At 30.8% G+C, this 57,671-nt stretch carries 58 protein-coding genes and 2 pseudogenes (2 of these 60 running past the window's edge); 23 read left to right on the top strand and 37 right to left on the bottom strand.

From position 1 onward, the window contains the following. The 5 genes from FBF11_RS01800 to rpsU form a co-directional block, all read right to left on the bottom strand. On the bottom strand, positions 1-19 hold the beginning of the coding sequence (locus FBF11_RS01800; RefSeq protein ID WP_002854188.1) for a YajQ family cyclic di-GMP-binding protein. Its footprint begins 473 nt before the window's first position; only the first 19 of its 492 coding nucleotides appear in the window; it begins with the start codon at positions 17-19; its stop codon lies beyond the left edge, outside the window. Then, on the bottom strand, positions 9-944 hold the full coding sequence (locus FBF11_RS01795) for a D-2-hydroxyacid dehydrogenase (RefSeq protein WP_100625351.1): 936 nt from the start codon (positions 942-944) through the stop codon (positions 9-11). Before FBF11_RS01795 ends, FBF11_RS01800 begins: the two co-directional genes overlap by 11 nt. Before the next feature lie 3 nt (positions 945-947). Then, positions 948-2,117, bottom strand: coding sequence for a glutathionylspermidine synthase family protein (locus FBF11_RS01790; RefSeq protein ID WP_002868684.1), 1,170 nt, complete (start codon positions 2,115-2,117; stop codon positions 948-950). A gap of 9 nt (positions 2,118-2,126) precedes the next feature. Further along, positions 2,127-2,732, bottom strand: a complete 606-nt coding sequence (locus tag FBF11_RS01785; RefSeq protein WP_002868683.1) for a UPF0323 family lipoprotein — start codon at positions 2,730-2,732, stop codon at positions 2,127-2,129. Positions 2,733-2,851: 119 nt separating this feature from the next. Beyond that, positions 2,852-3,064, bottom strand: coding sequence for a 30S ribosomal protein S21 (gene rpsU, locus FBF11_RS01780; protein ID WP_002780697.1), 213 nt, complete (start codon positions 3,062-3,064; stop codon positions 2,852-2,854). Between the two features lie 160 nt (positions 3,065-3,224). Between rpsU and ccoG the strand changes: the two genes are divergently transcribed. The 5 genes from ccoG (at position 3,225) to cmeC (ending at position 11,010) form a co-directional block, all read left to right on the top strand. Further along, the gene (gene ccoG, locus FBF11_RS01775; protein ID WP_002868682.1) at positions 3,225-4,601 is read left to right on the top strand and encodes a cytochrome c oxidase accessory protein CcoG; all 1,377 of its coding nucleotides are present in this window, start codon (positions 3,225-3,227) and stop codon (positions 4,599-4,601) included. Further along, complete coding sequence (gene cmeR / locus FBF11_RS01770; protein WP_002859459.1) at positions 4,588-5,220, top strand: multidrug efflux system transcriptional regulator CmeR; 633 nt, start codon at positions 4,588-4,590, stop codon at positions 5,218-5,220. The genes ccoG and cmeR overlap by 14 nt, the downstream gene beginning before the upstream one ends. A gap of 93 nt (positions 5,221-5,313) precedes the next feature. Continuing rightward, complete coding sequence (gene cmeA, locus FBF11_RS01765; protein WP_002859458.1) at positions 5,314-6,417, top strand: multidrug efflux RND transporter periplasmic adaptor subunit CmeA; 1,104 nt, start codon at positions 5,314-5,316, stop codon at positions 6,415-6,417. Beyond that, positions 6,417-9,539 (top strand): multidrug efflux RND transporter permease subunit CmeB, encoded by a 3,123-nt coding sequence (gene cmeB, locus FBF11_RS01760; RefSeq protein WP_002859457.1) that lies wholly within the window; start codon positions 6,417-6,419, stop codon positions 9,537-9,539. The genes cmeA and cmeB overlap by 1 nt, the downstream gene beginning before the upstream one ends. Further along, positions 9,532-11,010, top strand: a complete 1,479-nt coding sequence (cmeC, locus tag FBF11_RS01755) for a multidrug efflux transporter outer membrane subunit CmeC (protein WP_100608407.1) — start codon at positions 9,532-9,534, stop codon at positions 11,008-11,010. Before cmeB ends, cmeC begins: the two co-directional genes overlap by 8 nt. Positions 11,011-11,032: 22 nt before the next feature. Here the strand turns inward: cmeC and cmeU are convergent, their stop codons facing one another. After that, a complete protein-coding gene (gene cmeU, locus FBF11_RS01750) occupies positions 11,033-11,284 on the bottom strand; it encodes a CmeU family protein (RefSeq protein WP_002859455.1) in 252 nt (83 codons plus the stop codon). Positions 11,285-11,411: 127 nt separating this feature from the next. Here cmeU and FBF11_RS01745 point away from each other — a divergent pair, with 127 nt between their 5' ends. Beyond that, positions 11,412-12,758 (top strand): coproporphyrinogen III oxidase family protein, encoded by a 1,347-nt coding sequence (locus FBF11_RS01745; protein WP_002851099.1) that lies wholly within the window; start codon positions 11,412-11,414, stop codon positions 12,756-12,758. Here FBF11_RS01745 and hemJ read toward each other — a convergent pair. From hemJ to FBF11_RS01725, 4 genes are all read right to left on the bottom strand, one after another. Further along, the gene (gene hemJ / locus FBF11_RS01740; RefSeq protein WP_002854237.1) at positions 12,755-13,207 is read right to left on the bottom strand and encodes a protoporphyrinogen oxidase HemJ; all 453 of its coding nucleotides are present in this window, start codon (positions 13,205-13,207) and stop codon (positions 12,755-12,757) included. The genes FBF11_RS01745 and hemJ overlap by 4 nt on opposite strands. Beyond that, entirely contained in the window at positions 13,191-13,661 is a 471-nt protein-coding gene (lspA, locus tag FBF11_RS01735; RefSeq protein ID WP_002858678.1) for a signal peptidase II, read from the bottom strand. Before lspA ends, hemJ begins: the two co-directional genes overlap by 17 nt. Beyond that, positions 13,654-14,991 carry a phosphoglucosamine mutase gene (gene glmM, locus FBF11_RS01730; protein ID WP_002854369.1) on the bottom strand — a complete coding sequence of 446 codons (1,338 nt, stop codon included), beginning with the start codon at positions 14,989-14,991 and terminating at the stop codon, positions 13,654-13,656. The genes lspA and glmM overlap by 8 nt, the downstream gene beginning before the upstream one ends. A 93-nt stretch (positions 14,992-15,084) precedes the next feature. Next, complete coding sequence (locus tag FBF11_RS01725) at positions 15,085-16,110, bottom strand: cytochrome-c peroxidase (RefSeq protein ID WP_002868678.1); 1,026 nt, start codon at positions 16,108-16,110, stop codon at positions 15,085-15,087. 200 nt (positions 16,111-16,310) lie between these two features. On the opposite strand from FBF11_RS01725, the gene plsY reads away from it, so the two are divergent. The 5 genes from plsY (at position 16,311) to FBF11_RS01700 (ending at position 19,789) form a co-directional block, all read left to right on the top strand. Beyond that, complete coding sequence (gene plsY / locus FBF11_RS01720) at positions 16,311-16,919, top strand: glycerol-3-phosphate 1-O-acyltransferase PlsY (protein WP_002854681.1); 609 nt, start codon at positions 16,311-16,313, stop codon at positions 16,917-16,919. Then, entirely contained in the window at positions 16,904-17,221 is a 318-nt protein-coding gene (locus FBF11_RS01715) for a dihydroneopterin aldolase (RefSeq protein WP_002854273.1), read from the top strand. The genes plsY and FBF11_RS01715 overlap by 16 nt, the downstream gene beginning before the upstream one ends. A 78-nt stretch (positions 17,222-17,299) precedes the next feature. Further along, positions 17,300-17,971, top strand: a complete 672-nt coding sequence (gene hsrA / locus FBF11_RS01710; protein WP_002854696.1) for a homeostatic response regulator transcription factor HsrA — start codon at positions 17,300-17,302, stop codon at positions 17,969-17,971. Positions 17,972-18,083: 112 nt separating this feature from the next. After that, positions 18,084-18,329 carry a YfhL family 4Fe-4S dicluster ferredoxin gene (locus FBF11_RS01705; RefSeq protein WP_002854647.1) on the top strand — a complete coding sequence of 82 codons (246 nt, stop codon included), beginning with the start codon at positions 18,084-18,086 and terminating at the stop codon, positions 18,327-18,329. Continuing rightward, positions 18,329-19,789 carry a Ppx/GppA phosphatase family protein gene (locus FBF11_RS01700; RefSeq protein ID WP_002858654.1) on the top strand — a complete coding sequence of 487 codons (1,461 nt, stop codon included), beginning with the start codon at positions 18,329-18,331 and terminating at the stop codon, positions 19,787-19,789. The genes FBF11_RS01705 and FBF11_RS01700 overlap by 1 nt, the downstream gene beginning before the upstream one ends. Here FBF11_RS01700 and FBF11_RS01695 read toward each other — a convergent pair. The 9 genes from FBF11_RS01695 to FBF11_RS01655 all read right to left on the bottom strand — a co-directional run bounded on the left by FBF11_RS01695 (position 19,786) and on the right by FBF11_RS01655 (position 27,027). Further along, positions 19,786-20,583, bottom strand: coding sequence for a hypothetical protein (locus FBF11_RS01695; RefSeq protein ID WP_002858691.1), 798 nt, complete (start codon positions 20,581-20,583; stop codon positions 19,786-19,788). The two genes, FBF11_RS01700 and FBF11_RS01695, sit on opposite strands and share 4 nt — an antisense overlap. After that, entirely contained in the window at positions 20,584-20,892 is a 309-nt protein-coding gene (fliN, locus tag FBF11_RS01690; RefSeq protein ID WP_002868677.1) for a flagellar motor switch protein FliN, read from the bottom strand. It abuts the gene before it with no gap. Beyond that, a complete protein-coding gene (locus FBF11_RS01685; protein WP_002854524.1) occupies positions 20,892-21,314 on the bottom strand; it encodes a chemotaxis protein CheX in 423 nt (140 codons plus the stop codon). Before FBF11_RS01685 ends, fliN begins: the two co-directional genes overlap by 1 nt. A 70-nt stretch (positions 21,315-21,384) precedes the next feature. Beyond that, positions 21,385-22,134 carry a tryptophan synthase subunit alpha gene (gene trpA, locus FBF11_RS01680; RefSeq protein ID WP_002854645.1) on the bottom strand — a complete coding sequence of 250 codons (750 nt, stop codon included), beginning with the start codon at positions 22,132-22,134 and terminating at the stop codon, positions 21,385-21,387. After that, positions 22,127-23,305, bottom strand: coding sequence for a tryptophan synthase subunit beta (gene trpB, locus FBF11_RS01675; RefSeq protein WP_002854204.1), 1,179 nt, complete (start codon positions 23,303-23,305; stop codon positions 22,127-22,129). The genes trpA and trpB overlap by 8 nt, the downstream gene beginning before the upstream one ends. Then, positions 23,302-23,901: an N-(5'-phosphoribosyl)anthranilate isomerase gene (locus tag FBF11_RS01670; protein ID WP_002858740.1), complete on the bottom strand. Its 600-nt coding sequence runs from the start codon at positions 23,899-23,901 to the stop codon at positions 23,302-23,304. Before FBF11_RS01670 ends, trpB begins: the two co-directional genes overlap by 4 nt. After that, entirely contained in the window at positions 23,888-25,489 is a 1,602-nt protein-coding gene (gene trpD / locus FBF11_RS01665) for an anthranilate phosphoribosyltransferase (protein ID WP_100625350.1), read from the bottom strand. The genes FBF11_RS01670 and trpD overlap by 14 nt, the downstream gene beginning before the upstream one ends. Beyond that, on the bottom strand, positions 25,486-26,736 hold the full coding sequence (locus FBF11_RS01660) for an anthranilate synthase component I family protein (RefSeq protein ID WP_002868675.1): 1,251 nt from the start codon (positions 26,734-26,736) through the stop codon (positions 25,486-25,488). Before FBF11_RS01660 ends, trpD begins: the two co-directional genes overlap by 4 nt. Positions 26,737-26,937: 201 nt before the next feature. Then, complete coding sequence (locus FBF11_RS01655; RefSeq protein ID WP_042635777.1) at positions 26,938-27,027, bottom strand: hypothetical protein; 90 nt, start codon at positions 27,025-27,027, stop codon at positions 26,938-26,940. Positions 27,028-27,149: 122 nt separating this feature from the next. On the opposite strand from FBF11_RS01655, the gene FBF11_RS01650 reads away from it, so the two are divergent. The 3 genes from FBF11_RS01650 to FBF11_RS01640 all read left to right on the top strand — a co-directional run bounded on the left by FBF11_RS01650 (position 27,150) and on the right by FBF11_RS01640 (position 31,281). After that, a complete protein-coding gene (locus tag FBF11_RS01650) occupies positions 27,150-27,935 on the top strand; it encodes a sulfite exporter TauE/SafE family protein (RefSeq protein WP_002872049.1) in 786 nt (261 codons plus the stop codon). A gap of 72 nt (positions 27,936-28,007) precedes the next feature. Continuing rightward, positions 28,008-30,833 (top strand): excinuclease ABC subunit UvrA, encoded by a 2,826-nt coding sequence (gene uvrA, locus FBF11_RS01645; protein ID WP_057097050.1) that lies wholly within the window; start codon positions 28,008-28,010, stop codon positions 30,831-30,833. A 4-nt stretch (positions 30,834-30,837) separates the two neighbouring features. After that, positions 30,838-31,281, top strand: coding sequence for a YqaA family protein (locus tag FBF11_RS01640; protein WP_002868165.1), 444 nt, complete (start codon positions 30,838-30,840; stop codon positions 31,279-31,281). Here FBF11_RS01640 and FBF11_RS01635 read toward each other — a convergent pair. Both FBF11_RS01635 and FBF11_RS01630 read right to left on the bottom strand, forming a co-directional pair. Further along, positions 31,237-32,244: pseudogene (locus tag FBF11_RS01635) on the bottom strand (nucleoside hydrolase). The gene FBF11_RS01640 and the pseudogene FBF11_RS01635 overlap by 45 nt on opposite strands. Continuing rightward, positions 32,241-33,605: pseudogene (locus FBF11_RS01630) on the bottom strand (MFS transporter). Before FBF11_RS01630 ends, FBF11_RS01635 begins: the two co-directional pseudogenes overlap by 4 nt. 163 nt (positions 33,606-33,768) lie before the next feature. Between FBF11_RS01630 and polA the strand changes: the two are divergent. Genes polA through motB form a run of 3 tightly spaced genes read left to right on the top strand, consistent with a single transcriptional unit; the run spans position 33,769 to position 37,946 of the window. Then, entirely contained in the window at positions 33,769-36,408 is a 2,640-nt protein-coding gene (gene polA, locus FBF11_RS01625) for a DNA polymerase I (RefSeq protein ID WP_002868167.1), read from the top strand. Between the two features lie 15 nt (positions 36,409-36,423). After that, a complete protein-coding gene (gene motA, locus FBF11_RS01620; protein WP_002858693.1) occupies positions 36,424-37,200 on the top strand; it encodes a flagellar motor stator protein MotA in 777 nt (258 codons plus the stop codon). A 2-nt stretch (positions 37,201-37,202) separates the two neighbouring features. After that, complete coding sequence (gene motB, locus FBF11_RS01615) at positions 37,203-37,946, top strand: flagellar motor protein MotB (protein WP_002868168.1); 744 nt, start codon at positions 37,203-37,205, stop codon at positions 37,944-37,946. Between the two features lie 5 nt (positions 37,947-37,951). Here motB and flhB read toward each other — a convergent pair whose 3' ends face one another. After that, positions 37,952-39,040: a flagellar biosynthesis protein FlhB gene (gene flhB / locus FBF11_RS01610; protein ID WP_002858726.1), complete on the bottom strand. Its 1,089-nt coding sequence runs from the start codon at positions 39,038-39,040 to the stop codon at positions 37,952-37,954. Between the two features lie 118 nt (positions 39,041-39,158). Beyond that, positions 39,159-39,755, bottom strand: a complete 597-nt coding sequence (locus FBF11_RS01605) for a peroxiredoxin (RefSeq protein ID WP_002854219.1) — start codon at positions 39,753-39,755, stop codon at positions 39,159-39,161. 206 nt (positions 39,756-39,961) lie between these two features. Here FBF11_RS01605 and FBF11_RS01600 point away from each other — a divergent pair, with 206 nt between their 5' ends. The 6 genes from FBF11_RS01600 to FBF11_RS01575 all read left to right on the top strand — a co-directional run bounded on the left by FBF11_RS01600 (position 39,962) and on the right by FBF11_RS01575 (position 43,255). Then, a complete protein-coding gene (locus FBF11_RS01600) occupies positions 39,962-40,246 on the top strand; it encodes a 4Fe-4S dicluster domain-containing protein (protein ID WP_002858671.1) in 285 nt (94 codons plus the stop codon). A gap of 112 nt (positions 40,247-40,358) precedes the next feature. After that, complete coding sequence (ndk, locus tag FBF11_RS01595) at positions 40,359-40,772, top strand: nucleoside-diphosphate kinase (protein ID WP_002858685.1); 414 nt, start codon at positions 40,359-40,361, stop codon at positions 40,770-40,772. Further along, complete coding sequence (locus tag FBF11_RS01590; RefSeq protein ID WP_002859434.1) at positions 40,773-41,126, top strand: hypothetical protein; 354 nt, start codon at positions 40,773-40,775, stop codon at positions 41,124-41,126. Positions 41,127-41,149: 23 nt separating this feature from the next. Next, on the top strand, positions 41,150-41,296 hold the full coding sequence (gene rpmF / locus FBF11_RS01585) for a 50S ribosomal protein L32 (protein WP_002858674.1): 147 nt from the start codon (positions 41,150-41,152) through the stop codon (positions 41,294-41,296). A 5-nt stretch (positions 41,297-41,301) separates the two neighbouring features. Then, positions 41,302-42,288, top strand: a complete 987-nt coding sequence (plsX, locus tag FBF11_RS01580; RefSeq protein WP_002868169.1) for a phosphate acyltransferase PlsX — start codon at positions 41,302-41,304, stop codon at positions 42,286-42,288. Further along, positions 42,281-43,255, top strand: a complete 975-nt coding sequence (locus FBF11_RS01575) for a beta-ketoacyl-ACP synthase III (RefSeq protein ID WP_002868170.1) — start codon at positions 42,281-42,283, stop codon at positions 43,253-43,255. Before plsX ends, FBF11_RS01575 begins: the two co-directional genes overlap by 8 nt. Here the strand turns inward: FBF11_RS01575 and FBF11_RS01570 are convergent. The 14 genes from FBF11_RS01570 to lysA form a co-directional block, all read right to left on the bottom strand. Further along, on the bottom strand, positions 43,252-43,602 hold the full coding sequence (locus FBF11_RS01570; protein WP_002868171.1) for a RidA family protein: 351 nt from the start codon (positions 43,600-43,602) through the stop codon (positions 43,252-43,254). The two genes, FBF11_RS01575 and FBF11_RS01570, sit on opposite strands and share 4 nt — an antisense overlap. Beyond that, positions 43,599-44,675 (bottom strand): phosphoserine transaminase, encoded by a 1,077-nt coding sequence (gene serC / locus FBF11_RS01565; RefSeq protein ID WP_002859430.1) that lies wholly within the window; start codon positions 44,673-44,675, stop codon positions 43,599-43,601. The genes FBF11_RS01570 and serC overlap by 4 nt, the downstream gene beginning before the upstream one ends. A 9-nt stretch (positions 44,676-44,684) precedes the next feature. Next, positions 44,685-45,848 (bottom strand): exodeoxyribonuclease VII large subunit, encoded by a 1,164-nt coding sequence (xseA, locus tag FBF11_RS01560; protein ID WP_002851089.1) that lies wholly within the window; start codon positions 45,846-45,848, stop codon positions 44,685-44,687. Then, positions 45,845-46,552, bottom strand: coding sequence for a bifunctional demethylmenaquinone methyltransferase/2-methoxy-6-polyprenyl-1,4-benzoquinol methylase UbiE (gene ubiE, locus FBF11_RS01555; RefSeq protein ID WP_002858648.1), 708 nt, complete (start codon positions 46,550-46,552; stop codon positions 45,845-45,847). The genes xseA and ubiE overlap by 4 nt, the downstream gene beginning before the upstream one ends. A gap of 2 nt (positions 46,553-46,554) precedes the next feature. Then, positions 46,555-47,751: a hypothetical protein gene (locus FBF11_RS01550; protein ID WP_002872046.1), complete on the bottom strand. Its 1,197-nt coding sequence runs from the start codon at positions 47,749-47,751 to the stop codon at positions 46,555-46,557. Positions 47,752-47,796: 45 nt separating this feature from the next. Beyond that, complete coding sequence (gene perR, locus FBF11_RS01545; RefSeq protein ID WP_002872045.1) at positions 47,797-48,207, bottom strand: peroxide-responsive transcriptional repressor PerR; 411 nt, start codon at positions 48,205-48,207, stop codon at positions 47,797-47,799. Positions 48,208-48,292: 85 nt separating this feature from the next. Then, the gene (gene dxs / locus FBF11_RS01540; protein ID WP_002858717.1) at positions 48,293-50,140 is read right to left on the bottom strand and encodes a 1-deoxy-D-xylulose-5-phosphate synthase; all 1,848 of its coding nucleotides are present in this window, start codon (positions 50,138-50,140) and stop codon (positions 48,293-48,295) included. Continuing rightward, complete coding sequence (gene fliH / locus FBF11_RS01535) at positions 50,133-50,963, bottom strand: flagellar assembly protein FliH (RefSeq protein ID WP_002858748.1); 831 nt, start codon at positions 50,961-50,963, stop codon at positions 50,133-50,135. Before fliH ends, dxs begins: the two co-directional genes overlap by 8 nt. Positions 50,964-50,970: 7 nt before the next feature. Further along, positions 50,971-51,999: a flagellar motor switch protein FliG gene (gene fliG / locus FBF11_RS01530; protein ID WP_002854670.1), complete on the bottom strand. Its 1,029-nt coding sequence runs from the start codon at positions 51,997-51,999 to the stop codon at positions 50,971-50,973. Beyond that, on the bottom strand, positions 51,999-53,681 hold the full coding sequence (fliF, locus tag FBF11_RS01525; RefSeq protein WP_002859425.1) for a flagellar basal-body MS-ring/collar protein FliF: 1,683 nt from the start codon (positions 53,679-53,681) through the stop codon (positions 51,999-52,001). The genes fliG and fliF overlap by 1 nt, the downstream gene beginning before the upstream one ends. A gap of 51 nt (positions 53,682-53,732) precedes the next feature. Continuing rightward, positions 53,733-54,827, bottom strand: a complete 1,095-nt coding sequence (hisC, locus tag FBF11_RS01520; RefSeq protein ID WP_002858650.1) for a histidinol-phosphate transaminase — start codon at positions 54,825-54,827, stop codon at positions 53,733-53,735. After that, positions 54,817-55,890 (bottom strand): prephenate dehydratase, encoded by a 1,074-nt coding sequence (gene pheA, locus FBF11_RS01515; protein ID WP_002858741.1) that lies wholly within the window; start codon positions 55,888-55,890, stop codon positions 54,817-54,819. The genes hisC and pheA overlap by 11 nt, the downstream gene beginning before the upstream one ends. Next, positions 55,878-56,645 carry an HAD-IIA family hydrolase gene (locus FBF11_RS01510; protein WP_002858702.1) on the bottom strand — a complete coding sequence of 256 codons (768 nt, stop codon included), beginning with the start codon at positions 56,643-56,645 and terminating at the stop codon, positions 55,878-55,880. Before FBF11_RS01510 ends, pheA begins: the two co-directional genes overlap by 13 nt. Before the next feature lies 1 nt (position 56,646). Further along, positions 56,647-57,671 carry the 3' portion of a diaminopimelate decarboxylase gene (gene lysA, locus FBF11_RS01505; protein ID WP_002858733.1) on the bottom strand. The gene runs 184 nt beyond the window's last position, so only the last 1,025 of its 1,209 coding nucleotides appear in the window; the start codon falls outside the window, past its right edge; it ends in the stop codon at positions 56,647-56,649.

Below are 57,671 nucleotides of genomic sequence, written 5' to 3'. Positions count from 1 at the left end.
AACTATGTTCACTTGCCATTTTCTATCCATTCTTTTAAATTATTATAAACTATATCCATTAAAGCATTTAAAGCCTCCTTGCTCGCCCACGCAACATGAGGAGTGATAATAAGATTTTCTTTATTTTTAATGCTTAAAAGTGGATGATTTTTCATCATAGGTTCAATTTCTAAAACATCAAGCCCTACACGAATATTTTTTTCATCTATGATTTTAGCTAAATCATTTTCATTGACAATCCCACCTCTTCCTACATTAATCAAAATCGCATTATCTTTTAAAAGCTTTAATTCTTCAAAGGCGAGTAAATTTTTGGTTTTTTCATTTAAAGGTGCGTGGATACTTATAATATCGCAAGTTTTTAATAAATCTTTTAATTCCAAATGTACAAAATCTGCGTTTTTATTAGCTCCACTCGTAGAATAATAATAAATTTCGGCTCCAAAAGCCTTTGAAATTTTTGCCACTTCTTTACCTATGGTTCCTAAACCTATAATACCATATTTTTTACCACTTAAGGTGTTTAAAATTCTACTATAATCTGTAAAAATAGGACTTTCACACCATTTACCCTCTTTGCTCCATTTGTCATAATAAAGCACTTGATTTAAAAAAGCAAACATAAACGCAAAAGTATGTTGCACCACACTCATAGTAGAATACCCAGCAGCATTTTTTACAATAATACCTTTTTCTTTAGCATACTCAATATCGATATTATTAACCCCTGTAGCAGTTTCCAAAATGAGTTTTAAATTTTTACAAGCATCAATCACATCTTTATCAATTACAACCTTGTTTGTCATGGCGACATTAGCATCTTTTAAACGCTCTATGGTTTGCTCTTTATTTGTTGTGGTATAAATTTGCAAAGAACCAAATTTTTCAAAAACACTTAAATCATAATCCCCTAAAGTTGCCGCATCTAAACAAACAATTTTCATTTTTCAATCCTTTATAATATGTCCTACAAATTTAGAATAATTATCAAGCACAAGTCCTCCTTTTCTAAATCCTAAGCCACACCCTTCATAAGCAAAGAAAACACCTGCTTGATAGTATTCGTTTTCACATGAATTAAACTCTACATATTCTTGATAAATAGCCTTATTATTCCCATAAGGACCTACATTCTCATGCAAAGTTTTTCCATCTTTAATTATACTGATATTTGCACCTTCTCTACCAAAAACAGGTTTTTTAACATAGTTTTTACCTTCCAAAGGAGTATCTTTTGTTTCTAAAAGTAATGGATGATTTGGATAAAGTTCCCATAGAATTTTTAAAATTCCCTTAGATTGAAATAAAAGCGTATAAGCAGGATTTAAAATAATTGCTCTTTGATTACGCATGATTTGAGTTAAAAGCATGGCAAGTTCACCCTCTTCTATGGCTATATCTTCCCAAGGAATAAGCTTAAACCAATACTCATAATTTTCGCCCTCTTTAAAAATACCCTCTTCGCTAAATTCCACCTCATCCACAAAGGAAAAATTAGTTTGAAAACCTGCTTCATTGGCTATATGTGCAAGCAATTTTGTAGTGATTTCTTCTTCTTTACTTCCTGCAACACTTGAAAAAAGAATTTTCCATCCTTGATAATGCTCTTCAAACCCTTCAACACTTTCATCAAGGGTAATAAGTCTTTTAAAATTATCCATCAAACTTTCATAAATGCTATTAAATTGTGCGCTTTCATCCATTCCATTTTGTTTTAAAAGTGCCCATTGTAAAATCGCACTTTCAAAAAGAGCAGTAGGGGTATCAGCATTAAATTCTATAAGTTTTATAGGCTTGCCATCAAGTCCACCCGCTAAATCAAAACGCCCATATAAATGCCAATGAACCTCATTTTCCCAACTCATCTTAATTGCATCAATAAGATTAAAAGGAATTCCAAGCTCATCAAAACGATCATTATCAATCACTTCTTGCGCTGCAGCAATAAACATATCATAAAGCTCATTTACCGCTTCATAATAAGCATTAGCTTCACTTTCCTTAACACAAACTAACTTATTGCTAATATAATCACTTCCATCTTCATCTGTATGCCAAGAAAAACCTATATTTTCTAAATAATCTTTTTGAAGTTTATCTACTTGTAGTAATTGCATTATTTATCCTTAAGAACCAAAAGAAGAACTAGAACTTGTGGCTTTAGAGCCTCCGCCAAAAAAGCCTGATTTTTTAGCACTTGAAGCAGAGCTTGTTGTGCCTGCTTTATTAAAACTATTAACACTCCTTTGATAAGCACTTTGATTTGAAAAAGCACCGCGTTGTTGGTTGGCAAAATTTTGATTATTGAAAAGTTTTGAACCTATCCAACTTCCTAAAATAGCACCTGCAGCACTTGCGAGTAAAGTTTCCCCTAAACTCAATCCCCCACTACTGATTTGTCCATTGTCTTTAGTTAAATTTGAAGTTCCATTATCAATTTTAGCTGCTTCTTCTTTAATCAAAGCATCCATTTCTTCTTTGGATAAAATTCTTTCTGTGCCATTAAGATCTTTTAAAACTACCCTTGTTTCATCACTTGGATATTGATCTTTGATTTTATACTGCCCTGGAGCTGTTTCTTCGATAATTACAAAAGCTCCTTGAGCATTAGCTGCTTGATTTAAAGTATCTGAATTGTCATTATTACTTCCACAACCTGCTAAAGCACCTCCAGCAACAGCTGCTAAACCACCTATCATACCAATTTGAATGATTTTTTTGATTTTTTTCATAAGTTTATCCTAAAAACAGAAAATTTAAATTAGAAATTTTAACAAAAAATAATAAATACTTTTTAATTTAATACCAAATGAAGTTTGTAGATATAAAAAAGCCCTTTCGGGCTTTTGGGTTAGAGTCTTGACTCGTAGCGTCTAAGCATATAAAGTCTTTTAAGCATTTTTTTGCGTGCTGAAATTTTTTGTTTTTTGCGAATTTCAGTCATAGGCTCAAAAAATCTTCTTGCTCTTACTTCAGTCACAACTAGATTTCTATCTACTTGTTTTTTGAATTTACGATACGCTTCATCAAAAGACTCGTTAGGATGCACCTTGATTCCTGGCACAGTCCTCACCACCTTTCTGTGTAAATTTTTGTTGTGAAATATAATTATAAAACACTTCTTATTAATTCTAACTTAGAAAGCATTTAAAAATTGTTTTAGTTTTTATCGGCTATAATCCTTAATTACAAAGTACTAAAAAATTATAATTTAAGGTCTAAAAATGCAAGGACACATTACAAACTATACAAAAGAACGATATTTTGTATATTTAATTGCAAGTATTATCATATTTGCCCTACCTTTCATAAGAATTAATGAGAATCATTTTTTTCTTTTAAGTTTTGATCACTCTAAATTAAACCTATTTTTTATTTCTTTTTCAACACAAGAATTTTATCTCATGCCTTTTGTTCTTATATTTCTTTTTTTATTTATTTTTTTTATTACAACTTTAGGTGGAAGAATTTGGTGTGCTTGGAGTTGTCCACAAACGATTTTTAGAGTTATATATAGAGATATCATACAAACTAAATTTCTTAAAATTCGCAAAAATATCAATAACAAACAAAAAGAATATGAGGGACAATATTTTAAAAAATTTCTTGGAGTAATAATTTTTTATTTTATATCTTTAGTTGCTGTTAGTAATTTACTTTGGTACTTTATTCCTCCTGAAGATTTTTTCAATTATATTCAAAATCCTGGCGAGCATCTACTTTTACTTGGAATTTTATTTTGTGCTAGCTTACTTTTTACTTTGGATATTACCTATTTACAAGAAAAATTTTGTGTTTATGTCTGTCCTTATGCAAGAATACAATCTGTAATGTTCGATCATGATACAATGCAAGTGATCTACGATGAAAAACGCGGGGGCTTGATCTATGATGGACACACCAAACTTCATAAAAAACCGCCTGAGGGAGAATGCATAGGTTGCGAAGCCTGTGTTAGCATCTGTCCAACTCATATTGACATACGCAAAGGAATGCAACTTGAATGTATTAATTGTCTTGAATGTGCCGATGCTTGCTCTAAGGTTCAAAGCAAATTTAATCGTCCAAGTTTGATCAATTGGACAAGTGCAAAAGCTATTGAAACGCGTTCTAAGGTTCATTATTTAAGATTTAGAACGATAGCATATTTTATAGTTCTTCTAATTGCTTTACTGGCTTTAATCATCATGGGAAGCAAAAAAGAAAGCATGCTTTTAAATATCAATCGTAGTAGTGAATTATATAATATTTCAAATGTTAAAGGTGAATTAGTCATTTCAAATGCTTATACCTTTTTGTTTCAAAATACAGATTCTAAACCTCATGAATATTATTTTACAGCAAATTTAGAAGGAATAAATGATGGAATTGAAATCATAAGACCAAACAAACCTTTTAAATTAAAAGCAGGAGAACAAGTCAAAAAAATAGTTGTTATCAGGGCTACAAAAAATTTAGCAAATAATGATAAAAAAGACGTAATCTTTCCTTTACATATAAAAGCTTACGCAAAGGATAATGAAAAAATTTCGGTTTTTAGAAAAAGTATATTTGTATACCCTAAAAGCACTCTTATAAAGGATAAAAATGAACTCAAATAGAACACCATCACAAAAAGTTTTAGCCAGACAAGAAAAAATCAAAGCAGTGGCCTTAGAGCTTTTTTTAACAAAAGGATACCAAGAAACAAGTTTGAGTGATATTATTAAATTATCTGGAGGATCTTATTCTAATATTTATGATGGTTTTAAAAGTAAAGAAGGGCTATTCTTTGAAATTTTAGATGACATATGTAAAAAACACTTTCATCTTATTTATTCCAAAACACAAGAAATTGAAAATGGCACTTTAAAAGAAATTTTAACTTCTTTTGGTTTAGCTTTTATAGAAATTTTCAATCAACCAGAAGCTGTAGCTTTTGGTAAAATTATCTATTCTCAAGTTTATGACAAAGATAGACATCTTGCCAATTGGATAGAAAACAATCAACAAAATTTTTCCTATAACATACTTATGGATTTTTTCAAGCAACAAAATAATTCTTATATGAAAAAAAATGCAGAAAAACTTGCTGTTCTTTTTTGCACTATGTTAAAAGAACCTTATCATCATCTTAATGTTTTAATTAATGCTCGTTTAAAAAATAAAAAAGAACAAAAAGAACATGTTGAATTTGTTGTAAACGTTTTTCTAAATGGGATCAATGGATCCAAAGCTTAAAAATAATTTTATTAACCAAAATTAAGATATAATTAGCCAAAAATTTTTGTAATAAATATTACAATTTTTAATTTAATTTTTCAAGGCAAAACCATGAAATTATTTCAAAAAAATACTATTTTAGCTTTAGGTGTTGTGCTTTTACTCACTGCTTGCAGCAAAGAAGAAGCACCAAAAATACAAATGCCGCCTCAACCTGTAACAACCATGAGTGCTAAATCTGAAGATTTACCACTTAGTTTTACTTACCCTGCTAAACTTGTCAGTGATTATGATGTCATTATAAAACCTCAAGTTAGTGGCGTAATAGAAAATAAACTTTTTAAAGCTGGAGATAAAGTAAAAAAAGGACAAACATTATTTATTATAGAACAAGATAAATTTAAAGCTAGTGTTGATTCGGCTTATGGACAAGCTTTGATGGCTAAGGCAACTTTCGAAAATGCAAGCAAGGATTTTAATCGTTCTAAAGCTCTTTTTAGTAAAAGTGCAATCTCTCAAAAGGAATACGACTCTTCTCTTGCTACATTTAACAATTCAAAAGCTAGTCTAGCAAGTGCTAGAGCACAGCTTGCAAATGCAAGAATTGATCTAGATCATACCGAAATAAAAGCTCCTTTTGATGGTACTATAGGAGATGCTTTAGTTAATATAGGAGATTATGTAAGTGCTTCAACAACTGAACTAGTTAGAGTTACAAATTTAAATCCTATTTACGCAGATTTCTTTATTTCAGATACAGATAAACTAAATTTAGTCCGCAATACTCAAAGTGGAAAATGGGATTTAGACAGCATTCATGCAAATTTAAATCTTAATGGAGAAACCGTTCAAGGCAAACTTTATTTTATTGATTCTGTTATAGATGCTAATAGTGGAACAGTAAAAGCCAAAGCTATATTTGACAACAACAACTCAACACTTTTACCAGGTGCTTTTGCAACAATTACTTCAGAAGGTTTTATACAAAAAAATGGCTTTAAAGTGCCTCAAATAGCTGTTAAACAAAATCAAAATGATGTTTATGTTCTTCTTGTTAAAAATGGAAAAGTAGAAAAATCTTCTGTACATATAAGCTACCAAAACAATGAATATGCCATTATTGACAAAGGATTGCAAAATGGCGATAAAATCATTTTAGATAACTTTAAAAAAATTCAAGTTGGTAGCGAAGTTAAAGAAATTGGAGCACAATAATGTTTTCTAAATTTTTTATCGAAAGACCTGTTTTTGCTTCAGTTGTTGCAATTATCATTTCTTTAGCTGGAGCTATAGGTCTTACAAATTTACCTATAGAACAATATCCTTCTTTAACCCCTCCTACAGTTAAAGTAAGTGCAACTTACACAGGAGCTGATGCACAAACCATTGCTTCAACAGTTGCAAGTCCTATCGAAGATGCAATCAATGGCGCAGATAATATGATTTACATGGATTCAACTTCAAGTTCTTCAGGAACTATGAGTTTGACTGTTTATTTTGATATCGGTACAGATCCTGATCAAGCCACCATAGATGTTAATAATAGAATTTCAGCCGCAACTGCAAAAATGCCAGATGCAGTCAAAAAACTTGGAGTAACAGTTAGAAAAACTTCCTCAACAACACTTGCTGCAATTTCTATGTATTCAAGTGATGGCTCAATGAGTGCAGTAGATGTATATAACTATATCACTTTAAATGTTTTAGATGAGTTAAAAAGGGTTCCAGGAGTTGGAGATGCAAACGCTATAGGAAATCGTAATTATTCTTTAAGAATTTGGCTCAAGCCTGATTTATTAAATAAATTTGGAATCACAGCTACTGATGTAATTTCTGCGGTTAATGATCAAAATGCCCAATACGCAACTGGTAAAATTGGCGAAGAACCTGTAACCCAAAAATCCCCTTATGTTTATTCAATCACCATGCAAGGAAGACTACAAAATCCTAGTGAATTTGAAAATATTATTTTAAGAACAAATGATGATGGATCATTTTTAAGACTTAAAGATATAGCTGATGTAGAAATAGGGTCACAACAATACAGCTCACAAGGACGATTAAATGGCAATGATGCAGTTCCAATTATAATCAATCTTCAATCAGGGGCAAACGCATTGCATACAGCAGAACTTGTCCAGGCTAAAATGCAAGAACTTTCAAAAAATTTCCCAAAAGGTTTAACATATAATATTCCTTATGATACAACAAAATTCGTGATAGAATCAATCAAAGAAGTAATTAAAACTTTTATTGAAGCTTTAGTTTTAGTTATTATTGTTATGTATATGTTCTTAAAGAATTTCCGTGCAACGCTTATTCCTATGATAGCTGTACCTGTTTCATTGTTAGGAACTTTTGCTGGACTTTATGTTTTAGGCTTTAGTATTAACCTGCTTACACTTTTTGCCTTGATTTTAGCTATAGGGATTGTTGTAGATGATGCGATTATAGTTGTGGAAAATATCGATAGGATTTTACACGAAAATGAACAAATAAGCGTAAAAGATGCTGCTATCCAAGCGATGCAAGAAGTTAGCTCTCCGGTTATTTCAATTGTTCTTGTGCTTTGTGCTGTTTTTGTACCAGTTTCTTTTATATCAGGTTTTGTTGGAGAAATTCAAAGACAATTTGCTCTTACCTTAGCTATATCTGTAACCATATCAGGTTTTGTTGCTCTTACCTTAACACCTTCTTTATGCGCACTCTTTTTGCGACGTAATGAAGGAGATCCATTTAAATTTGTAAAGAAATTTAATGATTTTTTTGATTGGAGTACCTCTGTATTTAGTGCAGGAGTAGCATATATTCTAAAAAGAACCATTCGTTTTGTTTTAATTTTTTGTATTATGCTTGGAGCGATTTTTTATCTTAATAAAGCAGTACCAAGCTCTTTAGTTCCTGAAGAAGATCAAGGTTTGATGATTAGTATTATCAACCTTCCTTCAGCTTCAGCACTCCATAGAACAATCTCAGAAGTTGATCACATAAGTCAAGAAGTTTTAAAAACTAATGGAGTTAAAGATGCAATGGCTATGATAGGATTTGATCTTTTTACAAGTTCACTCAAAGAAAATGCCGCTGCAATGTTTATAGGCTTGAAAGATTGGAAAGATAGAAATGTGAGTGCTGATGAAATCGCCATGGAGCTTAATAAAAAATTTGCTTTTGATCGCAATGCTTCAAGTATATTTATAGGCTTACCTCCTATACCTGGATTAAGTATCACAGGCGGTTTTGAAATGTATGTTCAAAACAAAAGCGGAAAAAGCTATGATGAAATACAAAAAGATGTAAATAAACTTGTTACTGCGGCCAACCAAAGAAAAGAACTATCAAGAGTAAGAACAACACTTGATACAACTTTCCCTCAATACAAGCTTATAATTGATAGAGATAAATTAAAACACTACAATCTTAACATGCAAGATGTTTTTAACACGATGAATGCAACTATAGGCACTTATTATGTTAATGATTTTTCTATGCTAGGTAAAAATTTCCAAGTAAATATCCGCGCAAAAGGTGATTTTAGAAATACACAAGATACATTAAAAAATATTTTTGTAAGATCAAATGATGGAAAAATGATACCACTTGATTCTTTCTTAACTTTACAAAGAAGTTCAGGGCCTGATGATGTAAAACGATTCAACCTTTTCCCAGCAGCACAAGTTCAAGGTCAACCCGCACCAGGTTATACTTCAGGTCAAGCTATAGAAGCGATTGCTCAAGTAGCAAAAGAAACTTTAGGGGATGATTATTCCATAGCTTGGAGTGGATCAGCTTATCAAGAAGTTTCTAGTAAAGGAACAGCAAGTTATGCTTTTGCTTTAGGTATGATATTTGTCTTTTTAATTCTAGCTGCTCAATATGAAAGATGGCTTATACCTTTAGCAGTCGTAACAGCTGTACCTTTTGCGGTATTTGGATCATTTTTATTGGTATATTTAAGAGGATTTAGCAATGATATATATTTTCAAACAGGACTTTTGCTCTTGATTGGACTTTCAGCTAAAAATGCTATCTTAATCGTAGAATTTGCAATGGAAGAGCGCTTTAAAAAAGGTAAAGGAGTTTTTGAAGCAGCTGTTGCAGCAGCAAAACTTCGTTTTCGTCCTATCATAATGACTTCTTTGGCATTTACTTTTGGGGTCTTACCAATGATTTTCGCAACAGGAGCAGGAAGTGCTTCAAGACACTCTTTAGGAACAGGGCTTGTTGGTGGAATGATCGCAGCATCAACTTTAGCGATATTCTTCGTGCCTTTATTTTTCTATCTTTTAGAAAATTTTAATGAATGGCTAGATAAAAAAAGAGGTAAGGTTCATGAATAAAATAATTTCAATTAGCACTATAGCAAGTTTTACTCTTTTGATTTCAGCTTGCTCTTTAAGTCCAAATTTAAATACTCCCGAAGCAAACTATAGCATTGATAATAAGCTTGGAGCCTTATCTTGGGAAAAAGAAAACAATAGCTCTATCACAAAAAATTGGTGGAAAGACTTTGATGATGAAAATTTAAATAAAGTGGTTGATTTAGCACTTAAAAATAATAATGATTTAAAACTTGCCTTCATACACATGGAACAAGCTGCTGCTCAATTAGGTATAGATTTTAGCAGTTTGTTGCCAAAATTTGATGGTAGTGCAAGCGGAAGTCGTGCAAAAACAGCTATAAATGCTCCAAGCAATCGAACTGGGGAAGTAAGTTACGGTAATGATTTTAAAATGGGACTTAATTTAAGCTATGAAATCGATCTTTGGGGAAAATATCGCGATACATATCGCGCCTCAAAATCAGGCTTTAAAGCAAGTGAGTATGATTATGAAGCTGCAAGACTTTCTGTTATTTCAAATACAGTTCAAACTTATTTTCATCTTGTAAATGCTTATGAAAATGAAAATGCTCTTAAAGAAACCTATGAATCGGCAAAAGAAATTTATAGGATTAATGATGAAAAATTTCAAGTTGGTGCTGTAGGTGAATATGAACTTGCTCAAGCAAGAGCCAACTTAGAAAGTATGGCTTTGCAATATAATGAAGCAAAGTTAAATAAAGAAAATTACCTTAAAGCTTTAAAAATTTTAACTTCAAATGATTTAAATGACATACTTTACAAAAATCAAAGCTATCAAGTTTTTAATCTTAAAGAATTTGACATTCCAACTGGAATTTCAAGTACCATCTTGCTTCAACGTCCAGATATTGGCTCTTCTTTAGAAAAATTAACTCAGCAAAATTATCTTGTTGGAGTAGCTCGCACGGCTTTCTTACCTAGCCTTTCTTTAACAGGATTATTGGGATTTGAAAGCGGGGATTTAGATACCTTGGTTAAAGGAGGTTCTAAGACTTGGAATATAGGTGGAAACTTTACTCTGCCTATTTTTCATTGGGGTGAAATTTACCAAAATGTAAATTTAGCCAAGCTTAATAAAGATGAAGCTTTTGTAAATTATCAAAATACTTTGATTACTGCTTTTGGAGAAATTCGCTATGCTTTAGTAGCTAGAAAAACTATACGCTTACAATACGATAATGCACAAGCAAGCGAACAATCTTACAAAAGAATCTATGAAATTGCTAAAGAACGCTATGATATAGGAGAAATGTCTTTGCAAGATTATTTAGAGGCACGTCAAAATTGGCTTAATGCTGCCGTTGCTTTTAATAATACTAAATATTCTTATGCCAATTCCATAGTAGATGTAATCAAAGCATTTGGTGGAGGATTTGAGCAAAATGAAGACACGAGTAAAAATATAAAAGAAGAATCAAAAAATTTAGATATATCTTTTAGAGAATAGTTCGTTCTATTCTCTAAATAAATTAAAAATCTTTATCTAAATCTGTATCTGTAATTTCATAAACCTTGTAAATAGCAGGCAATAATTTTCTTATAGCATAATCAAAATGATAAAATTGCTTATATACCTCTTCTGGATTTAAATTTTTAGCATTCTTAAAATCAAATACTTCAGTATCATTGATTTTGGCAATATTTTCATCAAAATAAGAGTAAAACTCTGCTCTTTGTTTAAACAAAGCATTTAAATTTTGAACAATTTTGGCTTTATCCATTTTATATCCTTTTTAAATAATTTAAAAACTTAATCCCATTTTTTATTTAAGAAATAAAAAATTTACTCCTATTTTAGCTAAAAATTGATAAAGTTATATCTTAAATATTTTAATATATAGGCCACTTATGAATTTATTTCAAAATTTAGCTTTAAAATACTCTCATACTATGATGGAAAAATCCCTCCAAAAAGGTTTCAATGTCGAACTTTTAAAACAACCCGAAGAAAAAATTCCAAAACAAGACAAAAGCTATATGCTTTATGCCCATGTACCTTTTTGCCATACTTTTTGTCCTTATTGTAGCTTTCATAAATATTATTATGATGAAAATTTAGCCAAAGTATATTTTCAAAATCTTAGAGAAGAAATTAAAATCATGAAAAATAAAGGTTTTGATTTTACCTCCATGTATGTGGGTGGTGGTACAACACTGATTGATGAAGAGGAATTATTAAAAACCTTAGAACTTTGTAAAAAGTTATTTAATATAAAAGAAATTTCATGCGAAAGCGATCCAAATCATATTGATCCAAATAAGCTTTCTATGTTTAAAGGTATAATTGATCGTTTAAGTTGCGGGATTCAAAGTTTTGATGATGAAACTTTGAAAAAAGTGGCAAGATATAATAAATTTGGTTCATCTAAAGAACTTCAAGAAAAAATTTCAAAAGCTTTAGGAATTTTACCTATTTTTAGTATAGATCTTATTTTCAATCTTCCAGGACAAAACGAAAAACAACTTTTAAATGACTTAGAAATTGCTAAAAATTTAGCCCCGCAACAAATCACAACCTATCCTTTAATGAAATCAAATCTTACCAAAGATAATATCGCTAAAAGTCTAGGAGTGAGCATTAAAGATAATGAATTTACTTATTATCAAATCATACGAGAATTTTTTAAAGACTATACCCAAAACAATGGTTGGAGTTTTTCTTTAGAAAAAAACAAGCTTAATGACGAATATGTTAGTTCTCATCATGAATACCTAGGAGTAGGCAGCGGAGCTTTTAGCTTTTTAGATGGGGAGCTTTTAATCAATGCATTTAATCTAAATGATTATGCTAAATTTATACAAGAAAAACAAAATGCTAATATAGCCAAAGCTTGTTTTGATAAAAAAGAAATTATCAAATATGTCTTTTTAACTGAAATTTTTTCAGGGAAAATAGAAATTGATAAATTTAATAAAACTCTAAATTGCAATCTCGAAAAAGAACTTTTCATAGAACTTTTAGGACTTAAAACAAGTGGTGCCATCATAAAAGATCAAAATGCTTTAATCGCAACTGAATTTGGTCAATATCTTTTTGTGGTTTTAATGAAAGATTTTTACACAGGAATGGATCTTGTGCGCGCAGTATTTAGAGATGATAAGCGTCTTAAAAATAAAGATTATATCGATATCATGAAAGAAAATATTGATCCGCTTAACTCCGCTAGTATGGAATTTAAAGCGGAGACAAACTAAAAGGGACGAACAACCATCATTAAAGCGATGATAATAAACATTATAGTTGGAAATTCATTATAAATTCTAAAATATTTTCCACTTTTAGTAGAAGTATCATTTGCTAAAGCTTTTAAACAATAATAATTATGTATATGAAAAATAATCAAAAGTGTAACACAGGTAAGTTTAACATGCATAAAACCCGCACCTACCATTAAAACTTCCTTATGAGCATGCAACATTAAACTTCCTGTGATTAAAGTCACAATCATTGCAGGAGTTTGTATATAATAATAAAGCTTTCTTTCTTGAATTTTTACAACCTCGACAAAACCTTTATTGTCTTTATGTTCAGCATGATACACAAAAAGACGAGGTAAATAAAAAAGACCCGCCATCCAAGAAACAAATGCCAAATAATGCACCCATTTAATCCAAAAATAATAATCATTAATCCATTCTGTCATCTTTTTTCCTTTTTTTAAATATTTCTTGTATTAAAATCAAAGCCACACTTATATTTATCATGACATCTGCAACATTAAAAATAGCAAAATTAAACCATTTATGCCAAAAAAACATATCCACTACACCTCCATGTATAAAACGATCCAATAAATTTGAAACGCCGGCACCAAGCATCATTCCAAAAGCTATGCTATGAGTTTTTAAAAGTGTTCTTTGCCAAAAAAGATAAATAAAAAGCACGCCAATTAAAGCAAGATGTAAATATTTTAAATTATGTTCTAAAAAACTCAACATTGAAAAAGCTACGCCTGTATTTAGAGCATAAGTTAAATCTAGGTATTCACTCTGCCATCTAAATCCTGCTAAAGTTAAGGATTTTACCCATTGATCAAGGGCAAAAACCAAAACAAAGGCACCCCAAAAATAAAAAATAAATTTAAAAGTTTTAGCCATTTAAAGCTTTCTTAAAAAACTCCACAACATTTTTCATTTCTTTTTCTAAGAGCTTAATATCTCTGGCTTCTAGTAAAAGTCTTATCAAATTTTCTGTTCCAGAATAGCGAAATAAGGTATTAATATTTTTATTTTCTAAATCTTTTTTTAATTCTTTTAAACCTTTAATTTTATCTAAATCTTTTTTTTCTGCAATTTTAAGATTGATTAAAAGCTGAGGATAAGGTTTAACTTGACCCAAAATAGAACTTGCAGATTTTTTCTTAGAAAGCATTAAAGCACTAAATTGCAAGGCAGCTATCAAACCATCTCCAGTTTTTGCATAATCGCTAAAAATAATATGCCCACTTTGTTCTCCACCAAAATTTCCACCATTGGCTTTTAGTTTTTCAAGCACATATTTATCGCCAACATTACAAGTATCAAGTTCTATACCATGTTTATTTAAAAACTCTTTTAAAGCACCATTACTCATTATAGTAGCCACAACACTTGATTGTAATTTACCTTGTTCTTTAAGATAAAGTGCCAATACGCCCAATAAACTATCCCCATTAGCCACTTCGCCTTTTTCATCTACAACCACCAAACGATCTGCATCACCATCAAAAGCAAAGCCCACATCTGCACGCAAACGCTTTACCTCAGCAGCTAAGTTTACAGGATGCAAAGCTCCACAATTTTCATTGATATTAAGTCCATTAGGTTTATCACTCATTACTATAACTTCAGCGCCTAATTCCTTAAAAACAGTAGGTGCTACCTTATAAGCTGCCCCATGAGCCACATCTAAAACAACACGCAAAGACTTTAAAGTAAGATCTTTTGGAAAAGAATTTTTAATAGAAACAATATATCTTCCTATAACATCATCAATTCTTTTTGCTTGACCAATTTTTTCCATATCTACCTTAGAGGCTTGTATAAGCTTATCATCAAAATAAATTTCTTCTATTTTTTTCTCTATATCTTCACTGAGTTTATTTCCATGAGCATCAAAAAATTTAATACCGTTATCATAATAAGGATTGTGAGAAGCTGAAATCATAATCCCTGCGTCACAACGCATATCTTCAGTTAAGAATGCAATCGCAGGAGTTGGCATAGGACCAATTTGTATAACATTATATCCTATAGAAGTAAGCCCTGAAACAATAGCATTTTCTATCATATAGCCACTTCTTCTTGTATCTTTTCCTACTAAGATATTATTAGTAATACTTTTATCTTTAAAATAAATACCCGCAGCCATTGCTAAACGCATAGCCAAAAAACTATCTAAAAATTCACCCGCTTTTCCACGAACTCCATCAGTTCCAAAAAGTCTCATTGCAAACCTTTCTAGCAAAATTTAAAGACAATTATAACAAAGCTAAGATAAAGAAATTTAAACAAGCTCTAAAAATAGAGCTTGTTTGGAACCTTATAGTTCAGGTTTAGGAGTTTTTTCAGTAGAAATAGGAAGTTGTGGATAAACAATTGCTGGTTTTGTTCCTGTTAAGGATTTTAAGAAAGTTTCAATACTTTTTGCTTCTTTATCAGAAATTTTAATGCCAAGTTGCACACTACCCATTTCCTTAATAGCATCTTTTAGATTCCAAATAGCGCCATTATGAAAATATGGAGCAGTTTCAGCAACATTTCTTAAAGTTGGAGTTTTTACCATGCCATTTGCATCACCTTTAAAATCACCTAAATTTGCAAATTTATATTTACCAGCAACTTCAAACGCTTGCATATTGCCACCTAAATTCACACCATTATGACAAGCTACACAACCCTTGTCTATAAAAAGCTTTAAGCCTTTTTGCTCTTCTTTTATTAAAGCTTTTTCATCGCCTTCTAAAAATTTATCAAAACGAGATGGAGTGATCAAGGTTCTTTCAAAATTTGCAATTGCATCAGCAATATTGTCAAAATTTACACCACTTTTACCATAGATTTTTTTAAACTCACTCACATATTCAGGCAATGATGAAATTTTTTCTACTGCGAGTTTAGCAGGAGTTGCCATTTCAGGATCAGCTTGGATTGGACCTTTAGCTTGATCGGCTAATGTTCCTGCACGACCATCCCAAAATTGAGTATTATTTAAAACCGCATTATAAACTGTTGGTGAATTTAAATGATGGGGATTTGCTGTCCATTTATGACCTATTGCAGTACTAACCCCATCTGTTCCACCAAGTCCTACATTGTGACAGGTATTACAAGAAATGATACCACTTTTTGAAAGGCGTGGTTCAAAATAAAGCTTTTTGCCAAGCTCTGCTTTTTCAAGAGTAAATTCACTAGCCTTTACTCCATTTTGTTTTAAAATTTCATCAACACCTTTTTGATCTTTTGGCAAGGCAACAAGACCTGAATTTTTAGCTTCATCTATAAGACTTGCAGCATTTAAGCTTGAAAAAGCAACTAAGGATGCGATTAGCAATGCTTTTACTTTCATTTATAAACTCCTATTAAAGATAAATTAAAATAAAATAATAATTATTTAGAGCTTAAATAAAGATAAATATTATTAAAAAATATTTACAATTAATTAATACTATTTTTATCCTATAAAAATTATTTTTGTTTATTTATTTTCATAAGATATAATTTTTAGTTATAAATCTTAAAATTTTAAGATGATTTGAAAAGGATATTATGGAAAATTTAATAATTTACGCTTTTATATATCTTTTAGGTTCAATCCCTTTTGGGCTAATCCTAGCTAAATTTTTTGCTAAAACTGATATCAAAAAAGAAGGTTCAAAAAGTATAGGAGCAACCAATGTTTTAAGAGTAGTAAAAGAAAAAAATCCCAAACTAGCAAAAAAACTTGCCATTGCTACAATAATTTTAGATTTTGCAAAAGCAGCTATTCCTTTATTAACCTTGAAATTTCTTCATTATGATCAAGCTTTGCTTTGGAGCGTGGCAGTTTTGGCTATTTTGGGACACTGTTTTTCAATTTACTTGTTATTTGAAGGAGGGAAAGGCATAGCAACAGGAGCAGGTGCTATGATAGTTTTGCTTCCATTGGAAGTGCTTACAGCATTTATTGTATGGGTAGTTATAGGAAAAATTTTTAAAATATCTTCGTTAGCTTCTTTAGCAGCGTTACTTGCTTTTGTTGTAAGTTCTTTTATATTTAATTATGACTTAGAAATTCATACACATGCACCCGTTTTCATTATCGCTTTTATTATAGTATATAAACATCTACCTAATATTAAAAGATTGATTTTTAAAGAAGAATGCAAAGTCATATAAAAATAAAATTTCACTTTAAGTGTATCATTGGTATATTAGATTTCGAAAGAAGGAAAAAACAAAAAATTATTATCAAGCTTAAAGCTAAAGCAAATGAATTTTTAAATTATGCAGAAGTAATTACCAAAATTAAAACATGGTATAAAAAAGAAGAATTTTACACCCTTGAAGAGTCTTTAGACTTTGTAAGCTTAAATTTAAAAAAAGATTTTCCTAATTTAACCAATCTTAACATAAAAATTTTCAAACCCCATATAATAAAAAATGCTACAGTTGGGGTTAAATTGAAAAAAAAATATTAATTTTTTTTTAAAGATATCTAAACATTTACTTAAGCTATGATATAATTCTTTAAATTTTTCTTAATAAGGATAGAACAAATGAGAATTTTAGTTATAGAAGATGAGATTAGCCTAAATAAAACAATTATAGACAATCTTAATGAATTTGGTTATCAAACTGATTCTTCTGAAAATTTTAAAGATGGAGAATACTTTATCGGCATTAGACATTATGATTTAGTTTTAGCAAACTGGACTTTACCTGATGGAGATGGAGCGGAACTTGTTAACACTATTAAGCATAAATCTCCAAGAACTTCAGTTATGATTATGTCTTCAAAAACAGACAAAGAAACAGAAATCAAAGCTTTGAAAGCTGGAGCTGATGATTTTGTTGCAAAACCTTTAGATTTTGATATTCTACTCGCAAGAATTGAAGCAAGACTAAGACTTGGCGGAACCAATGTTATTAAAATTGAAGACTTAGTTATTGATCCAGATGAGGAAAAAATTACTTATAAAGATCAAGATATAGAACTTAAAGGAAAACCTTTTGAAGTTTTAACGCACTTAGCAAGACATTCGGATCAAATTGTATCCAAAGAACAACTTTTAGATGCCATCTGGGAAGAACCTGAGCTAGTAACTCCAAATGTTATCGAAGTAGCTATCAATCAAATTCGTCAAAAAATGGATAAACCATTAAATATATCTACCATAGAAACAGTTCGTCGTAGAGGATACCGTTTCTGCTTCCCTAAAAAATCTTAACAATTTTGCACCTTCGGTGCAAAAAATTTATCTTTATTTCTATTTTTATATTTTATTTAAGTTTGGTTATTGTATAAACTAAAATTATTTTTTAAATTTTTGAAAGGTTATGATGTCTCTTTTAATTACAAAAGACTGCGTATGTTGTGATGCTTGCAGAGAAGAATGTCCTGATGAAGCTATTTATGAAAATAGTCCAATTTATGTAATAGACCCTGATCTTTGTTCAGAGTGCGTTAATGATTTTTCAGAGCCTGCCTGTATTGTTGCTTGCCCATATGAATGTATCATTCCTGATCCTGATAATGTAGAAACTATAGAAGAATTAAAACTCAAACATAGAGATAGAGAATTTTAATGGCAAAAAAAACAGCCGTTGTTGATCTTGGCTCAAACTCCATTAGAATGGTGATTTTTGAAAAAACTTCTAGATATGGTTTTTATACAACTTGCGAATACAAACGCAAAGTAAGACTTGGAGAAAATGCTTATAATAATGGCAAAATTCTCCAAGAAGAAGCCATGCAAAGAGCCGAAGATGCCTTAGCTTTTTTCAAACAATGCGCTTTAAAGCATAAGTGCAAAAAAATATTTATAGTAGGCACATCAGCCTTAAGAGATGCCCCAAATTCAAAAAATTTCATTAAAAGAATCAAAGATAATCTGTCTTTAAATATACGCTGTATAGATGGAAAAAGCGAAAGTTACTTAGGTGGTCTTGCAGCTCTAAATTTATTAAGTCCTTTTAAGGATGGAACCACTTTAGACATAGGTGGTGGTTCTAGTGAATTGTGTTTAATAAAAAATAATAGAATTATTTCTTGCATATCTCTTGATATTGGCACTGTTAGGCTAAAAGAATTGTTCTATGATACTGGAAAAATGGATTCTTTAGAAGAATTTATAAAACCAATTTTAGAACAAATTCCTAAAGAATTTTACAATCAAAACCTTATTGCAATAGGTGGAAGCTTAAGAGCAATATCTAATTCCATCATGCAAAAAAATTCCTATCCACTGAAAAATTTACATGATTTTCGCTATATGCTAGATGAAGAAAAAGGACATATTTTAAAAATTTTTAATTCAAACTTAGACTCTTTAATCAATTTTGGCATAAAAAAGGATCGTTTTGATACCATTAAAGAGGGTATATTTATTTTTTTAAAGATTGCGGAAAAAATAAAAGCCAAACAAGTTATCACGAGTGGGGTTGGAATCAGAGAAGGAGTTTATTTGCAAGATTTACTTCGTCCTAAAATCACATTTCCACCAAATTTCAATCCCAGTTTAAAATGTTTGCAAGATAAATTTTTACAATCAAAACAAAAAAATAAAACTCCACATTTTGCTCTGCAAATTTTTACAACCCTTAAAAATCTTCATAAACTTAACGATAACTATAAGCATACTTTACTAAATGCTGCCAAATTATGCCATATTGGAGAATATTTAAATTTCTATTTTGCTAATGAACACTCTGCTCATTTTGTACTAGGTGGATTAAATTATGGATTTTCGCATAAAGAAAAAGCTTTAATTGCTAGTATTATTAAGCTTAATGGAAAAAAAGTTAATCCTTATAATCTTGAACCCTATAAACAACTTTTACCCAATATTCATACCATTTCATGGCTTAATTTTATTTTGTGCTTAGCTAAAACTTTAAGCACAAATGAAGATAAGATTGATTTTGCTTTTGCAAACAATACTCTTTATATATATCAAGAAAACAAAATTCTTAATTTACCCAAAGATGAGCTCAAAAAAATTGCAAAACCAGCTACCATAGCATTAGCAATCAATCAAAAAATTTAAGATTTTTTACCTTTTTGACGCTGCTCTATAAGATTTTGAATTCTTTTTTTATTCTCTTCAAAAAAAGAATCAAAATTTTTCTCTGTTTTTTCTGTATGTTTTATTGTTTGTTCCTCTGGAATTTCAACACTTTCTAAAAGCACATTGGAATTACCTATTATCATTGTATAACGTTTATTAGCGTGATCAAAAATAACAAGTTGATTATTTTTATCTAAAAATCTTTGGAAAATCATAGTAAAATCTCTAGAAACATTGTTATTTTTATAAACCATAGTCTTTTTAAACCACCAAAGCACTATTAACAAAATAACTAAAATTAGCATTACTAAGATATAATTTGTATAATCATACCCTTCTAAACTTGTACTTTTTGGTTTAGGCATTAATTCTTGAGAATTATTCACAGTAGTTGTAGGTACAGATTCGATATTTGCTTTTCCTTGCTCTATAGCTCGTATCCTTACTCCAAATTTATCATTGATAGAGCTAAGTTCTAAATTAATATTTTGTTTGTTTTGTAGCATAATATAGGTATTATTATTTTTAGAACTAATACTAATTTTATCTACAAGTTGAGAGTTAAGTTCTTTTAATTCATCTTTAGAATACGTTAAATCACTAAAAGTTAAAAGAGTTAAATTTTTTTCTTTTTTTTGAGAAATCTTGCCATTATAGGCATTATCAAAAGAAAGCATTAAATCTACTCGATCATTTCTATCGTAGATATTAAAACTAATCAGCTCAACACTATATAAAGGTAAAATTAAAAAAAATAATACTAGCAATCTCATTTAAATTTCTTTTTTAAAGTATTGAAGCACAGTCTTAGAATCCAAAATTTCATTAATTCTTATAGCGAGATTTTTTTCATAAACCATAACCTCGCCTTTGCCAAAAATTCTTTTATTGATATAAAGCTCAACGCTTTCTCCAGCAGGCTTTTCAAGATCAATCACCGAACCTACTTCAAGTTTTAAAAGCTCCGCTACACTCATATTTGTAGTTCCAAGCTCGCTTACAAAATCTACTGTAATATCTAAGATATCTTCATAAGATTGTAAAAGCCCATGATGAATGCTAAACTCTATATCATCGCTCATTATTTGCAATATCCTATTCTAAAATAACAATTTTCAAATTTATAAGTTAAAGCTTCATCTAGAACTATTTCAGAAAAATCAACTTTTCCTAAATATTCCGGAATTCCGAGTTTATACTCGTCATCACCCTTGGCATCATTTAACAAATTTTTAGCATAACCTATAATCTGATTGGCACATTCTTTAGTTAAATCGCACCAGTCATCTTCTTTAAATTTTTCATCATTAATTAAAATTTCTGCAATTTTTTTTAAAAATTCTTTTGGAAAAAATAAATAAAAATTACATTCTCCTTCGCTTTTGCCCATGATAGGAATACTCGCTCCATAAAGTTCACCGCTTATATCTTGAGCTGCTTCAATGCGAAGTCTTAAGATATGCTCGCAAAAATGAGTGATGGAATACTCAAGAATCTTTAACATAACTACCACCTTTATAAAAAACTTAATTTAAAATTATAGTAAATATAAAATAAAAATATGTTTTAAAATTTTATTTTTTGAAAATTTCTTCAATATCTTTCATTATTATATCCAAATTTCCTTGTTTAAAACACTTTACTATGCTAGTTCCCACAATCACTCCGTCAGCAACTTTTCTCATTCTTTTTACATCTTGATTATTTTGAATGCCAAAGCCTACAAAAATAGGCAAATTTGTAAAAGATCTGATTTCTTTTACTTTATCTTGTAAGATTGCTTCTTCGACACTTTTCGTACCTGTAATACCTATGCTTGCTAATAAATAAATAAAACCTTTAGCATGTTTTACTAACTTTTTAACCCTTTCTTTAGGGGTTGTAACACTTACAAGTGTAATTAAAGCTATATTATATCTTTCACACTCTTTAATTAAATCATCACTTTCTTCAAAACTCAATTCAGGCACAATCAAAGCACAAATCCCTAAAGATTTTGCTTTTTTCACAAATTTTTCCAAGCCATAAGAAAAAATTAAATTATAATAAACCATAAAAACCAAAGCTTTTTTAGTTTTTATCCTAGCTAAAAGCTCAAAAACACTATGAATATCCACGCCTTGATCAAGAGCTATTTTTGCCGCATCTGCAATAATCTCACCATCGGCAATAGGATCACTATAAGCAACACCAAGTTCTAAAATATCAATAGGGCTTTGATCCAATCTTTGCAAAAAAGCTTCACTTGTTTGAAGATTTGGATAACCTAAAACCGTATAAGCCACATTTGCATTTTCTTTATAAAATTTTCTAAAATCAACCATAAATCACCCCTTTTTTATAATCTCTAATCATTTGCATATCTTTATCTCCCCTGCCTGAAAGATTTACTACTATCACGCTTTTCTTTTTTAAAGTTGGACAAAGTTTTTCTAAAAATGCCAAAGCATGCGAACTTTCAATCGCTGCAATAATACCTTCTTCTTTACAAAGTAATTTTAAAGCCTGCATACATTCTTCATCACTTATAGCATGATATTGCGCTCTTTTGCTTTCAAATAAAAAAGCATGCAAAGGACCAATTCCTGGATAATCAAGCCCTGCAGAAACACTATGTACAGGCAAGATATTGCCTAAATCATCTTGTAAAACCTTGGTTTTCATACCGTGAATAATGCCTGTTTTTCCCTTATTTAAAGTCGCTGCATGATAAGGCGTATCAATGCCAAGCCCCCCTGCTTCAATACCTATAAGTTTAACATTTTCATCTTTGATAAAATCATAAAAAATCCCAGCTGCATTGCTTCCACCCCCAACAGCTGCGATAATATAATCTACTTTTTTATTGAGTTTTTGAAGTTGCATTTTGCATTCTTTTCCTATAATACTTTGAAAATGCATTACCATTTTAGGATAAGGATAAGGACCTACCGCACTTCCAACCACATAAAAAATATTTTTAATATCTCCAACCCAAGCTTGAATAGCCGCAGTAGTAGCTTCTTTTAGAGTTTTAAGCCCACTTTGTACTGCATGAATTTTAGCACCCAAAAGCTCCATTTTATAAACATTTAAAGCCTGTCTTTGCACATCGGTTGCCCCCATATAAATTTCACATTCAAGTCCTAAAAGTGCTGCTGCAGTGGCTGTTGCAAGCCCGTGTTGACCTGCTCCTGTTTCTGCTATGATTTTTTTCTTTCCCATTTTTTTTGCTAAAAGGGCTTGAGCGATGGCATTATTGATTTTATGTGCTCCGGTATGATTTAAATCCTCGCGTTTTAAATAAATTTCATGCTGATATTTTTTGCTTAAATTTCTAGCAAAATAAAGTGGAGTAGGACGCCCTACATAAGTTTTTAAAAGCTCGTTTAATTCTTTTTTAAAGAGTTTATCTTTAGAAAATTTCAAAAAAGCACCTTCTAGCTCATTTAAAGCAAACATTGCACTTTCAGGCAAAAACTGCCCACCAAAATCCCCATAATACGCTTTTTTCATTTTTTCAACTCCTTTAAAATTTGTTTTATTTTGTTGATATCTTTTAAGCCTTTTTCATCTTCAAGTTTTGAATTAAGATCTAAAATTTTAGCTCCCGTTTTTACAGCCTTATGAACATTATCCAAACCTATGCCTCCGGCTAATATAAAATCTTTAGTATAAGAACCTAATAAAGTCCAATCAAAACTTATTCCATTACCGCCCTTTAAAATTCCCTTAGCATCAAAAAGTACTAAATTAGCAAAAATTTCACTTTTTAAATCTAAACTATTTTCCACACTAATCACCTGCCAAACAAAAACATTTTGCACCTTTAAAATTTCAAATTCTTCTTTGGTAATAGTGCGATAAATTTGTATCCCATCAAGCTTAGCTTCTTTAATACATCTTAAAATTTGTTCCAAATTTTCATCTACAAAAACACCGACAACTTTTTTATCTTTTTCATGAAAAATTGCACTTAAATTTCTTGCTTGTTCTAAACTCACTCTTCTTGGACTTTTAGCAAAAATAAGTCCAAAAAAATCAATATTTAAAAAAGCTAAATCTTTGGCATTTTTTTCATCTTTAATACCACAAATTTTAAGCTTTAGCATAAGCTTGATACTCCTTAAAATATTCTATAACCTTACCTGAATAAATGGCTTCTAAAATCATATCTTTAGCCACTAAAGGCGAACTTGCTTTATTGGCTGTATAAAGTGCAAACATAGCATTTAAAACTACCAAATCAAATTTTGCCCCTTGCATTCTACCGCTTAAAATATCTTTTAAATCTTTAGCGTTGTCATATGCACTAGATCCTATGATTTCACTATGAAAAGCTCTTTTAAAACCAAATTGTTCAGGACAGATAGAATACTCTAAAATTTCTCCTTCACAAAGCTCATAAATTTTACTTTCATCGCAAATACTAAGCTCATCCATACCATCATTTCCTCTTACCACTAAAGCTTTTTTGCGTCCTAAATTTTTTAAAACCTCTATCAAAAGCCTATGCACAGGTGCGTGATAATTTCCCATAAGTTGATATTTTAACTTTAAATTAGGGTGCAATAAAGGACCTAAAACATTAAAAACCGTTCTTACTCCAAGTCTTGATCTGATCTCTTTAAGTTCTCCTACTAAAGGATGAAAAAATGGAGCATGTAAAAAACTAAGCCCTTGATTATTTAGTTGTTTTAAAACTGATTCTAAAGTGTTTGGAGTAGTTATATTTAAAGCTTCTAACACATCTGTACTTCCGCTAGAACTTGAAATGGCACGATTTCCGTGTTTGGCTACTTTTACTCCTAAAGCTGCTAAAATAAAAGCACTAGTCGTAGAAACATTGATACTTTTAAAACCATCTCCACCTGTTCCACAAATATCAATCATCTCACTCTCATCACTAAAAGTTTGAGAATATCTTAAAATTTGTCTTACAAAAGCACTTAAAGATTTTTCGTTTAAAGACTTTTCAGTGATTAAAATCAACAAAGCCGCTACTTGTAAAATTTCATAATCTTTAGACATAATAATCTTACAAATTTGCTCAAAATCATCGCTTTGTAAAAAATGATTTTCACTCATTTTTTGCAAATAAAAACTTAAAGGATTTTCTTGTTTTTGTGGTTTTTTTATATCTTGTTTTAAAAAATTAGAAAAAAGTTGTAAGCCATATTCACTAAAATAGCTTTCAGGGTGAAATTGCACACCATAATAAGGTAAATTTTTATGCCCCAAAGCCATAATCACACCCTTTTCATCAAGGGCTAAAATTTCAAGCTCATCGCCAAGCTGTTTAACCTCTAAAGAATGATAACGCATTACACTAAAATTTGAAGGTAAATTAGAAAATAATTCATTTTCCTTGCATTGTTTTATCAAAGAATTTTTTGCATGCATAGGCTCTTGCATCTTAACCACTAAAGAATCAAAAGCTAAAGCTAAAGCTTGATGTCCTAAGCAAATGCCCAAAACAGGGATATTAAGCCTTGCTTTAAAAATTCCAAGACAAATCCCACTTTGACTTGGATGCTTTGGACCAGGACTTAAAATAATATGAGTAGGATTTAAATTTTTAATTTCACTCAGAGAAATTGCATCATTTCTTCTTACTAAAATTTCATCATTGCTGAGTTGCTCTAACATGCTTTTAACATTAAAAACAAAAGAATCATAATTATCAATTAAAAGTATCATTGATTTTCCTTTTTTAAATTTTCAAAAGCTACCAAAAGTGCCTTGCGTTTAGCACAAATTTCTGCATATTCTTTTTGACTCTCACTTTGCAAAACAATACCCGCCCCACTTGCCAAATAAGCCTTATCTTGAGTAAAAAAAGCGCAACGGATTAAAATCGCTAAAGTTATGTCTTCGTTAAAATTTAAAAATCCTACCGCACCACCATAAATTCCACGATCGCAATCTTCAAGCTCGCTAGTGATCTCTAAAGCTCTTATTTTAGGAGCTCCGCTTAAAGTTCCCGCTGGAAAAACTGCTTCAATCACATCAAAAATACTCGCATCTTCTTTCATATTGGCATACACTTCACTCACTATGTGCATTACAAATTTATTTTTAATAATAGAAAAAAGATTTTCCACTCTTGTTTGAGTGCCAAATTTAGAAGCATCATTTCTTGCTAAATCTACAAGCATCTTATGTTCACTAAGTTCTTTTTCATCACTTAAAAGATCTTTTTCTAAAGCTAAAAGATCACAGTTATTTTCCAAATTTCTAGTTCCAGCAATAGGGGCTAAATAAATCTCTCTTTTTTTAATTTTCAATAAAAACTCTGGAGAAGAACCCAAAACAACACCATATTTACTTGGAAAATAAAACATATAAGCGCTTGGATTTAAAGCACTTAAACTCTCATAATAATCAAAAGCATTTACTTGATGTTTGATACAAAGTTGCTTACTTAAGACCACTTGAAAAATATCTCCACTTAAAAGATATTCTTTGGCTTTTTCGCACATTTTTAAAAAATCATTTTTTTCATCTTCTAAAGAATTTAAAATTTCAAAATCATTTTTTTGTTTCTTTTTCATTGGTTTAATATCATCTTTTAAATATTCAAAATATTTTGAAGCACCAAATTTAAAAAACATCTTGCTATTTTTCTCATAAATCAAATAAGCTTTAGCATTGGCAAATAAAAATAAAGGAAAATCATAATTTTTCTTAGAAGAAAGTGGAATTTTTTCAAACAAAGATACAAAATTTGCACTAAAAACTCCAAAAAATCCAGCAAAGTCGCAAATTTTATTCTTGCTTAAAGCTTCATAATATTTTGCCTTAAACTCGCTAAAGGATAATTCATTAGCATCTAAATAATCACAATCAATCCCTATAATTACCTTGGTCAAATCCTCTGCAAAATAAGAATTTTCAAATTTTTCAAGGATTTGTCTATAATAAAAATTTACATTTTTAACAAACATAATAAACCTTTTTTAAAAAAAATAAATTAAAATAATATTAAAGAAAAAATTTAGATAAAAAGAAGTTTAGAAACGCCAAGAGCGAAGAATGTATGTAAGTTTTAAAATCAAAGAATTACTAAAAAAATCATTTTCACTCATCTTTTACCTTTCTTATAAAATATTTCAAAAATTAAGACTTTTATGAAAATTTTTAAAGTCTTAATTAATTTTAATCAATAAATATAAATTTTGCTTTAAATTTAAAATAAATATTATAAAATCTTTATATTTTATAATATTTTGAAACATTTTTACGATGCTTAAAGTTACCAAAAAAATATTCTATTGTTATAAAAAACTAAGATAATACTTAGCTTAATAAGATAAAATTATTCCGTATTTGAAATATTTAGTATTTTTTAGGAAAAGCTATGGAAATCACAGATTTACCTTATCTAATCATAGGAATCATTTCAGGTATTGCTTCTGGACTTTTTGGCATTGGTGGAGGTATGATTATCGTTCCTTCTATGTTCGCACTTGGAGCAAGTGCTCACCATGCTATCGGAATTTCAGTATTACAAATGATTTTTGCAGCAGTTTTTGGCTCTTATATTAATTATAAGAAAAAAAATCTAAATCTTAAAGATGGTATTATGATAGGTTTTGGAGGGCTCATAGGGGCAAGCTTTAGCGGAATGCTTTTAAAAGCTTTAAGTGATGTAGCTCTTACTAGCGTATTTTTGGCGGTAAGTTGTATATTTTTTATCAAATATGCTTTTGGAATTAAAGAAAACATTGTGCAAAATCAAAGAAGCGTTTGGGTAAAGAATGTCATTTTATTTATTGCTGGAGCTTTTACTGGTATTTTTGCTATTTCTTTGGGAATTGGTGGCGGACTTTTAATTGCTCCGATTTTAGCTTATTTTTTAGGCTATGATAGTAAAAAAGTTGTTTCCTTATCCTTGTTTTTTGTTATTTTTGCTTCAGTCTCTGGTATTATATCTTTTTCAAATTCTGGAGTTATAGACTCTGAAGTTATTCATAAAGGAATACTAGTAGGTATAGCTTCTATGGTTGGAGCTTTTATAGGAATTAAAATCATAGAAAAAATGCATATTTCAGCTCATAGAAAAATTTTACTTTGCGTATATGCCTTATCAATACTTGGAACCACCCACTCTTTGCTTAATAAGCTAAATTTTATAAATTTTTAACTTGGATTTATCCAAGTTCTTTTAATATTATTATGCTAAAATCTTAAATTTATTTAATGTTTAGGAAAGACTATGAACGATACCATAAAAATCATTGGCGCAAGAGAAAATAACCTAAAAAATATCCACCTTGAAATTCCCAAAAACAAACTCATTATTTTTACAGGACTGAGCGGAAGTGGAAAATCAACCCTTGCTTTTGGAACTCTTTATGCTGAAGGACAACGCCGTTATATAGAAAGTTTAAGTGCTTACGCCAGACAATTTTTAGATAAGGTAGGCAAACCTGATGTCGATAAAATCGAAGGTTTAACTCCAGCCATTGCCATAGATCAAAAAACTACTTCTAAAAATCCACGCTCTACTGTAGGAACCATCACTGAAATTTATGATTATCTAAGACTTTTATACGCAAGAGTTGGCATTCAACATTGTCATCAATGCGGACAAAAAATTTCATCTATGAGTGTAAGTGATATAGTCAGTGAAATTTTAAAATTTCCAAAAGGTGCAAAAATCATCATCTACGCCCCACTCATACGAGAAAAAAAAGGAACTTATGCAGATTTGCTTGAAAATTTACGCAACAAAGGCTATGTAAGAGCTCAAATTGATGGAGTTTTGGTAAGACTTGATGAAGAAATTGAACTAGCCAAAACCAAAAAACACACCATTAAACTTGTCATAGATAGGCTTGAAATTCAAGAAGATTTACTTTCTCGTCTTGCAAGCGATATAGAAAAAGGCTTACAAGAAAGCTTTGGAGAAATAGAAATAGAAGTTTTAAATCATGAGGAAATAAACCTTAATAAACACTATCATTTTAGCGAGCATTCAGCTTGTTTTGATTGTAAAATTTCCTTTGTTCCACTCGAGCCTTTAAGCTTTTCTTTTAATTCTCCAAAAGGAGCATGTGAAGCTTGCGATGGACTTGGAATTCGTTATACTTTAGATATGAAAAAAATCATCGATGAAAATTTAAGTCTCGAAAACGGTGCTGTTAAAATCATGTATGGTTTTAATAAAAGTTATTATTATAAATTCCTAATCGCCTTTTGCGAACAAAATGAAATTCCTATCAAAATACCTTTTATGCAATTAAACGAAGAACAAAAACGTCTTGTATTGTATGGTAATGCCAAAACTATAGAATTTCTTTGGAAAAGAAATCGCCTAAAACGCACTTTTGAAGGCGTGGTTAAAATGGCTTATGAAATGCTAAAAGATGAAAAAGATTTAGCTGAATATATGAGTGAAAAAATTTGTAAAGACTGCGGTGGGCATCGTTTAAAACCCGAAAGTTTAGCCGTGAAAGTAGCCAAAAAAAGCTTGGGTGAAATTTTAGATATGAGCATAGAAGATAGTACGGCTTTTTTTGCAGATGAGAAAAATTTTTCTTATTTAAGCGAGCAACAAAAACTTATTTCTAAACCTATCCTAAAAGAAATCAACGAAAGATTGTTTTTCTTGTATGATGTGGGGCTAGGTTATCTTTCTTTAGGGCGCGATGCAAGAACGATTAGTGGGGGTGAAGCACAAAGAATCCGCATAGCTTCACAAATTGGCAGTGGTTTAAGCGGAGTGATGTATGTCTTAGATGAGCCTAGCATAGGACTTCATGAAAGAGATACTGCAAAACTGATTAAAACTTTAAGAAATTTACAACAAAAGGGCAATACCCTAATTGTCGTAGAGCATGATAAAATGACCATAGAAGAAGCAGATTTTATTGTAGATATTGGTCCAAAAGCAGGAAAATTTGGGGGTGAGGTTGTATTTAGTGGAACTTATAAAGAACTTTTAAAAAGCAAAAGCGAAACTGCACTTTATATGAATGGTAAAAAACAAATTTCACAACTTCAAAACAGAACACAGAAAGAATGGCTTGAGCTTAAAAATGTAAATATTAACAATATCCAAGATTTAAGCGTAAAATTTCCTTTGCAAAATTTAGTCGCTATAACAGGAGTTTCAGGTTCTGGAAAAAGCTCTTTGATACTTCAAACCCTACTTCCTTTTGCACAAGAGGAATTAAACCGTGCGAAAAAAGTTAAAAAACTTGGCGGAGTACAAATAGAAGGACTTGAAAAACTTGATAAAGTCATTTATCTTGATCAAAGCCCAATTGGGCGCACACCACGTTCAAATCCTGCCACCTATACAGGTGCTATGGATGAAATCAGAAATCTTTTTGCCGCCACTAAAGAAGCCAAAATGCGTGGTTATAAAGGCGGACGCTTTTCTTTTAATGTCAAGGGTGGAAGATGTGAGAAATGTAGCGGAGATGGAGAAATCAAAATAGAAATGCATTTTTTACCTGATGTTATGGTAGTTTGTGATACTTGCGGGGGCAAACGCTACAATGATGCCACGCTAGAAATTAAATATAAAGGCAAAAATATCAGTGAAATTTTAAATATGAGTGTTTTAGAAGCGAGTGAATTTTTTACAGCCGTTCCTAAAATCAAACAAAAATTAGATACTCTAGTAAAAGTGGGTTTAGATTATCTAACTCTAGGACAAAATGCCACCACCTTAAGTGGAGGTGAAGCACAAAGAATCAAACTTGCTAAAGAACTAAGCCGTAGCGATACAGGAAAAACGCTTTATATACTTGATGAACCTACAACAGGACTGCATTTTGAAGATGTCAATAAACTCATCTTAGTTTTACAACATTTGGTTGATCTTAAAAATTCTGTTTTTGTGATAGAACATAATTTAGATGTGATTAAAAATGCTGATTATATCATCGATATGGGGCCTGAAGGTGGAGTTAAAGGTGGAAAAGTTATAAGCACAGGAAGCGTGGAAAAAGTCGCTAAAGAACACAAAAAAACCCGTTCTTACACAGGATATTATCTAGACTTAGAGCTTAAAAATACACAAAAATCATAATTTTATGTTTGATTTTTTATATAATGATATTAGCTATTTGGGGCTTTTCATGGTGTGTTTTCTTTCAAGCACACTATTACCCTTAGCAAGTGAAGCCTTTGTTTTAGGCTTTATAAAACTTGATTTTACTCCGAATTTGGTACTTATCGTAGCCACTTTGGGTAATACCTTAGGAAGTTTAAGTACTTATGCTTTAGCGTATTTTGGAAAAGAAAAAATTTTAGAAAAATACTTTAGCAAATCCTTAAAAAAATTAGAAAATTTCAATGCTAATTTTGCTAAATTTGGAAGTATATTTGCTTTTTTTACTTTTTTACCTTTAGTAGGAGATCTTTTTGCCTTGGGACTTGGTTTTGCGAAATATTCTTTTTTAAAAACTATATTTTTTATCTTACTTGGAAAATTAAGTCGTTATGCTTTCATAATTTTCATAGCAAACTCCTTTTAAAAACCTCTCTTTTATAAGTTTTAAAAGCTTTGCATTGTCTACATTTTTTAGAATTTTAACACAATTTTTAGTGCTTCAATCCACCCCCATACTCATTTTTGGTTCTTTAAAACAACGCCAACTCATACCTCTTGCCAAAGAACTATCGCAAATAACATCAGCATAACACTCATCAAAATCTGCAATACTAGAATCTAATGCGTAAGCTATCGTTAAAGCATCATGTATCCAAGTTCCCTTTGTACCACGTGTTTTAGAGGCATAATCAATCCAAACACCTAAAGTTTCAACGATAAAATCACATAAAATATTCTTACCTTGCAACTCTTTTAAATCCTCGTGTGTTAATAAAGTCTGCATGGTTGCATTATAAGGTATGAGTGTAATTTTAGCTCTTGAATTTAGCACTATACTAGCCGCCTCAGGATCAAAACCAAAATTTGTATCTTTAGTGTAATAAGGCATATCAAAACTGCCGCCCATAATAAAAAGCTCTTTAAGATTTATATCAAAATCTTTAAAAATTTTCATAGTCATAGCGATATTTGTCAAAGGTCCTATCGCACAAATAGAAATTTCTTTAGGATTTTTACTCACCAACTCACCCATTTTAAAAATCGCATCAGGATTTATATTTTCTAAAATTTCAGGACTTTTTATATTTTCCCAAAGATATTCAAGTTTAAAATTTTTAACACTTTTATCAAGTCTTTGACGCCAAGCTTTACTTGGTTCTTTTAGGGCTTCATTCGCTCCCAAATAAACGGGGATATTTAAATTTAAACGTTTAAATAAATCCTTAGCCACACTATAGGCAACAAGGCTTGGAACATTACCGCAAACTGTGCTTAGCATTTCAAGTTTGATTTCTTTAGATGACAAAATCAAAGCAAGTGCTAAACCATCATCAGTATTTGCTCCTGCAATAGCATTGCCTATGTCCGTGTCTAAGATAAGTCTCATATCGCATCTTCTATTTTATTTAAATCTCTACCTCTAGTTTCTGGCGCAAAAAATGTAGTCACAAAACCTATACCTGCAGTTAATACAAAATATGTCGCGATAGGCCACCAAGTGCCATAATACGCAAGTAAAGCAGAAACCACCATAGGTGCTGTTCCTCCTGAAAGAATAGAACCTAGCTCCTTAGCAAAAGCCATTTTTGTATAACGGTTTTTTACCCCAAAAAGTTCTACACCCCAAGTCGCTTGTACACCAAAAATCCCTAAAGATGCTAAAGACATACCTACAATAATAGTTAAAATCACAATAATTTCATTTTTACTATCTAAAAGCATAAAAGCAGGAAAAGCATAAATCATCAAAAGCAAACAAAACATTCTATAAGTAATACGTCTTCCAAATCTATCACTTAAATAACCTGCCAAAGGAATAACCAAAAAAAACCACCAATGAAGCTATCATCACTGCTGTAGTAGCTACTGATTTGTCTAAAAGTAAAATTTTAGTCACATAACCTACAATAAAACCTTGCGCAAGATAAGAAGGTCCATTTTCGCCTATTCTTAAGCCCACCATAGTCCAAAAAAGCACGACTTCTTTGCCAAAAACTTCTTTCATCTTTTTTCATATGCTTTTCGTTAATTAAGACGCAATTTCATCATTTCATTTTTTTGCTTTTCAAAAACAGGGGTTTCTTTGACATGAAAACGAATATATACAGCAAAAAGAGCGATTAAAATACTTCCCATAAAAGGAACTCTCCAACCCCATTCTTTAAAACTTGCTTCATCCATTTGTACCATCAAAAGCCATACAAAAGACGCAAGCAAAGTTCCGCTATTTGATCCTAAGGCAATCACAGAAGAAACAAGCCCTCTTCTCTTGCTAGGAGCATATTCTCCTAGCATAACTGTTCCACCTGAAAGTTCAGCTCCTGCGCCAAAACCCTGCATAAAACGCAATGCAACCAAACAAATAGGCGCCCAAACACCAATCACTGCATAACTTGGGATAAAACCTATCAGAGTAGTTGAAATTCCCATTAAAGCTATTGTAGCCATCATAACATTTTTTCTTCCGTGTTTATCACCTAAATGACCAAAAAACAAAGCCCCAATAGGTCTTGCAATAAAACCTATGCCATAAGTTACAAAACTAAGCAAAAGTGCAATTACTGGAGTTTGCTCAGGAAAAAATACTTCTGAAAAAATTGTTGCAGCTGCTAAACCATAAAGTGCAAAATCTGCATATTCCATAGCAGTTCCCAACCAGCAAGAAAAAACTGCCTTTTTAAAAACTTTTCTACCTTCAGGTGTGTTAAAATTCTTATCTGCAATTCCATCAATTTGCTGATTTGTCATTACATTTTCCTTACGTTATTCATATAAAATTTTTACTCTACTCGATATTATGACTAAAAATTGAAGTATTTTCGCTTAAATATCTTTAAATTTCGAGACATTTTAAGCAAAATTTTGAAATAATATAACCAAAAAATATATTTTATCAAAAGAAGAAATTATTATGAAAACTTTAACTATTATTGATACTTTTGGATTTTTTTTCAGACTTTACTACGCATTAAAAGGTTTTAAAAATTCACAAGGACAAGCTAGTGGAATGATTAGCGGTTTTGCAAATTTTATTTATAGCTTAAAAAATGAATATAAAAGTGATTATATTGTTTTTGCATTAGATTCCAAAGGAAAAACTTTTCGTAGTGAAATTGATCCAAACTATAAACAAAATCGCACTCCACCACCGCCTGAACTTCTAGAACAAATTCCAATTTGCATAAAGATGATAGAAAAAATGGGTTTTATAAGCGTTTCTCAAGAAGGTTATGAAGCCGATGATATCATCGCTTCTTTTGTAAAAACTTGTGAAGATAGGGATATTTTTGTACGCATTATCACTCAAGATAAAGATCTTTATCAACTCATAAAAGATGGTAAAACAAGCATTTACAGTCCTATTTCTAAAAACGACTATGATGAAGCAGCGTGTTTAGAAAAATACGGAGTAAAACCTAATCAAATCAGAGATTTTTTAGCTCTTTGTGGGGATAGTTCTGATAATATTCCAGGCGTTAAAGGTATAGGTGTAAAAGGAGCTAAAACCTTGCTTGATGAGTTTGGTAGCATAGAGGGAATTTATGAAAATTTAACCCTAGTACGTAACGAAAGAAGTCGTAACTTGCTTTTAGAGGGTAAGGAAAATGCATTTTTAAGCAAAAAATTAGCTTCTTTGTATGACAATTTAGAAGTACAAAATCTCATAGAAAAAGCCACTTATCCTGATGAAGAACCTCTTTTAAAAATACTTGAAATTTTAGAACATTACGAACTTAATACTTTGCTTAAAAAACTGCGTCAAAATCCTGATAATAAAGATAAAAATTTAGGTTTTAAAGCCACTTTAGTACAAGATGAAAACAAACTTTTTGAAATTTTAAATACCCTTGATAAAGAAAGTATTATTGCTTTTGATACCGAAACCACAGGACTTGATACTAAAGAAGCAAAAATTGTTGGTTTTAGTTTTTGCATGAATGAAAATGAAGCCTTTTACGTGCCTTTAACTCATAATTATCTTGGAGTAGGTGAGCAAATCTCATTGCAAAGTGCCAAAAAAGCTATAGAAGTAATCTTTAATCATTTTGTTATAGGGCACAATCTCAAATATGATTTTAAAATCATTCAAAACAATTTTGGATTAAATTTACCTCAAAAATACGCAGATACAATGATTTTGGCATGGCTTAAAAATCCTTCTTCAAGAGTAAATATGGATGATTTAGCCTTAAGACTTTTTAATTACGAAACCTTGCATTTTGAAAGCCTTGTTAAAAAAGGAGAAAATTTTGCAAGTGTAGAACTTGAAAAAGCTTGTAAATACGCTGCAGAAGATGCTTATATCACTTTAAGATTTTATCTTTATTTTTTAAAAAATCTTGAAACTCCTTTATTAGAACTTGCTAAAAACTGTGAATTTGATTTCATTAAAATCATTATGATGATGGAAGAAAATGGCATAAAGCTTGATACAAATGCACTTGAAATCCTTATGAAAAAATTTGAAAATGAAATCAAAAATTTAAGTGAAGAAATTTATACTCTTTGTGAGGATAGATTCAACCTAAATTCACCTAAACAAGTAGGTGATATACTTTTTGAAAAACTCAAACTCCCAAGTGGAAAAAAAGGTAAAACAGGATATTCTACCGATGAAAAAGTTTTAAATGCACTTTTAGATAAACATCCTGCGATTACCAAAATTTTAGATTATAGGGAACTTGCCAAGCTTTATTCCACTTATTGCGAACCTTTGTTAAAACTAGCATTAAAAGATAAAAATTCACGCATTTATTCAAGTTTTTTACAAACTGGAACCGCTACAGGACGCCTTTCATCTAAGGATCCAAATTTGCAAAATATTCCTGCACACGGACAATACGCAAAAGATTATAAATCTTGCTTTGTAGCTAAAGATGGATTTAGTTTTATCTCTCTTGATTATTCTCAAATCGAACTGAGAATGCTTGCACATTTTAGCGAAGATGAAAAACTTTTAAATGCTTTTGCCAACGATGAAGATATACATGCAAGAACAGCTATAATGATTTTTGGAGAAAGCAATTATGAAACCAGAAGTGTTGCAAAAAGTATAAATTTTGGACTTATTTATGGCATGGGCTATAAAACTTTAAGTCAAAATTTAAAAATAGAAGCTCATTTAGCCAAATCTTACATAGAAAAATATTTTGAAAATTTTACTAGTATTAAAAAATATTTTGAAACAGTTAAAAATGAAGCTAAACAAAATGGCTTTATCACTACTTTAAGCGGTCGCAAGCGTTATTTTGATTTTGAAAACGCAAAACCTATGCAAATTGCCATGTATGAAAGAGAAAGCATTAATTCAATCTTACAAGGCTCAGCGGCTGATGTAATCAAACTTGCAATGCTAGAAATCAATAAAGAATTAAATGAAGACAAAAAGCTTATTTTGCAAATTCACGATGAATTAATTTTTGAAGTAAAAGACGATTTGTGTGAAAATTTTGTAAAAAAAACTAGAGATATTATGGAAAATATAGTAAAATTAAAAGTAAAATTAAAAACAAGTTCAAGTATCGCCAAAAATTGGGGCGATTTAAAATAATCAAGGAGATAATTAATGGATCTTTCAACCATATTAGGAATGGTGCTTGCAGTTACTAGTATTTCGGTAGGAGATATACTAGAGGGAGGCAATCCTTTGCATGTTGTGCATCTTTCTTCCTTTCTCATAGTTATGCCAACAGCTGCATTTTGCGCAATGACTTCTACGCATAAAAAAATTGTAAAAGCAGCCTACAAAGAACTCAAAGTTGTTTTTAAAGGTTCTGGAGTAAATTTACCCGAAAGGATAGCCCAGTTAATAGAATTTGCTATTATTGCAAGACGAGATGGTCTTTTAGCGTTAGAATCAAGAACCAGTGAGATTGAAAATGAATTTTTAAAAAATGCTATGATGATGCTTGTAGATGGTAAAAGCTTTGAAGAAATTCACGAAAGCATGGAAATACAAACCGAACAACTTGAAGAGCATTATAAAGAATGCGCAGAATATTGGATAGTATTTGGAGAAACTTGCCCTACCATGGGGCTTGTTGGAGCGGTTTTTGGTCTTATTCTAGCTCTTAAATTGCTAGACAATCCTCAAGCAATGGCAGCGGGTATTTCAGGTGCTTTCACAGCTACAGTTACGGGAATTTTTGGCGCTTATGCACTTTTTGCTCCTTGGGGGAAAAAATTAAAAGCTAATGGAATGGATCTTGTAAAAGAGCAAATTGTTATTACTGAAGCTATAAAAGGAATTGCAGAAGGTGCTAATCCTAGAGATTTAGAAGCTAAACTTTTTAACTTCTTAAGTCACGATGATCCAAGAATTTCACAATTTGACAAAGGTTAAAAATGGCTAAAAAACATAAATGCCCAGAATGTCCAGCAGGTGAAAAATGGGCTGTGCCTTATGCAGACTTTCTAAGTTTGCTTTTGGCACTTTTTATTGCTCTTTGGGCAATTTCTAAAACAAACCCTGCTAAAGTAGAGGCTTTAAAAACTGAATTTGTTAAAATCTTTGATTACACCTCTACTCAAACAGTCAAAGAAGAAGCTAAAACCCAAGAAAAATATAAAGGCGCAGCAAAAGAAGAAAGCGATGAACTCAAATCGTTAAAACAAATGACTATGACACAGCAAGAAACTATCAAACGTCTTCAAGCAGCTCTAGATCAAAGCGATAATCAGGTTGCTCTTAACCTTCCATCTAAAGTTGAATTTGAAAGAGGTAGTGCTCAAATCGTTTCAGCTGATATACAAGATTATTTAAAACGTATGGCTGAGCTAACAACATATTTGCCACCTCAAGCAAAAATAGAAATTAGAGGCTATACAGACAATAGCGACTCTATTATAAGAAGTTATGAACTCGCCTACCAAAGAGCGGAAAATGTATTAAAATATTTTATAGAAGGTGGAGCAAATTTGAAAAATATTAGCATTAAAAGCTACGGGCTTAATAATCCCATCAATGGAAATCCACAAACTCTAGAAAATAATAGAGTAGAAATATATTTTAAAGTCGATACAGCAGATACAAGTACTCAAAAATCGGTTCTTGAGCTTATTAACAAAATAGGAACTAAAGCACCTTAAAAGTTTTAGTTTCCTTTTTTTACTTGACCAGCTAAACGACTCTTATTATTTGTATTATAAACAAATCCTAGCACCTCAGCTACAGCTTTAAACATTTCCCTAGGAATAAGATCATTAACATCACAAGCTTTATAAAGCTCTCTTGCTAAAGGAGGATTTTCATAAACTACAACATTATTTTCATAGGCTACTTGTTTTATGCGAAGAGCGAGAAAATCCACTCCTTTGGCAACAACCCTAGGGGCTTGTTCTTTACCTGTATCATAACGAATAGCTACGGCATAATGCGTTGGGTTTGTGATCACCACATCCGCACCTGCAACATCTTGAACCATACGACGACGCGCAGCTTCCATTTGAAGTCTACGAATTCTACCTTTAACCTGAGGATCTCCTTCCATTTGTTTATACTCATCTTTTATTTCTTGTTTGCTCATACGCAAACCTTTAAAATACTGAAAACGCACCAAAAAAACATCTAAAACAGCAATAATTAAAAAAGCAACTATAACAATAGCTGCTAAAACAATAGCTCTGTCTCTTAGCCAAGTAAGCTGTGCAACCATAGTATAAAGCTCAACTCTTGGAAGCTCTTGCATAAATTTAAGTAAAACTATAAAAGCTATAGTAAAAACAATACCCACTTTTAAAATAATTTTTATACTTTCAACAATTTTTTTCAATGAAAAAAGGTTTTTTAAACCTTTTAGAGGATTGATTTTTCCTAAATTTGGCATAATAGGTTTAGTTGTAAAAATAAAACCAAATTGCATAATATTTCCCAAAACCCCAGCAATCATAATACTTAAAACAATAGGTGCAAGAATAATTAAAACCTCAAAAATGCTTTTAATCATAATGGCTTGAATAATACGCAAATCAAATTCAACACCAATAAAACTTTGATAGTATCTATATAAATTTACAATTCTCTCGCCCATAAAACTCATCATAAATAAAGTTATAGTTACTCCAATTATCAAAGTTACAATAGCTGCCGCATCTTGAGACTTTGGAACATTACCTTCTTTACGCGCATCTTCTATCTTTTTGGACGTGGGTTCTTCTGTTTTTTCTTGATCTTCGCCTGCCATATTTTAGCCTAAATAAAAATTTTAATATGTGTGTAAAATTATAGTAGAAAATTTATGAATTTCAATTAAAGAATAAAAATGAAGAAAAAGCCTCGTAAAGAGGCTTTATACTAAGAAATTAAAGTTTAGCTTCGTTTTTGCCAAGATATTCAGCCACGCCTTTAGGGTTAGCTTTCATACCTTCATCGCCCTTATTCCATCCTGCAGGACAAACTTCACCATGCTCATTTGTAAAAAGCATAGTATCAACCATTCTTAACATTTCATCTATATTTCTACCTAGTGGTAAATCATTAACCACAGCATGGCGAACTGTTCCATCAGCATCAAGCAAGAACGAACCACGAAGGGCAACTGCTTCTGCATAAAGTACATCAAAATTTCTAGCAATCTGCTTAGTTAAATCAGCAACAAGTGGGAATTTAACCTGACCAATACCACCTTGATTTACTGGAGTATTTTTCCAAGCAAAATGTGAAAATTCATTATCTCCTGAAATTCCAATTACTTCAATACCGCGGTTTTTAAATTCTTGATATCTTTTGTCAAAAGCTATAATTTCTGAAGGACAAACAAAAGTAAAATCTTTTGGATAAAAGAATACTACCGCTCCTTTTGGACCTATGTTTTTATAAAGATTAAAATCTTGAACAATTTCATTGTTTCCTAATACCGCTGGAGCAGTAAAATCTAAAGCTTTTTTAGTAACTATCATATTTTCTCCTAAATAATAAATTTTATTGATAACGAAATTATATCGTTTAAATCTTTATTTTTTTTTAAATATCTAAGATAATATTAAAAATTTAAAAAAGTTATAATTATTATCAAATAAGGTAAATTTTTGATTATCAAAATTTACTTTATTTAAGAATTTTATGCTAAAATCTTTTAAATCTTAATATTAAATAAGGAGAAAAAATGGCTGTAAAAATTACAGATATATGTATTGCTTGTGGTTCTTGTATTGATGAGTGTCCAGTGAATGCTATCGTTGATGATACTAACAATCCAGAAGGTGAAGATAGATATTATGTCTATGCAAACAAATGCGTTGAATGCGTAGGACATAATGATCAACCAGCTTGTGCTAGTGCTTGCCCAACAGATGGATGTATAGTTTGGAGTGCTGTAGAATCAGGACAACCAAGTCGTGATAATATTGGTGCTGATATGAGAAGTGGGGACACTCCAGTTTTTGCATAATTTTAAAAAATTAAAAAGCTAGAGATTCCTAGCTTTTTCTTTTAATTTAACTTTCTTTAAACAAATTCAAGTATAATTTTAAGCTTTATTAAAATAAGGAGTTATTACAAAGATGGAAAAAACTTTATCTATAATTAAACCTGATGCTGTTAAAAAAGGTGTTATAGGAAAAATTTTAGATCGTTTTGAAAGCAATGGATTAAGAATCGCTGCAATGAAAAAAGTTCAACTTAGTAAAGAACAAGCTGAAAATTTTTATGCTGTTCATAAAGAAAGACCTTTTTTTAAAGACTTGGTTGAATTTATGATTAGCGGTCCTGTTGTTGTTTCTATACTAGAAGGAGAAGGTGCTGTATTGAAAAATAGAGATTTAATGGGAGCAACAAATCCTAAAGAAGCTAAAGCAGGAACAATTAGGGCTGATTTTGCTGAGAGTATTGACGCTAATGCTGTTCATGGAAGCGATAGCTTGGAAAATGCAAAAATAGAAATTGAATTTTTCTTTAAACCAAATGAAATTTGCTAAATGAAAATCCCTTTTTCTAAGATTAATACAAAGGAATATCCTTTTAAACTTAATCTTGAAAATATGATTTTTGAGGGAAATTTAGTAAAAATAAATCCTAAGCTTGTTAAAATAAATGCTATTATGCAAGGTTTTATCTATAGACCTTGTGATAGTTGTGGAACTGAGTTAGAACTTGAAATTAAAGAAAATTTAGAACTTTTTGCAAGTGATGGTATTTTTAAAGATGAAGCAAACGAATTGAGCAATACTATAGAATTTTTCGATGGACATATTGATTTAATAGAAGTTGCTATTAGCGAGCTTGAAGTTTATTTGAGTGATTATTTTTATTGCATAAATTGCAATAATTAATTAAATTTTATAAAGGAGAAAAAATGGCAGTACCAAAGAGAAGAGTGAGCAAAACTCGTGCAGCTAAACGCAGAACTCACTATAAAGTTAGTCTTCCTATGCCTATAAAAGATAAAGATGGAAGCTACAAAATGCCTCACCGTGCGAATCCAACAACTAAGGAATATTAAAATCAATGATTAACATTGCCATTGATGCAATGGGTGGTGATTTTGGAGAAAAACCCATTATAGAAGGCGTTTTAAAGGCACTAGAAGCAAAACCTTTTAACGCTATCTTAGTGGGAAATTCTAAAATTCTAAAACCTTTAATACCAAAAAAATTAGAACAATATATACAATACGAAGAAGCTAGTGAAATTTTTTCGATGAATGAAAATGCCACAGATGCTTTAAAAAATAAAGAAACAACCATATACAAAGCTATTAATTTATTAAAAGAAAAAAAAGTAGATGCTGTAGTTTCAGCGGGTCATAGTGGAGCAAGTATGTCTTTGGCTACCTTAAGGCTTGGAAGACTTAAAGGTATTTCAAGACCTGCTATTGCCACTTTAATGCCAAATATCGTTAACAAAACTTTACTTTTGGATGTTGGAGCTAATACAGATTGTAAAGCTGAAAATTTATTTCAATTTGCCATAATGGGTGAAGTTTATGCTAGAGAAATCATGCAAATTCAAAAACCACGCCTTGCTTTACTTTCTAATGGTGAAGAAGAATGCAAAGGTAATGAACTTACCAAAGAAAGTCATCAGCTTATGAAAAAAATTCCAAATTTTATAGGTAATGCTGAAGGTAGAGATATTTTCAATGGTGAAATAGATGTTTTAGTCTGCGATGGTTTTGATGGAAATGTTATCTTAAAGGCTTGTGAAGGTGTGGCAACAGCTATTTTTCAACTTCTAAAAAACGAAGTAAAGCAATCTTTTATTTCTAAAATAGGTGCTTTACTTATGAAGCCATCTTTTAAAAAATTAAAAAAACACACAGATTGGCAAGAATATGGCGGAGCACCCCTTCTTGGAGTTAATGGCTGCGTGATCATAAGTCATGGAAAAAGCGATTCTAGAGCTATTAAAAATGCAATTTTTCAAGCTATAAATTTTAGCCAATCTCATATCAATAAACTTATAGAAAATGAACTTGGGAAATACAATGCTTAAAGCCAGTCTTAAAAGTATAGCTTCTTATATTCCAGAAAAAATTTTAAGCAATGCTGATCTTGAAAAAATGGTAGATACCACCGATGAATGGATCACTAGACGCACAGGTATTAAAGAAAGGCGCATTGCTAGTGAAAATGAAAATTCTAGCGATTTGGGCACAAAAGCTGCATTAAAAGCCATAGAAAGAGCAAATTTAAAACCTGAAGATATTGATGCGATTCTTGTAGCTACTTTAAGTCCTGATTATTTTACTATGCCTTCAACGGCTTGTAAAATTGCTTCAAATTTAGGACTTGTAAATATTAGTGCTTTTGATATTTCAGCAGCTTGTTCTGGTTTTATCTATTTGCTTGAACAAGCTAAAGCCTTAGTAGAAAGTGGTTTGAAAAAAAATGTTTTAATCGTAGGAGCTGAAAAAACAAGTTCAATTATGGATTACAATGACAGAAGCATTTGCATACTCTTTGGAGACGGTGCGGGTGCTGGAGTTGTAAGTTTGGACAATGAAAATCATATCCTTGATGTACATACTGCAAGCAATGGTAATTATGGAGATCTTTTAATGACTCAAAGATCGCAAAAATCAAGTCTATGTCAAACACTTTCTATGCAAATGAAAGGCAATGAAGTTTTTAAAATAGCAGTAAACACGCTTAGCAATGATGTTGTAGAAATTTTAGCTAAAAATAACATTTTAGCACAAGAAATTGATCTTTTTATTCCTCATCAAGCTAATCTACGCATCATTAAAGCCGTCCAAGAAAAACTCAATCTAAGCGATGAAAAATGTGTGATTACCGTACAAAAATATGGCAATACTTCAGCTGCTTCTATACCTATGGCAATGAATGATGCCTATGAAGAAGGACGACTTAAAAAAGGAAATCTGATCTTACTAGATGCTTTTGGCGGTGGTTTTACTTGGGGATCTGCGCTTTTAAAATTTGGAGGAGAGAATTTTTAATTCTCTCTTAGCTTTCCAAAAGCTTGAATTTCTACCAAATAACCCTCTGCTAAAGTACTTCCTACACAAGCTCTAACAGGTTTAGGATAATTTTTAATCCAAGCATCATAAATTTCATTCATTGCATCAAAATCTTGCATATTAGCTAACCAGATTTGAATTTGAATCAAATCTCCTTTGCTTGCACCTATTTTTTCAAACAAAGCATCAAGTTCTGCAAGTGCTTCTTTGGTTTGTTTTTTAATATCTCCGCTAGGTTCAAAAGCCACTTGTCCTGCAGTCTTAAAATATTTATCAAAAACAATAATTTGCGACATTCTATCGCACTCATCAAAACGCTTTATCATGCATATTTTCCTTGAAATTCTTTCATAAATTCACACAAGGTTTTTACCTGATCCAAATTAAGCGCATTATAAATACTTGCACGAATTCCTCCTAAAATTCTATGTCCTTTAAGTCCTATCATTCCAGCTTCTTCGGCTTCCTTTACAAAAAGAGGCTCTAAATCTTTATTTTTAGCAATATTAAAACTCACATTCATTAAAGATCTGTCCTTTTTATCTGCATGTCCTTTATAAAATCCATTACTTAAATCAATACACTCATAAAGCATAGCAGCTTTTTGAGAATTTTTCTCATGTACTTTATCAAGTCCGCCTTGATTTAAAAGCCAATCCATTTCAAGATTAAACATGTAAATGGCAAAGGTTGGAGGCGTATTAAACAAGGACTGATTCTCAGCATGAGTCAAATAATTTAACATACTAGGAATTTGTTTATTTTTAGATCTTTCTAACATATCTTTACGGATAAAAATACAACTTAAACCCGAAATTCCAGCATTTTTTTGCACTCCGCCATAAAAAAGAGCAATATTTGAAAAATCTACTTTTCTAGAAAAAAAATCACTCGATGCATCCACAATCAAAGGAGTTTTAGTTTTAGGATAATTTTGATATTGAGTGCCGTAAATAGTATTGTTAGAACAAATATAAGCATAATCAGCATTATCTCTAAATTCCACTCTAGGAATATGATTAAAATTACTTTCCTCGCTACTTGCTACGGTTTTAACATTGACACCTAAAATTTGTGCTTCTTTAATTGCTTTTTTTGTCCAAACTCCCGTATTTGCATATTCACAAACCCCATTTAAAGCCAAATTCATAGGAATCATAGCAAATTGTAAACTTGCTCCACCTTGTAAAAATAATACTTCATAATCATCATTTAACCCGTAAAGTTTTTTAGCTTTCTCTTGTGCTCCAAAATGCACTTCTTCAAATACTTTTGTGCGGTGAGAAATTTCCATTATAGAATAACCCCTACCCTGATAATCACAGAGTTCTTTTTGAGCTTGCTCTAAAATTTCTAAAGGTAAAGTCGATGGCCCTGCACTGAAATTGATTTTTCTCATAATCTATCCTTATAAAATTTTTGCTTCTTTTTGAGAAGTTTGAGAACTTAAAATAACAATATCATCACTCTTAAGATCTTCTAAATTTGCTATTTTACCATTTTTTCTGATACAAATAAACTTTTTGCTTTTATTAAAAAAATTCTCATGTTGCAAATAAGCATTTTGCAATTTATCTAATTTTAATTCATTATAACGCATTTGATTTGCCAATAGATGATTTAATTGCTTTTCTATATTATGGCTTTGTTTTATTTTTTCATCTATTATTTTTGGCAAAGAATTAAATTTGAAAAATTTGCTTAAATTTAAAAGCAAATTTTCATAATTTTGTATTTTATAATTCCAAAGTTGCATTAATTTTTCTTCCATTAAATCCAAACTTTGCTCTATATCCAACTTAGAATAAAACAAAGTATCTATAGCAGCTGAAGGCGTTGGAGCTCTAAAATCTGCAACAAAATCACTAATAACATAATCAATCTCATGTCCTATGGCTGAAATAATAGGAGTTTTTGCTTTAAAAATCTCTCTTGCTAAATTTTCATCATTAAAACAAAAAAGATCTTCTCTGCTTCCTCCACCACGTGCTATAATAAGAACATCTAAATCCATATCATCGGCTTTTTTTAAAGCTTGTATAAGAGAAAAAGGAGCATTATTTCCTTGAGTTAAAGCATCAAAAATATAAATTTTTGCCAAAAAATATTCTTTTTGGTGAATAAGTTTTAACATATCTTGCAAAGCAGCAGAAGTTTTTGAAGTGATAATGCCTACTTTTTTAGGAAATTTTGGCAAAGATTTTTTAAAGCGTGGATCAAAAAGTCCTTCTTTTTGCAAACGCTCTTTTAAAGCCAAAAACTGTGCTTCCAAATCCCCAAAACCTGCTTTTTTCATACTAGTAGCGATAAATTGATAACGACCGCTTTCAGGATATAAACTCACACTTCCACAAAGCTCTAAAAAATCCCCCACCGCTGGTTTAAACCCGACTTTTAAATTAGCTCCTTTAAACATAGCACAAGCAATGCTTGATCTTTCATCTTTTAAATCAAAATACCAATGCCCTGAACCATGCAAAGTAATTTTTGAAATTTCTCCACTTAAAACTATATCATCAAAATGTGTTTCTAATAAAGCCTTTGCTTTAAGATTTAATTCTGTTGGTGTCATAGTTTTTTTGCTATAAACATTGAACTCACGCCAAAGCTAAAACTTTTATAATCAAGCATTTCAAAACCAGCATTTTTAAGTTCTAAGATGAATTCTTTCTTACTTAAAAATCCTTCAATAGAGTTTGGCAAATACTCATAAGCACTTTTATTTTTACTGATTATCCCACCTATACTTGGTAAAATATTTTTAAGATAAAAATCTCTACAAGCTGCTATAAATCCACCCTTTTCTCTTTTTGTAAATTCCAAAACTACCAAAATACCATCTTTTTGAAGTACTCTAGCAAATTCGCTTAAGGCTTTTTGTCTTTCTACAACATTGCGAATGCCATAACTAATACTTAAAATATCTAAACTTTGACTTTCTAAAGGTAAATTTTGCGCCCCTGCTTTTATAAATTCGACATTTGGAAATTTTTCTTTTGCAACATTTAGCATGCCACTACTTGGATCAATACCTTTAATATTTAAAATATTTTTTTCCATTTTTAAAGCACTCTCTTGCCAAATCTCTATCATATCCCCTGTGCCACAGGCAATATCAGCGATTTTTAAATCTTTTTTTAAATACAAACTCATCACTCTTTGACAAGCTTTTTTGCGCCACGCTACATCAGCTCCAAAGCTTAAAATTCTATTCGCCTTATCATAAGTAGGTGCAATTTGATTAAACATTTCTATAATTTTTTCTTGTTTTTGCATTTTTATCCTTTGTAAATTTTCAAATTTTTACTTGATTTTTTAAGCAATTTGCAAAATTTATTTTTATTATTGATTATTTTGGAAAAAATATTTTTATCCCTATCTTTGGAATATTTTTCATAAAGTTTGTTTAAATTTTTTATCTCTAAAAAATGATAAAAATATTCTAAAAATATTGCCAATTCAAAAAAACTATTTTCAAAAAGCTCTAAATCAAAATTTTTTAGTATATTTTTTCTAAATAAAATAATTTTTTTTCTAAGTTCTAACGCAACAAGTTGTTTAAAAAACCTATCTTTGCAATCGCCTTCATAAAAAGAATTTTCCTTTATGAAAAAATCAAAATCATTAAACAAATCTTGGATTTTTTCATCGCTTAAAAATAGCAATAAATCTTGATTTGAATTTTCACTTGCTAAAATATCTTGAGTTTTTTTCGTTATATCTTTAAACTTTAAAGCCAAAATATTACTCAAATTTTTATCTAAAATAGTATTCATACTTGATAAAACTATATACAAGCTTCTTGAATAAAATAAAAATTCGCATAAACTTTGCTTATCTTTTCTCTCTAAAGATAAAGTCCAATAAAATTTTAATTTTTTAAATAAATAAAATAAAAAAATTCTAAATCCATCATAAGCATTAATATAATTTGGAAAATCCAAGCTAAAATTCTGATTTTTTTCTATAATTTTAAAACATTTCTCTATATCAAAATTTTGATATTCAAAACCATATAAAACGATATGTTTAGAATTTAAATCATGATGTAATTCTTTTTGAATTTTAAAATCTTTAGGAATTTTAAATTCATTGGAACTATCCAAAGTTGGAAAAAATATTTTTAAAATACAAATTTTAGGCTCTTCATAAATATCAATATAACTTTTTAAAGAGCAAAATTTAAATTCGAAGCGTTCTTTTTTAATGCTCTTTCCTATAATCTTTTTTCGAGCTTTTTCAAATTTTTTTTTAGAAATTTTCTCTTCTTGATTCTGTTCTAAAATTGAATTATTAAATTTTGTAATTTTATAAAATTCATTGCAAAAACTTTGAAATTTAACACTATGATTTGAAGTTATTTGAGTATAAAAAGTTTCAAATTTAGAATTTCGAAAAGGTATATTATCTTTTTTTAAATTCTCTAAAAGAGTGCAATCAGATAGTAAAAAGTTTTTTTGAATTTCATAAACCATTAAAATAACCCTTAAAATATATGGGTTATTTTAACCTTATTTTGCTTAATGACACTTTTTGCAATTATCAACATAAGCACAAACAGACAGATGATTGACGAGATTGCCTATCTTTTTTTCTAAATGCTCTTGATATTCATAAAGCTTAGCATCTTTAAAACTTAAATCCTCTATACCACCACATTTGGTGCAAACAACATGAATATGTTCTTCTTCATAGATATCGTAACAAGTTTTTTGATTTAAAACATTGATTTCAACAACTAAACCTTGTTCTTGTAAAGTATTAAGATTTTTATAAACCGTCGCTAAAGAGATTGAAGGGTATTCTTTTTTAATTTCTGTATATAATTCATCAATATTAGGATGCTCATGTCTTTTTAAAATTTTTAAAACACATAGTCTTTGCGGAGTAGCTTTTAACTCATGTTTTTTAAGCATTTGTAGTAATTCCATTTTATTTATTCCTTGCTTTTTTAAGTAAAAATAATAATAAAATTTTTATTAAAAGAAGTTTATATTAAATAATATTTTTTATTATTTAATGATAAAATTTTAAAACTTTCGTCAACAAACTATTGACATCTTTTTCTAGATTTTTTTCCACCTCACTTGTTTTTCCATGTTCAATAAATTTGTCTTCATATTCAAAGCTAACAACTTTTACATGCAAATCATATTTTTGTAAAAAATTATTAATTAAACTTTCTATACCGCCAATTTTAACATTTTCACTAAAAATAAACCAAATTTTACTTTTTTTAGCAAGCTCACACAAAAGCTCTTCATCTAAAGGTTTAGCAAAAATTAAATCAATCAAATTAGCATTATTATTCATTTCTTGCAAGGCTCTTAAGACTTGCCACGCTTTTGCCACACCTTGTCCATAACCTAAAAAAGCAATTTCACTATTATTTTTTACAAGCCATTGTGCCTTACCAAGTTTTATCTCACAAGGATTAAATTCTTTATCCAAAATAAAACTCCCTCTAGGATAACGCAAAGCAATAGGTCCTTGATGTAAATAAGCATACTCCATTATATTTTGCATCATTTGTTCATCTCTTGGGGCTAAAAGAGTGAAATTTGGCAAAGGAGCTAAAAAACTAAGATCAAAAACACCTTGATGCGTCTCCCCATCTTCGCCTACTATCCCTGCCCTATCCATAGCAAAAACCACATTTAAATTCATAATCGCACAATCATGGATCACTTGATCATAAGCACGCTGCAAAAAGGTGCTATATATTGCAATAAAAGGTTTAAATCCTTCTTTTGCCATAGCGGCCATAGAAGTTACTGCATGCTGTTCTGCAATAGCCACATCCCAAAAACGATTTGGATATTTTTCTATAAGCTTATCAAGACCTGTTCCACTTGGCATAGCCGCCGTAACCCCAACAATATTTTCATATTTTGAGGCTAAATCAAGCAAATTCTTAGAAAAAATTTCAGTAGCAGATTTTTTAGTATCACTTTTTTTAACACTCTCTCCACTATCTATATCAAAGGCTCCCACCCCGTGCCATTTAGCATGTTTTCCTTCAGCTAAAGCATAGCCTTTACCCTTTATGGTTTGAGCATGTATCACACAAGGCTTTTGCATAGCTTTTGCTTGTTTTAATGCAGAAATAATTTCACCTAAATTATGTCCATCAATAGGCCCTATATATTCAAGCCCTAATTCTTCAAACAAAAGCCCAGGGGTAATAAGTTTAAAACTCTCTTCAAAACGCTTGGCCATATAAGTAGCACTATCAGGCAATATATCCAACATTTTAGCAATACGCTTTTTAAAACTTTGATAAAACTGCGTTGCCATAGCCTGAGAAAGATACTTTGAAATTGCTCCAATTGGTTTTGAAATACTCATTTCATTATCATTTAAAAGTATTACGCAAGGAAATTTAGAATCACCCAATTCATTTAAAGCCTCATAGGCCATACCCGCACTTAAAGCACCATCTCCAATCAAAGCAACAGGAATACGCTTTTCACCCTTTAAAGCAATAGCCTTACAAGCACCTACTGCCAAAGAAATAGAGGTACTAGAATGCCCTGCTACAAAATAATCTCCCTCGCTAGGTTTTGTATAACCACTTAAACCATTGATTTGTCTTAAAGTATCAAATATTTCTTCTTTTCCGCTTAAAAGCTTGTGTGTATAAGACTGATGCGACACATCAAAAATAAAAGGATCTTTTTTTGCATCAAAAACCAAATGCATTGCTATACTAAGTTCTACAGCACCCAAATTTGAACTTAAATGCCCACCATTTTTACTCACAACTTGTATGATTTTTTCACGCATAGATGCTGCTAAATTTTCTAATTCTTTTAAACTTAGCTTTTCTAACTCTTCTTGAGTATGGGCAAATTTTTTACTCATTATTCACCATTTTTTTAATTTTAGTTAGACGAGAGTTAAGATTGGATTCTATATTGCCTGCGTCACTTATAATAACAACACTTCCTTTGCTAATTGCATCATCAAGACTTATTTTAATATGAGCATTCTGATCAAATTGCTCTTTTAAATACTCATAATCCTCTGCATTAACCTTAAGCTCAATTGCACTAGCACCCTTAAGCTCACCGATTAAATCTTTAGCCAAAGCATAAGCTATCTTACTTGAATTTAGTTCAAGTTCTTTTAAGATTACTTCTTTAGCGATATCTATAGCAGTATCTGCTAATTCTTTCTCATTTTTTTCTATGAAATTTTCAAGATTTTCGCAAGCATTATCAAGTTTGGCTATACTTTTTAAATACTTATCTTTAAAATCACTCAATTCCTTTTGAAATTCTTCTTTTGCTTTCTCATAACCCTCTTTGGTAAATTTTTCTTTAGCATTTTCAAGTTCTGAATTTAAGCGGTTATTAAATTCATTCTCTTGGCTTTCTATTTGCATTTGAAGTTTAATAATATTGCTTGACATTTCATCTGTTTTTTTAAGTAAATCTTCAACAAAGCTTGGTTGAAATGTTGGAATTTGAGTTTCCATAACAGCTTGTGTAGAGGCAATGACTTGATTTTCTTCGACTGGTTTTTCGTCATTTAAAGATATATTAGTATTTTCTTCATCTGGAGTTTGAGTATGTTTTTTTTCACCTGTATGATTATCAAATTCTGAAATAACTTTAAAACGATATCCTTCAACAACATGCTGATCAGAAGCCCCACCAGAAATTACATTGCTACGATTAACCATCTCTCACCTACTCTATCATTTCATCCGCATCGCCTGTTTGAACAAGACCTTGTTCTGCAAGTTTTTGCACCACTTCAACAACCTTTCTTTGTGCATCTTCAACATCTTTAACACGCACAGCACCCAAAAAACCCATTTCTTCAAGAAAAGCTTCGCTTGCACGCGTAGACATATTGGCTAAGAATTTTTGCTTTAACTCTTCACTTGCACCTTTTAAACCTATCATTAAATCACGCTTATCGGCTACTTTTAAAATTTCTCTTATAGCCTGAGTGCTAAGTTTTTGTATATCATCGAAAGTAAACATAAGCTCTTTAATAGTCTCTGCTAAGCGTTCATCACTTTGTTCAATATAAGTAATGGTTGATTTGCTTGCTTTTTGACCCAAACGATTAAGCACTTCTGCTACTGCTCTTGGGCCGCCCACTTCAACCTTATAAGAGGTAAGACTTTCAAGCTTGCTTTCTAGCACTGCAGAAACTCTTTTAATAATACTTGGAGAAATATCACCAAGATTTGCCATTCTTATAACCACCTCAGCCCTTAATTCATCGCTAAAATACTCTAAAGTTTCTGCCGCATGAATAGAATCCATGTGTGCCAAAATAAGAGCGATGGTTTGTGGGTGCTCTTTGGTAATAAAGTCTGCAAGTTGCTGTGGTTTAATTTGCGCCAAATAAGCAAAATTTTGATTATTCTCCATACTTTTAGTGAGTTTTTCAAGAATTTTATTTGCAATCTCTGGTCCAAAAGTACGAAAAAGTATTTCTTTAGCATATTCCAAACCACCACTTTTAATATATTGATTTGATTGAAGCAGAGTGTAAAATTCTTCTAAAACTGCAGTAGCTACAGATCTATCAACATTTTTAGCCATAGCAATATAACGTGAAATTTCTGTGATTACATCAATTTCCATATGTGAAAACACAGAAGTGGTTGCATCTTCGCCAAGTTGTATAAGAAATATCGCTACCTTCTCAGGCATCGATAAATCATCATAGACCATTTTTTGTTCTTCACTTAGCTTTATCATCACATATCCTTTTCGCCAAATTCGCTATCATTTTGAATTAAGTTTTGCAAAAGTGCTGCAATTTCCTCACCTTTATCACTTACCAAACCACGCAATTTTTCAAGCAAAACCTCATACTGGATAGAATCTTCATTGAAGTTATCCCCAAAACCAAGTTGTTCTTCAACTTTTTTCCTTGCTGCATTAAATTTCTCTAAAGCATCTTCAGCATCATCTAAAACAGCATTTGGACCTTGCTGCATTTCCTCTTGTGCTGCGACATCTTCAAGCATTTTTTGAGTAAATGGAGCAATAACTTTTTTGTAAAAAATAAAAAGTAAAATCGCTGCAATAAAGTATTTAACCGGCGGAATAAATGGCTCAACAAAACGATTGTAAAAAGTTTTAACTTTACTCTCAACTCTAATCGACTCACGATGAAATGGTAAATTTTGCACCACAACACTATCACCTCTAGTAGCGCTAAAATTAATAGTATTTTTAACTATACTCTCAACACTTGCAAGCTCTTCTTTAGTCAATGGGACATATTCGCTTTTCACATCCCCATTTTCATCAACCACATCTTGATATTTTCCATCTATAGTAACAGCTGCTGAAGTGCGTAAAACTGTTGCAAATTGTTTTTTGGTATTTGTGATAGTTTTAGAAAGTTCATTATTTGTAGTAACTTGATTTTTTTTATAAGTGTCAATTTGACCCTTATTGTCAAGTCCTTCAACAGGACCTATATTAGAAACAGCACCTGGAACACCCTGAATTTCTGGATCTTTTCTACCTGTTCTTTCCTCGTTTAAAGTTTGCTCACTACGTACTATAGGATTTGGATCATAAATTTCACTTTGAGATTCTTGCTTGGAAAAATCAAAATCTATATTTACACTCACTTTTACTTTATCCATGCCACCTGCAAAAGGAGCTAAATTTTCTATAATCTTATCTTCTAAAGCTTTTTCTTGATCACTTTTAAATTTAATTTGCGCACGAACCAAGTCATCTTCATATGCTTCTTGCTCATCTAAAGGCACACCACTTTGATCACTAATCTTAACATTTTCTTTAGTAAGTTTTGGAACTGCCGCTGAAACAATATTTTTTATACCATCAATTTGTTTTCTAGTAAGCTTTAAGCCTTCGCGAACATTAACAACAACTGAAGCTGTAGGCGGAATTTGCCTTTCAGTAAAAACACTATCTTTAGGAAATGCTATGTGTACAACAGCGCTACGAATAGGTTCTAAAGTCTCAATAGTTCTTGCAAGTTCGCCTTCTATGGCTCTTTGGTATTTTACCTTTTGCTCTTCATTTGTAGCTCCAAAAGCTTGAGTATCAAAAGCTTCAAAACCCACGCGACTATCTTTTATAAGACCTTCGCTTGCAATAAACATTCTTTGACGATAAACCTGATCTTGTGGAACTAAAATTTTATTTTCACTTTCTAATTTATAGGGAATATTATTTTGTTCAAGTTTAGCTACAATTGCAGCAGAAGAACTTGGGCTTACATTTTCAACTAAAACTGCATATCCATTATTTGCATTACTACCACTTCCACGAAATAAAGCTAAAAAAACCAAAAACCCAACCACAACTATAATAGATGCAGCAATCACTATACGCTGCTTGCGAGTTAAATTTTGATAAAGTTGCCCAATTTGATGAAGCATATTTTTAAAATCCATTAATTCTCATCCCTTAGTTTAGCGAATTTTACATATTTTTATTTGATTTATCTATCTTAAAATCTTATCAAATTCTGTAAAAAATTTTTCATTTTCATAAGATGTTCCTATAGTAATGCGTATAGCATTTAAACCATAGCTTTTTAAATTTCTTATTATTATACCCTTTTTAAGCAATTTTTCAGACAAATCTGTACTATTTTTTTCATCAAAAAAATAAGTGATGAAATTTGTATAACTATCGATAATTTTGATATTATGTTTTTTAGCAAATTCTTTATAAAGCTCCATTTGAGAAAAATTATTCTCTAAAGTTTTTTCAGTAAATTCATCATCATCCATTGCTGCAACTGCTGCTTTTAAAGCAAGATTGCTCACATTAAAAGGAGCACGAAGCTTGTAAAATGCACTAATAATATTAGCATTAGCTATGCCATAACCAATGCGTAAGCCTCCTAATCCATAAAGTTTAGAAAAAGTTCCCAAATAAAGCACATTGTCAAATTCTTTAATCAATTCACAAGGTTCTAAATGTTTTTTGCTATCTTTAAAACTTGCAAATTCATTATAAGCTGCATCAATCACAACTAAACAATCCTCATTTACACCTTTAATAAACTCGGTCGCCTCACTTGCATCCAAACACTCGCCTAAAGGATTGTTTGGTAAGCATAAAAAAATAAGTTTAATTTCATCTTTGTGCGTTTCATAAAGTTTTTTAAACTCATCTAAATTATGAGTAATACTTTGAGTTTTATAACACTTTGCACCACATTGTTTGGCATAAATTTCATACATAGCAAAAGTAACTCCAGCTTGCAAAAAAGCATTTTTAGAATTTAACTTAGAATGTATAGCAAATTCAATCACTTGATCACTGCCTGCACCGATAATGATATTTTCATTTTGAACTTTGTATTTTTGAGCCAATGTGCTTTTAAGTTCTATCATACTATCATCAGGGTAAAGATGGGCTTTGTTTGCATTTTGTCTTAAACATTCTATAGCTTTTGGTGGCGTGCCAAAAGGATTTTCATTGCTTGCTAATTTTATCACTTCTTTAACGCCATATTCTTTAGCAATAACTTCTATATCTTTGCCGGGTTCATAATTGCTTAAATTATTTAAAAATTCATTAAATTTCATCTTTTTCTCCTGATAAATAAGATCCAAGCCAAACAATCTCTTGTATATCTTTTAAGGCTTTTTTTACATTTTCATCATCAATATGCCCTTCAAAATCTATATAAAAACTGTGTAAAAATTCTTTTGATTTTACAGGGCGAGATTCAAGCTTAGTAAGATTGATATTTTCTTTTTTAAACTGCTCTAATAAAAAGCTAAGTCCCCCAGGTTTATGTGCTGTGTGTGCTAAAATAGAAGTTTTACAATTTGGCATTTTAGGATTTTTAATATCGCTTAAAATTAAAAATCTTGTTTTATTGGCTGCATTATCTTCTATTTTATCAAAAAGTACAGGCACATTATAAAGCTTAGCCGCTATTCTAGAACAAATTGCTGCCGCATATTTATCTTGCGAAGCTAGGTAAGCTGCATTAGCTGTAGATTTTGAAGGAACAAATTCTATAGCACTAAGTTCATGACTTTCTAAAAATTTACGACATTGATTATAACCTTGCGGATGCGAATAAATGCGTTTGATTTCTTTTAAATTTTCATTAATTCCTACAAAAGAATGATGAATATCCATATAAATTTCGCCAAAAATTTTAAGCTCATTATACTTACCTAGACAATCTAAAGTAATGCCCACTGCACCTTCGGTATTATTTTCTATAGGTACAACACCATATTTTGCTTCTTTGTTGCTTAACTCTTTAAAAACATCTTCGATATTAGCCAAGGCTATATAACGACTCATCGCACCAAAACGACTTCTTGCTGCTTGATGTGTATAAGTTCCTTCAGGCCCTAAATAAGCTATAGTTTGAGGCATTTCTAAATTTCTTGAAACTGCAAAAATTTCTTGATAAATTGCCTCTATGGCATTTTGATCTAAAAGTCCTAAATTTGCATTTTTTAAACGATTGATAATGGCTCTTTCACGCTCAGGACGATAAATACTTCCCCCACTACTTTGCTTAAGCTCACCTATACTTTTAACATAAGTCATTCTTTCATTTAAAAGATCTAAAATTTTATCATCAACCGCATCGATTTTATTTCTAAATTCTTCTAAATTTGGCATTTTAGATCCTTTAAAAACTCAAAAACACTAGGATAAACTCCATCAAGCAAATCCGTATCAAGCCCTTTTGTGTCGCTTATCTTGCCGCTTAAAACTAGCAAGGTTTTCATGCCAAGTTCTTTTGCCTTAAGCAAGTCACCCCTAAAATCATCACTAATGATTTTAATATCTTCAAAATCGATTTTTGAATTTTGTCTTCTTATTAAATTTAAAGCTTCTTTATAAAAAGCAATGCTAGGCTTACCCACAACCTCGTATTCAAAATCAATAGCATTTTTAAGCATAGCCATAATGCTACCTACACCAGGATAAGGCCTACCATCTTTTTTATAAATACTAGTTTCGTGCATAGCTATAAATCTAACTTCTCTTCTAGCCAATTCTATCATAGTGGCAAAATCTTTAAATTTAAAATCATCATAACTAGCCACAAGCACAGCACTAGGATTTACAAAATCGAGCTCAAAACCAAGATTTTCAAGACTTTTTACAAACTCATCTGCACCAAAAGCCGCAACTTTACAAGGTCTTAAAAGGTGTTTTAAAACGCTGAAAGGATCAATATAAGCATTTTCTTTTATAACCAATCCTTTTTGCTGTAATTTTTCTAAAAAATCAAGTTTTTTTGTATTGTTAGTGATGATAAGATAAGGAAGATTTTTTGCATTTAAAAAATCGATCAGTTCTTTAGCACCATGGATTAAAGATTTATCATGATCAGAAATTAAAGTCCCTTGAACATCTAAAAAAAACATTTTAAGCCTTTAAAAATTTCTCTTCTAAAGCGATTTGATCTTCAAAATTTTCTCTTTGACGGATCAATCTTACCTGTCCTTCTTCAAGGGCTAATTCGCAAACTTTATTACGAGTATTGTAATTACTACTCATGCTAAAACCATAAGCTCCAGTATTTTTAATAACCATTATATCATCACTTTGAGTGCTAGGCAAAGACCTTGCTTTAGCAAAAAAGTCCCCACTCTCACAAATTCCACCTACAACATCACATAAACTCTCTTCGCCTTGATTATAAGGTAAGATTATTTCATGATAAGCCTCGTATAAACTTGGGCGTATAAGATCATTCATCGCTCCATCTACTACAACAAAACGCTTGGTTTTATTTTGTTTTTCATAAAGCACTGAACAAACAAATTCTCCACTTTTAGCAACTAGATACCTTCCAGGCTCCATTCCTATAGTTAAATCAAGCCCATGAAGTTGTGCTAATATACCTTGTGCATAATCATAAAGATCAGGTTCGCACTCATTTTTTTCATAAGCCACACCCAAACCACCGCCTATATCAAAAAATTTAAGATCGATTTGCAAGGCTTTTAACTCTCTTACAAGTTTTGCAACAATGGCTGCTGCTTCATGAATGGGAGAAATATCTAAAAGTTGCGAACCTATATGAAAATGCACTCCAACAGGCTCTAAAAAAGATGAATTTTTTGCATAAAGATACATTTTTCTTGCTATATCAATTTCAACACCAAATTTATTTTCATTTAATCCTGTAGAAATATAAGGATGAGTTTTTGCATCAACATTTGGATTAACACGAATACTGATTCTTGCCTTTAGATTAAGTTCTTTAGCCACACTTTCTAAAAGCATCATTTCAGCTTCGCTTTCAAGGTTAATATATAAAATATCATATTCTAAAGCTTGTCTTAACTCTTCTTTGGTTTTTCCTACTCCACTAAAAATAATCTTATAAGCTTTTGCTCCTGCTTTTAAGGCACGCTTTACCTCGCCTATACTTACACAATCAAATC

The sequence above is a fragment of the Campylobacter sp. CFSAN093224 genome (genome assembly GCF_012897395.1).
Taxonomy (GTDB): Bacteria; Campylobacterota; Campylobacteria; order Campylobacterales; family Campylobacteraceae; genus Campylobacter_D; species Campylobacter_D jejuni.
The sequence above is the reverse complement of the archived record's forward strand: the minus strand, read 5'-3'. Positions and strand labels throughout refer to the sequence as shown.

Bases quoted from the DNA above. Each gene is read 5' to 3' on its own strand.
- FBF11_RS01575 (WP_002868170.1), top strand. From the start codon at position 42,281: ATGCTTAAAGCCAGTCTTAAAAGTATAGCTTCTTATATTCCAGAAAAA.
- motB (WP_002868168.1), top strand. From the start codon at position 37,203: ATGGCTAAAAAACATAAATGCCCAGAATGTCCAGCAGGTGAAAAATGG.
- uvrA (WP_057097050.1), top strand. From the start codon at position 28,008: ATGAACGATACCATAAAAATCATTGGCGCAAGAGAAAATAACCTAAAA.
- FBF11_RS01670 (WP_002858740.1), bottom strand. From the start codon at position 23,901: ATGCTAAAGCTTAAAATTTGTGGTATTAAAGATGAAAAAAATGCCAAA.
- perR (WP_002872045.1), bottom strand. From the start codon at position 48,207: ATGGAATTACTACAAATGCTTAAAAAACATGAGTTAAAAGCTACTCCG.
- FBF11_RS01570 (WP_002868171.1), bottom strand. From the start codon at position 43,602: ATGATAAAGCGTTTTGATGAGTGCGATAGAATGTCGCAAATTATTGTT.
- hisC (WP_002858650.1), bottom strand. From the start codon at position 54,827: ATGAAATTTAATGAATTTTTAAATAATTTAAGCAATTATGAACCCGGC.
- serC (WP_002859430.1), bottom strand. From the start codon at position 44,675: ATGAGAAAAATCAATTTCAGTGCAGGGCCATCGACTTTACCTTTAGAA.
- cmeB (WP_002859457.1), top strand. From the start codon at position 6,417: ATGTTTTCTAAATTTTTTATCGAAAGACCTGTTTTTGCTTCAGTTGTT.
- trpA (WP_002854645.1), bottom strand. From the start codon at position 22,134: ATGGTTGATTTTAGAAAATTTTATAAAGAAAATGCAAATGTGGCTTAT.
- ccoG (WP_002868682.1), top strand. From the start codon at position 3,225: ATGCAAGGACACATTACAAACTATACAAAAGAACGATATTTTGTATAT.
- cmeA (WP_002859458.1), top strand. From the start codon at position 5,314: ATGAAATTATTTCAAAAAAATACTATTTTAGCTTTAGGTGTTGTGCTT.
- cmeU (WP_002859455.1), bottom strand. From the start codon at position 11,284: ATGGATAAAGCCAAAATTGTTCAAAATTTAAATGCTTTGTTTAAACAA.
- fliH (WP_002858748.1), bottom strand. From the start codon at position 50,963: ATGGTTAATCGTAGCAATGTAATTTCTGGTGGGGCTTCTGATCAGCAT.
- FBF11_RS01705 (WP_002854647.1), top strand. From the start codon at position 18,084: ATGTCTCTTTTAATTACAAAAGACTGCGTATGTTGTGATGCTTGCAGA.
- FBF11_RS01695 (WP_002858691.1), bottom strand. From the start codon at position 20,583: ATGAGATTGCTAGTATTATTTTTTTTAATTTTACCTTTATATAGTGTT.
- xseA (WP_002851089.1), bottom strand. From the start codon at position 45,848: ATGACACCAACAGAATTAAATCTTAAAGCAAAGGCTTTATTAGAAACA.
- ubiE (WP_002858648.1), bottom strand. From the start codon at position 46,552: ATGCAAAAACAAGAAAAAATTATAGAAATGTTTAATCAAATTGCACCT.
- hemJ (WP_002854237.1), bottom strand. From the start codon at position 13,207: ATGACAGAATGGATTAATGATTATTATTTTTGGATTAAATGGGTGCAT.
- cmeR (WP_002859459.1), top strand. From the start codon at position 4,588: ATGAACTCAAATAGAACACCATCACAAAAAGTTTTAGCCAGACAAGAA.
- flhB (WP_002858726.1), bottom strand. From the start codon at position 39,040: ATGGCAGGCGAAGATCAAGAAAAAACAGAAGAACCCACGTCCAAAAAG.
- FBF11_RS01510 (WP_002858702.1), bottom strand. From the start codon at position 56,645: ATGTTTTTTTTAGATGTTCAAGGGACTTTAATTTCTGATCATGATAAA.
- FBF11_RS01785 (WP_002868683.1), bottom strand. From the start codon at position 2,732: ATGAAAAAAATCAAAAAAATCATTCAAATTGGTATGATAGGTGGTTTA.
- FBF11_RS01660 (WP_002868675.1), bottom strand. From the start codon at position 26,736: ATGTTTGTTAAAAATGTAAATTTTTATTATAGACAAATCCTTGAAAAA.
- ndk (WP_002858685.1), top strand. From the start codon at position 40,359: ATGGAAAAAACTTTATCTATAATTAAACCTGATGCTGTTAAAAAAGGT.
- FBF11_RS01550 (WP_002872046.1), bottom strand. From the start codon at position 47,751: ATGGTTTATGAAATTCAAAAAAACTTTTTACTATCTGATTGCACTCTT.
- dxs (WP_002858717.1), bottom strand. From the start codon at position 50,140: ATGAGTAAAAAATTTGCCCATACTCAAGAAGAGTTAGAAAAGCTAAGT.
- FBF11_RS01640 (WP_002868165.1), top strand. From the start codon at position 30,838: ATGTTTGATTTTTTATATAATGATATTAGCTATTTGGGGCTTTTCATG.
- plsX (WP_002868169.1), top strand. From the start codon at position 41,302: ATGATTAACATTGCCATTGATGCAATGGGTGGTGATTTTGGAGAAAAA.
- FBF11_RS01600 (WP_002858671.1), top strand. From the start codon at position 39,962: ATGGCTGTAAAAATTACAGATATATGTATTGCTTGTGGTTCTTGTATT.
- lspA (WP_002858678.1), bottom strand. From the start codon at position 13,661: ATGGCTAAAACTTTTAAATTTATTTTTTATTTTTGGGGTGCCTTTGTT.
- pheA (WP_002858741.1), bottom strand. From the start codon at position 55,890: ATGCCAAATTTAGAAGAATTTAGAAATAAAATCGATGCGGTTGATGAT.
- fliG (WP_002854670.1), bottom strand. From the start codon at position 51,999: ATGATAAAGCTAAGTGAAGAACAAAAAATGGTCTATGATGATTTATCG.
- FBF11_RS01745 (WP_002851099.1), top strand. From the start codon at position 11,412: ATGAATTTATTTCAAAATTTAGCTTTAAAATACTCTCATACTATGATG.
- cmeC (WP_100608407.1), top strand. From the start codon at position 9,532: ATGAATAAAATAATTTCAATTAGCACTATAGCAAGTTTTACTCTTTTG.
- fliF (WP_002859425.1), bottom strand. From the start codon at position 53,681: ATGGATTTTAAAAATATGCTTCATCAAATTGGGCAACTTTATCAAAAT.
- FBF11_RS01700 (WP_002858654.1), top strand. From the start codon at position 18,329: ATGGCAAAAAAAACAGCCGTTGTTGATCTTGGCTCAAACTCCATTAGA.
- fliN (WP_002868677.1), bottom strand. From the start codon at position 20,892: ATGAGCGATGATATAGAGTTTAGCATTCATCATGGGCTTTTACAATCT.
- FBF11_RS01605 (WP_002854219.1), bottom strand. From the start codon at position 39,755: ATGATAGTTACTAAAAAAGCTTTAGATTTTACTGCTCCAGCGGTATTA.
- FBF11_RS01715 (WP_002854273.1), top strand. From the start codon at position 16,904: ATGCAAAGTCATATAAAAATAAAATTTCACTTTAAGTGTATCATTGGT.
- FBF11_RS01725 (WP_002868678.1), bottom strand. From the start codon at position 16,110: ATGAAAGTAAAAGCATTGCTAATCGCATCCTTAGTTGCTTTTTCAAGC.
- FBF11_RS01795 (WP_100625351.1), bottom strand. From the start codon at position 944: ATGAAAATTGTTTGTTTAGATGCGGCAACTTTAGGGGATTATGATTTA.
- rpmF (WP_002858674.1), top strand. From the start codon at position 41,150: ATGGCAGTACCAAAGAGAAGAGTGAGCAAAACTCGTGCAGCTAAACGC.
- glmM (WP_002854369.1), bottom strand. From the start codon at position 14,991: ATGAGACTTTTTGGAACTGATGGAGTTCGTGGAAAAGCGGGTGAATTT.
- FBF11_RS01655 (WP_042635777.1), bottom strand. From the start codon at position 27,027: ATGTTTCAAAATATTATAAAATATAAAGATTTTATAATATTTATTTTA.
- trpD (WP_100625350.1), bottom strand. From the start codon at position 25,489: ATGATACTTTTAATTGATAATTATGATTCTTTTGTTTTTAATGTTAAA.
- polA (WP_002868167.1), top strand. From the start codon at position 33,769: ATGAAAACTTTAACTATTATTGATACTTTTGGATTTTTTTTCAGACTT.
- plsY (WP_002854681.1), top strand. From the start codon at position 16,311: ATGGAAAATTTAATAATTTACGCTTTTATATATCTTTTAGGTTCAATC.
- hsrA (WP_002854696.1), top strand. From the start codon at position 17,300: ATGAGAATTTTAGTTATAGAAGATGAGATTAGCCTAAATAAAACAATT.
- FBF11_RS01685 (WP_002854524.1), bottom strand. From the start codon at position 21,314: ATGTTAAAGATTCTTGAGTATTCCATCACTCATTTTTGCGAGCATATC.
- FBF11_RS01590 (WP_002859434.1), top strand. From the start codon at position 40,773: ATGAAAATCCCTTTTTCTAAGATTAATACAAAGGAATATCCTTTTAAA.
- FBF11_RS01650 (WP_002872049.1), top strand. From the start codon at position 27,150: ATGGAAATCACAGATTTACCTTATCTAATCATAGGAATCATTTCAGGT.
- FBF11_RS01790 (WP_002868684.1), bottom strand. From the start codon at position 2,117: ATGCAATTACTACAAGTAGATAAACTTCAAAAAGATTATTTAGAAAAT.
- trpB (WP_002854204.1), bottom strand. From the start codon at position 23,305: ATGAAAAAAGCGTATTATGGGGATTTTGGTGGGCAGTTTTTGCCTGAA.
- motA (WP_002858693.1), top strand. From the start codon at position 36,424: ATGGATCTTTCAACCATATTAGGAATGGTGCTTGCAGTTACTAGTATT.